The organism is Cupriavidus sp. 01L45, from assembly GCF_056399885.1.
In genome coordinates this window covers 114858-172528 of record NZ_JBFTSG010000019.1, presented here as the reverse complement: position 1 = coordinate 172528, position 57671 = coordinate 114858, and the positions used below count along the sequence as shown (strand labels likewise).

Sequence of the window (57671 nt, the reverse complement as noted above, 5' to 3'; positions counted from 1 at the left end):
CTGGCGGCCTGGACCGAAACGCTCGGTTCGATGGCCGCTGCGCTGCGCCGCGAGTGGGAGCAGGCGGGCACGCACAACGCGAGCCGGCAGCAGGAGATTTGCGACACGCTGGCGCAAACCGCGCGCGACATCTCGGCTCAAACGCACGCACACGCCAACAGCACGCTCACCGAAATCGACCGCCTCGTGCAAGCCGCGTCCGCGGCCCCCAAGCTGCTGGAAGGCGTCTCCGCGCGCCTGGAAGCCGCAACGGGCAGCGTGTCGGAAGCATGGCGCAACGCGCTCTCCCAGCACGAACGCATCAGCGAAAAACTGGCGGGCGACAACCAACACGCGCTGGCGGCGGCCGCGGCTACCCTCGAGCAGCACTCGGCGTCGCTGGTGCGCGCGGTGGGCCAGTCGCACGCGGACCTGCAGGCGGAACTGGCATCGCGGGACCAGCAGCGGCTGGCGGCCTGGACCGAGACGCTCGGTGCGGTGGCTGCCACGCTGCACAAGGAGTGGGAGCTGGCGGGCACGCACAACGCGAGCCGGCAGCAGGAAATCTGCGACACGCTGGCGCAGACCGCGCGCGACATCTCGGCCCAGACGCAGGCGAACGCCAGCGACACCATTGCCGAAATCTCCCGGCTCGTGCAAGCCGCTTCGGAAGCCCCCAAGGCCGCGGCCGACGTCATCGGCGAACTGCGCCAGAAGCTCTCCGACAGCATGGTCCGCGACAACACCATGCTGGAAGAGCGCGGTCGCCTGCTGGAAACGCTGGCAACCCTGCTCGGTGCCGTAAATCATGCCTCCACCGAACAGCGCACGGCTGTCGACGCGCTGGTCGGCACGACGGCGGATCTGCTGGACCGTGTCGGCACCCGGTTCACCGACAAGGTCGAGGCTGAAACCGGGAAGCTGGAAGCCGTCGCGGCACAAGTCACCGGCAGTGCCGTCGAGGTGGCAAGTCTGGGCGAAGCATTCGGTATGGCCGTGCAGTTGTTCGGCGAGTCGAACGACAAGCTGGTGGCCCACCTGCAGCGCATCGAAGCCGCGCTGGACAAGTCCGTCGTGCGTAGTGACGAACAGCTTGCGTATTACGTGGCACAGGCCAGGGAAGTCATCGACCTGAGCATGATGTCGCAGAAGCAGATCGTCGAAAACCTGCAACAGCTCGCCGGCCAGGGGGCGCTCGCCGGCGCCGAAGCGGCATGAGCGAGGACCTCGACGCCGGCGTGGAGCCGACAGCGCCGATATGGGCCGTCTTCGGCGACCTGATGTCGGTGCTGCTGGGCGCCTTCGTCCTGATCCTGGTGGGCGTCATCGGTGTGCAGCTCGAACTCTCGACCAAGCTGGAAGAGGAGGTCAGGCAACGGCAGGAGGAGACGCATCGCCGCGAGGCCCTGGAGAAGGCGCTGGCGGTGCCGCTGGCGGCTGGCCGGGTGACGCTCGTCAACGGACGCATCGGCATCAGCGGCAGCGTATTGTTTGCCCTCAACTCCGATCAGTTGCAGCCTGAAGGCCGGGAAGTGCTGAAGAGCCTGGCCGCGCCCCTGTCTGCTTACCTGCAGGCCCGCGAGGAGATCCTGATGGTGAGCGGCTTTACCGACGACCAGCAGGTGCGGGAAGCCAACCGCCGCTTTGCCGACAACTGGGAGCTGTCAGCGCAGCGCGCATTGACGGTAACCCGTGCGTTGATCGATGCAGGCATCCCATCCTCCTCGGTATTCGCGGCCGCGTTCGGCTCCGAACAGCCCGTGACCTCGAATGCCGACGACCAGGGACGGGCCAAGAACCGGCGCGTGGAAATAGCGCCGATCGCCAGACCATCCACCGCAACGGTGAAGCGCCGTGGGTAGTGGCGGGACACACGACGGCGGGACGCGCGACGCCCAGGCAATGCTCGACGCATGGCGCGAGCGAGGCGCCGACCGCCTGGATCCTGTCCGCTTCCGTTTCATCGAGGCGCTGGCGCGGCGGTCGGCCGGCCATGGCGGCGATGCGCGACGCATCCTGGACGACAGGCTGTCCAAACTGCTCAAGGCCTATGCCGACGATCTTGAAAGCACCGCAAGCAAGGCCGGCGATGCGGGCAACGCGGCATCACCATGCGAGCCGGCTCGCGGGGCGCTTGCCGGACTGATCGAATACATCGCCAGCCATGCGCCGGCGGATCGCGGCATCCCCGCAGCAATTCACGCCACGCCCCGCAGCGTCTCCTATCCCGAACCGGCGGTGCTCGATTACTTCAGGGAGACCTGGTCCAGGGTCAGTACCGACCGGCAATTGCGGCAGTCGCTGGAGCAGGTGCCCGACAATGCCGGCCCGCTCAACTCGAACCGCCTGGTGCATCGATCCCTCTCACTGATGCACGAACTGTCGCCAGGCTATCTCCGCCAGTTTCTGTCGTATGTCGATGCCTTGTCGTGGATGGAGCAGATGAACGTCGGCGGTGCCTTGGCGGGAATTAAAGAGCCGCCTCGCGCCGGGAGTTCGAGGAAGAGCGCTCGCGGCAGGCCGCGCTAGTGCCGTGGGGCGGATCGATACCGCGTGGACAGCGTATGGGAAGCGTCTCGGACGAGACGCGTGAAGGAGCCGTGCACAGGGATGCGGTTGCCCCCGACAAAAGAACAGACGATCCTACCCTGATAGCTGAAGGCTCCCTTGGAGCCGACAGGCATTCGCACATGCCGCGCAACGCTCATGCGAACGGGTTTCTCAACGTCAGACTGTCCTCAAGGATCGAACCATGGTGCATATCCTCGGAATATAGCGTCTGGCACCCCTCGATCGAGGCAGCGGCCACGTTGCGGGCGTCGTAGAACGCCAGACCCTGACGCTCGGCCACGCGCAGCGCCAGCTCGTGCACCTCCACGGTCAGGGGCATCACGTGGCACAAGCTCTTCACCACATCCAGGAACTGCCCCACCTCATCCCAGTCCATGCCTAGCTTGCGTAGGCAGACATTCGTGACTTCATTCAGTACCTGCACGCTGATGACCGGCTTGCTACGCATCAGCGCTTCCGAACGACCCATTTGGCTACTTGCTTTGCCCCTCCTGGATATACATTTTTATTGTATATCTACAAAAATGAGCGCAACCCGGTTGAATCAAGGCCATGTTGGATCCCGGTCTGTTCGACGGTGATCGGAGCCTAGCCGCACTTTGGGCTATGTCAGCCCTAAGTGCGGCACGTCGATTTCTGCGTTGGTCGCTACGGGGCAGCACGCCTATCCGTCGTCGCTCGGCGACTCCGCGGCGGTGAGCCCCAGGCGATCAGCGCGCACGATGGTCGGCCCAATGAAGATCAGTTTGCGCTGAGTGCTATGGACCCCGTGGGGCTGCATCTTGAAGTGGGGCCGCCGCCAATGGGGCGAGATCTCTCTCGGCCCCGTGTCAGCGGGCGCCAATGCATCGGCCTCGATATCTAGCAGGGCCGGCCCTACCACGTACCTGTCGTAGAGCTCCTCGATCTCCTGAAGGCGTTGCGCCCGCTTGCGTTTCCCCAGGCCTGTGAAGTTTCTTGGCGCAAGGGTGTAGGCCTGATTGGGCACCACCTGGGCATCGCGGACCGTCAGATACAGCAACATCTTGATCGCGTAATCCAGCGTATGGCGCCAATGCTGGCGTCTTTCCTCCATCCCTCCGTCTGCGACGAGGAAAGCATCGGTCATCGCATGCCGGACAAATGCTTCGTCCAGCAGCTCGCTAATGGTCCGCTCCGGGCGGTCGAGCGGAAGCTCCAGCATTTCCAGTACGTCCGCACCGTCCGCACGCGACCACGTCAGACAACTCACGCTGCGCGGGTTCCGAAACAGGACAATGGCCTCGCTCTCGCCGATGCGCATCCAACGGCTCGACTCTGGGGTGATGCAAATGGTATCCGCCGGCATCGCCAAAGCGCCGATCGGCACATCGTCTGCCACAAAAGCAGAATCCAGCAGGCGGTGCAATGCCGCACTCGGCTCATAGAACACGCCGCCACGCACATCAAACGCTTGCCAAACCACGCTGGTCAATGCGGTCGAGACCGCCGCGTCGACAGGCCTTCCGCGGTTACCTTTCGGCAGTGTCGCCCGAACAAACTCAGCGACATTGGAACCTATCTGGGTGATGGAGCGCGTCTTCAGTAACTCCGTAAAGTTCATCCCGACCGCCAGCGCATCGACTTCATTGCGTACCGCCTGCCATGCGGCCAGGGCTCCCGTGACGCGATATCTCACGTACGCCGTTAGCCGCGCATAGTCCTTGTGGGTGGCCTGCCCCGTCTTTACCAATGCGTCGAGCAGGAGCTGCCGTATCAATAGCCGCTGGCGCAGCCATCGGCGCCGATGATTGGGCTGCTCGCGCAGAGGTTGCCGCCTGCGATGCCTGGCGTAGTGCTCTGCATCCGCTCCGTCATACTGCACGCGAATCGACATGGCGCCCGGCGGTAGCTGCGCGCGGTCGTCCCAGCCCAACTCAAGCTGGATGCCATAGTCCAGCGTAAACAACTGGCGGCCCCGCGGCGTCGGTGCAGACAGCCCTTTGACCAACTCGGGCTTCAACAGGCGCCACAGGTCTTCGAAGTACTGCAGCCTCTCGCCGTCGTCCCAGGGTTCCAGCGTTCCCGTAGACACCGACACCGTCGCACCCGGCACGATCGCTACGCATCGAACCGGCTTGCCGCCTAGCGCCAGTGAAGCATCCAACGCCAATTCCAGCGCATCCTGCGAGCTGTACTCCCGGCCGGTCACCTCGACATGGCCGCCCTTGTAGAACCGGATCGGGGCTCCGTGCGCATCGATCCAACGTGATGACTGAATAGCTAACAACCAATCCATGGCAACACTCTCCGCTCTAACGACGTTCCGTGCGAGCGCAAATCCTGGGCCACGCGCGCGTGAATCTTTCATGGTATCGGCGGGTTGCGCCCTGCGATATGAGACATGTCCGAATCAGCGTGCAAAAGTACTACTATGGACAGTGGCGGTCGTCATCACAGAGAAGTACGTGAATCATGTCCTCTACGACGGCAAGCCACGCGTCCCACCTTGCATGCGGCAATGCCTACCTTGTTCGTCAGTTCCGGCAGTCATACTGCGGGGCAAGCACCCTGCGTCCAGGGCAATAGAACGCCGAGTGCAATACAACAGCATTGAAAAAATCGTCGCGATCGATCTCAAGGAACACGGCGACCCCATCTACGCGGGAATGACCCAGGTCGAGCTCATGTCGTCGGCGCCCAAGCTTGCAGAGCAAATGCCTGCTGATTGTGCACCGCATCAACAGATGCTCACTGAGCCCCGAGAATCCCTATCCGTACTCTGCGGACGCAAGCTGGCTTTGGCGATGTTTGGCCATTCTCTGCATCACGCACGCGGTATACGCCATCCACCTCTTGATGAGGTGGCTGGCACGGCGAGTGTCTGCTCTGTTTTCGCTGAATGTGGCTGCTCTGCTTTTTTCTACAGACATGCTTGTGATGGTAACCGGCCTGGCGTTCTTGACGGCCGGCTTGATGGTCGAAAGGCATGCCTTGAATCTAGTCAATGCCTATGTCGGAACATCCGTAGAAGTCGACGCGGTGATGAAGGGTGCTGTGCAAGAGTGTGTTCGGCACCTCGCTAAGCGAGGTTAAACAGGTGAATCCCTCGCGCGGTCTCCGTACTCTGCACGGACGATTCAAGGGCGTGGCTGGCGTCTCCACGTCTTGTCGGGGTAGCCGTTCAACAATCTCAGTGACAGGCGGCCCGACCGGAGGGCAGCCAGTCTCCACCACGCCACACGCGCCTTCTGCTCACCATGCGTAGCTATTCCATCCAGCGACACGCGAAAGGTCACCTGGTTGCAGTCGGGGACGGCTGGAGCTGGCCGGCCTTCCTGTATGGCATCTTTTGGGCGCTGTACCAGAGGAACTGGGTTGTGGCTGGCTGTTGTATGGCGCCGCTTCTGGCGTGCGCAGTGCTGGAGCCGCTGAGTCCCTGGTTCGCCAGTTGGTTAAATTTCTGGTTCTCAAGCCTCGGATTCATGATCGCCGTCGCCTGGGGATAACGGGCAATGCACTGCGACGCAGACAACTTCAGCGCATGGGCTACAAGCGAATCCGCAACAACGTGGAAGCCGACACAGTGAAAAGTGCGCTGCATGCGTTCCAAATCGCGCAGGAAGCTCAAAGGGAGAACCGGCGCCGGGCCGCGAACGGCAGGAAGAACGGGGAAAACATAGGAAACGGCGCGGATTCGCCAAGCGCGGACTGAATGGGCACGGGCAACCTTTTAACTCCACAAGGTAGATCAGCATGAACATGCCAACCGGGGAAGTGAAATGGCGGCACTAGAGCGCGGCCTTCACGTAGTCCGGAAGATTGATGTTGGCCCGAGGACGGGATGCCGCGACCGATCCATGCCGATTGAGCACTGCATTGCCGCCAGGGATAGGCATGGAAACAAAGTATGCACTGACCACCGAGGAGGCAGACGCCTCTATACCTGGATTCAGGAACAGATGGCCCACATGTCACCCGCCGCCAGCCAGTAACAAGGCGCGCAAGTACCCGCACGTTTTGATGGATTCAACCCGGACTCAAAAGTACTGGCTGCTGCTGGATTGCAGTGGAACTGCACTGGAACGAAAAAAGGAGCTTTCGCTCCTTTTTTCGGTGACCCGCAGAATTCCGTGGAACCCTGCAGATCTGTATTTGGAGCGGGAGACGAGGCTCGAACTCGCGACCTCAACCTTGGCAAGGTTGCGCTCTACCAACTGAGCTACTCCCGCTTTTTGGCTCCCCGACCTGGGCTCGAACCAGGGACCTACGGATTAACAGTCCGGCGCTCTACCAACTGAGCTATCGGGGAACAAGCTCCGTTTCTTGCGACTTGCTACTACTCTGCGAAACGGAGGCCGCATTCTACAACAAGCTTTTTGATTTTTGAATAGTTTTTTTGCGGCGGGTGCGAATTTATTGGGGTGGCCATGTTTCACGCTTCGAGGCTGACGGGAAGCGGGCATACCAGGAGCACGGGCCGCAACATCACACGTATTGCCGAACCGGCGCGGAATCGGCAATGCCTGCAGGAAAAAACAGCCTGAACACCGTGGTGCCCCCGACCTCCGACTCCACCTCGACGCTGCCGTGGTGCAAGTCCATGATCGACTTCACAATGGCGAGACCAATGCCTGCCGACTCTCCTGAGTTGGCGCGAGCGGGATCGCCACGGAAGAAGCGGTCGAACAGTTTGGCCAGGTGTTCCGGCGCGATGCCGGCGCCAGGGTTGCGCACTTCGATACTGCTGCCTCCCAGGGAGGAACGCGCCGCCAGCACCACGGTCTGCCCGGCGGGTGTGTAGCGGATGGCGTTGGCCACCAGGTTGCTGACCGCGCGCCGCAGCAGCAGCGGATCGGCCTGCACGGCGCCGCCGCCGTCCACCGCGATCGCCACCCCGCGTGCCTCGGCCAGCCCCTCGAAGTAATCCGACAGCGCGCCCAGCTCGCGCGCCAGATCCAGCCGCGCCGGCTTGACGGCCACGCGGGCGTTCTCCGCCCGCGCGAGAAACAGCATGTTCTCGATCATGCGGGCGAGCCTCTCATATTCCTCGATATTGGAGGCCAACAGGGCCTGGTACTCGTCGGCGCTGCGTTCGCTCGCCAGCGCGACCTGGCTCTGTCCCAGCAGGTTGCTGATGGGCGTGCGGAAATCGTGCGCCAGGTCGGCCGAAAACTGCGAAAGCCGCTCGAAGCCGTCGCGCAGCCGGTCCATCATCTGCTGCAAGGCCGCGGCCAGCTCCTCCAGTTCGGGCGGCAATTGCTCCGGATCCACCGGCAGCGCCAGACGCCGCACGGTGACCGACGAGGCGCCGGCGGCGATGCGCCGCAGTGGCTCCATGCCGGCACGCACCACCAGGTAGCCGAGCGCGGCCACCGACACCGTGCCAAGCAGCCCGGCCAGCAACAGCTTGGCGCGGTAGGTGCGCAGCATGATGGTGCGGGAGATGGCGGTCTGGTAGAGGGTGAACGTCTGCGCCGGCGTGGCGGTGGAAGCGGCGGCGGAGGTGGAGGCGGCGCCCGCGCGCAGCAAGGCCTTGATGCCGTGCGCGGAGTAGCCCTGCTGCGTGGTCCAGGTGTGTATCGACGCGGTGTCGAGCGGCGCATCCGCGGCGAGAGGCGTTAAGGCGGGCGGCGCGTCCTTCCCGGTATTGGCGGATACCAGCACGGTACCGTCGGATGCGTGCACCACCAGCGCGAACTCGTCGTTGCCGGACACCACGCCGGCGGCTTCCCTCCACGCTCCGGCGGCGCCAGGGTCCAGTTCCGCCAGTTCATTGCGCACGCGTGCCGCCTTGCGCAGCAGTTCGGCATCGTCGCGCTCGATCACCTGCATGGCGAGCGCACGATAGAGGTAGGCGCCCGCGCCGCCGAACACGATCGCGGCGACCAGGCCAAAGGCGAGCGCCAGGCGGGTAGTGAGAGAGAGCCTGCGCATCAGGGCTGCCGGCGCTCCAGCACATAGCCCATGCCGCGTACGGTATGGATCAGCTTGGGCTGGAAGTCGTCGTCCATCTTGGCCCGCAGGCGGCGCACCGCAACGTCCACCACATTGGTGTCGCTATCGAAGTTCATATCCCACACATGCGAGGCGATCTGGGTACGGCTGAGCACCTCGCTGTGCCGCCGCGCGAGGAAATGCAGCAGCGCGAACTCGCGCGGCGTCAGATCGATGCGCTGTCCGGCACGTGTCACGCGGTGGCGGATCAGGTCGATCTCAAGGTCTTCGATTTCGATCCGGTCGGCTTCCCGCACCGGTCCGCGCCGCAGCAGCGTGCGTACCCGTGCCAGCAACTCGACGAAGGCGAACGGCTTGGCGAGATAGTCGTCGCCGCCCAGCTCCAGGCCACGCACGCGATCCTCCACTTCGTCGCGGGCGGTCAGGAACAGCACCGGCGTGTCCTTGTGCTCGCGCAGCCGCTTGAGYACTTCCCAGCCGTTCATCCCGGGCAGCATGACGTCCAGGATGACCAGGTCGTAGCTGCCTTCCAGCGCCTGGTGCAGGCCGTCGGTGCCGGTCACGGCCAGGTCGGCCACGAAGGAAGACTCCGTGAGTCCCTTGCGCAGGTATTCGCCGGTCTTGGGCTCGTCCTCCACCACCAGAATTCTCATGATCGTCCTCGTCTGACCAGTGCCGGCAAGGCATGCTGCGGCGCCTTGCATGCCGGATGATAGCGCTGGCCGCGCCGGACTTGAATGACAAATCCGTAATGGATTCGACAGCGTTCCCCTCCCCTGCCCTTTCTAGAATCCGCCCATCGAGTGTTTCCGCCGAACCGCCCAGTGGGCGCGCTGCGGCCCGTTCATCCATCACTCCGGAGATCCCACGATGTGGATCGTCAGGCTCGCGCTGAGCCGCCCCTACACCTTCGTGGTGCTGGCATTGTGCCTGCTGCTGGCCGGCCCGCTGGTGCTGCTGCGCACGCCCACCGATATCTTTCCGGCCATCGATATCCCGGTGGTCAGCGTCGTATGGACCTACAACGGCCTGTCCGCCGAGGACATGGCCCGGCGCATCGTCACCGGTTACGAGCGTTCGCTGACCAACAGCGTGGACGATATCGAACATATCGAGTCGCAATCGCTCAGCGGCGTGGCGGTGATCAAGATCTTCTTCCACCCGGGCGCGGACATCAACCGCGCCATTGCCGAGACCTCGTCCGGCGCCCAATCGATGCTGCGCAATATGCCGCCAGGCACCACGCCGCCGCTGATCCTGAGCTACAGCGCCTCCACGGTACCGATCCTGCGGCTGGCACTGGCCAGCGACCAGTTGCCCGAGCAGCAGCTCTACGACCTCGGCAACAACTTCATCCGCACCCAACTGGCCACCGTGCAGGGCGCCTCGGTGCCGCTGCCTTACGGCGGCAAGGTGCGCCAGGTGATGGTGGATCTCGATACGCGCGCGCTGCAGGCACGCGGCCTGGCGCCGCTCGATGTGGTCAACGCCATCAATGCGCAGAACCTGGTGCTGCCGGGCGGCACCGCAAAGATCGGCGCGCTGGAATATCGGGTGGACCTGAACGGCAGCACGCCCACGGTGGCCGGCCTCAACGATCTGCCGGTCAGGAGCGGCCCCGGCGGCACCGTCTATGTGCGCGACGTGGCCCACGTGCGCGACGGCTACGCGCCTCAGACCAACGTGGTACGCCGCGACGGCAAGCGCGCCGCGCTGCTGGAGATCGAGAAAAGCGGCAATACCTCCACGCTATCCATCATTGCGCAGGTCAAGGCGATGTTGCCCCGCGTCATGGCCGGCCTGCCGCCTTCGCTGCGGGTGCAGCCGGTGTCGGACCAGTCGGTCTTTGTCACCTCGGCGATCCATGGCGTGCTGCACGAGGCAATGATCGCCGCCTGCCTCACCGCGCTGATGATCCTGCTGTTCCTGGGCAGCTGGCGCGCCACGCTGATCATCGCGATCTCGATCCCGCTGTCGGTACTGGCCGCGCTGATGGCGCTCTCCGCGCTCGGCGAGACGCTGAATATCATGACGCTGGGCGGACTGGCGCTGGCGGTGGGCGTGCTGGTGGATGACGCCACCGTGGCGATCGAGAACATCACGCACCACCGCGAGATGGGCCAGGCGCTGGAGCAGGCCATTCTTGAGGGGTCGGCACAGATTGCCGTACCCACCCTGGTTTCCACCCTATCGATCTGCATCGTATTCCTGCCGATGTTCCTGCTCACCGGCGTGGCGCGCTATTTGTTCGTGCCGATGGCCGAGGCGGTAGTGTTTGCCATGGCGGCGTCCTACTTCTTCTCGCGCACGCTGATTCCCACGCTCGCGCATTACCTGATGCGCGGCGAGGCGGCGCAAACGCGCAAGCCGGGCCGCCTGCGCCGCGCCTGCGCGCGCTTGCAGTCACGCTTCGAGTGCGCTTTCGAAGCGGTGCGTGCGCGCTACGCTGCCTCGCTGGCGGCGGCGTTGCGGCATCCCCGGCGGCTCGCCGCTGCGTTCCTGGCCTGCTGCGCGGCGTCGATGGCGCTGGTGCCATTTCTCGGGCAGGATTTCTTCCCGAGCGTGGACAGCGGCGAGATCCGCCTGCACATGCGTGCCCGGACCGGTACCCGCATCGAGGAAACCGCGCGCATCGCCGACGAGGTGGAAAGGCGCATCCGCGCCGCCATCGGCCCGGACCACGTGGCCGGCATCATCGACAACATCGGCCTGCCTGTCAGCGGCATCAACCTCACCTACGACTCCGCGCTGCCGATCGGCACGGCCGATGCCGAGATACTGATCTCGCTGAAGCCAGGCCACGGCGCTACCGCGGACTATGTGGACCGGCTTGGCAGCCTGCTGCCCAAGGCGTTTCCCGGCGTGAGCTTCTCCTTCCTGCCGGCGGACATCGTCAGCCAGATCCTGAATTTCGGGTTGCCGGCGCCGATCGATATCCAGGTGGTGGGCAGCCAGCCGGCAGCCAATCGCGAGATGGCGCAGAAGCTGGCTGGCCAGTTGCGCGCGGTGCCTGGCCTGGCGGATGTGCATATCCAGCAACCCGACGACCAGCCCGCGCTGACGGTGCAGGTGGACCGCACCCGCGCGCTGCAGGCGGGGCTATCGCAGCGCGAGGTGGCGCAGAATCTGCTGATCTCGCTATCCGGCAGCAGCCAGACTTCGCCCAACTTCTGGCTGAACCCGCGCAACGGCGTAAGCTATCCGCTGATGGTGTCGGTGCCTCAGTACGCGATGGCTTCGCTGCAATCGCTATCGAACATTCCGCTTGGCCTTGGCGCTGCCCCGGGCACCACCGCCGACGGCGCCGGCGGCGACCTGCTCGGCTCGCTGGGCAGCGTGGCGCGCACGAACCAGCAGGGCGTGGTGTCGCACTACAACGTGCAGCCGGTGATCGACATCTTCGGCTCGGTGCGCGGGCGCGACCTTGGCGCGGTGGCCGGCGACATCGGCCGCCTCGTCGACGCCGCGCGCAAGACATTGCCGCCCGGGTCCGAGCTGGTCGTGCGCGGCCAGGTGCAGACCATGCACGCGTCCTTCGCCGGTCTGCTCGGCGGCCTGGCGATCGCGGTGGTGCTGGTGTACCTGCTGATGGTGGTGAACTTCCAGTCCTGGCTCGACCCGCTGGCCATCATCGGCGGACTGCCGGGCGCGCTGGCCGGCATGGCGTGGATGCTTTTCATCACCCGCACCACCGTCAGCGTGCCGGCGCTGACCGGCGCCATCATGTGCATCGGCATCGCCACCGCCAACAGCATCCTGGTGATCAGCCTGGCGCGCGAGCTGCGCGCGCGGGGCGCGTCGCCCTTCGACGCCGCGCTGCAAGCCGGCATCGGCCGCTTCCGCCCGGTGGTGATGACCGCGCTGGCGATGTTGATCGGCATGATCCCGATGGCGCTCGGCGCCGGCGACGCGGGCGCGCAGAACGCGCCGCTGGGCCGCGCCGTGATCGGCGGCCTGGCCTGCGGCACCGTCGCCACCCTGGTACTGGTGCCGACCCTGTTCGCGCTGCTGCACCGCTGGCTTGCCGCTCGCGCTCCTACCTCCGCCCTTGCACCGCGTCCCGCCCTCAGCTTCGAACAGAAAGGTCAGGCATGACTCTCCCCGCTTCCCAAGCTTCACCCACTGCCAACTTATCGTCCGCCACCGGCACCGCCAGGGTTCGCCGCATACGCGCCGGCCTGCTGGCGCTGGCTTTGCTCGGCGCGGCGCTGGCCGCCGGCGTCGTGCCCAGGCTGCACGCCAAGGCCGCACTGGCCGTTAACAGTGCCGAAGCGATGGCCATGGTCGTTTCCACGGTGAGGCCCGCCAGCGCACCAGCGGTTCAGGAATTGACCTTGCCAGGCGATGTGCGCGCCTTCCAGGACGCACCGGTCTATGCGCGCGTGAACGGCTACCTGCGCCGCTGGTACGCCGACATCGGCACGCCGGTCAGGCAAGGCCAGTTGCTGGCGGAGATCGATGCCCCTGAGGTGAGCGACCAGCTACGCCAGGCGCGCGCCGACGAAGCCATCGCCGCGGCCAACTATGCGCTGGCCAAGAGCACGGCAGAGCGCTGGCAGGACCTGCTCAAATCGCGCTCGGTGGCCCAGCAGGACACCGACCAGAAAGTGGCCGACATGCAAGCCAAGGCCGCCACGCTGGCCTCGGCGCGCTCCAACACGGCGCGCCTGGCGCAACTGGCCTCGTACACGCAGATCCGCGCGCCCTTCGACGGCGTGGTGACAGCGCGCAATGTGGACACCGGCGCGCTGATCGATGCCGGCAGCGCCGGCGGACCCGGCCGCGAACTCTTCCACCTTTCCGCTAGCGAGCGGCTGCGCGTGTACGTGCAGGTGCCACAGGACGCCAGCGGCATCGTCGGCCCGCAGATGCAGGCGTGGCTGACGTTGCCGCAGTTCCCCGGGCAGCGTTTTCCCGCCACCGTGGCGCGCAACGCCGGCGCCATCGATCACGTCACGCGCAGCCTGCGCGTGGAACTGGACGTGGACAACGCCGGCGGCCGGATCCTGCCCGGGGCCTATGCCGAGGCGCACCTGAGCGCGCCGCGGACACGGGCCGGCCTGGACCTGCCGGCCAATACGCTGATGTTCCGGGCGCAGGGCACCTGCGTGGCCGTGGTTGGCGCGGACGGCAAGCTGGCAATCCGGACCGTGACGATCGGGCGCGACTTCGGCTCCCATGTGGAAATCACCGAAGGCCTGCGGGGCGGAGAGCAAGTGGTGGTCAATCCCGGCGACGGCTTGCTGGCGGGCGATGTGGTCAGGCTGACCAGCAAAGCAAGGTAGGCCCGGCATGCATGCACGACACACTCCCGTCCGTTTCCCCAAGACCAGGCGCAACGCAACGAGCCTGGCCATCACCATTGCCATGGCCGCGCTGCTGGCCGGCTGCGCCACCGCCCCACCCTACCAGCCGCCCGCCGTGGACACGCCGGCTGCCTACAAGGAAGCCGGCGCCAGCGCCGCGCAGCCGGGCGGTCCGCCGGGCATCGCGCCGGACTGGTGGCGCGTATATGCCGATGCACGGCTCGACACGCTCGAAGCACACATCGATGTTTCCAGCCAGACGCTGCGCAAGGCGGTGGCCCTGCTGCAAGATGCACGCGCCCAGGCCAGGGCCGCGCATGCCGCGTACTTTCCCACCCTCAGCGCCGGGGCGAGTATCAGCAGCAGCCATACCTCGGCCAATGTGGTTGGCCGCTCGCTGGCCGGCAAGACCGAACCCAACCACCTGCTGGGCCTGACAGCCACCTGGGAGCCGGACCTGTGGGGCCGCATCGGCAATGGCGTGGACGCAGCCGAGGCGCGCGCCCAGGCCAGCGCCGACGACGTAGCGGCCGTGCGCCTGGGCCTGCAGGCCGAGCTGGCCGCCGACTACTTCGGCCTGCGCTCGACCGACCGGGAACTCGACCTGCTCCAGCGCACCCTTGACGCCTACGGTACGGTGCTGGAGCTGGCCGGCAACCGCTACCGTGGCGGCATCGCGACGGAAGGCGACGTGGCACAGGCCCGGGCCCAGCTCGAGAACGCCAGGGCGCAGCTGGCGGACCTGCGCCTGAATCGCGCGCAACTGGAGCATGCCATCGCCACGCTGCTGGGCGAACCCGTCGCGCGCTTCTCGCTGCCGCCGCTGGCCGACACCGCGGCGCTGCCCGCGCTGCCAGCCATCCCGGCCGCGCTGCCCTCGCAACTGCTGGAGCGCCGGCCCGACATTGCGGCCGCCGAACGCCGCGTGGCGGCCGCGAACGCCCAGATCGGCGTGGCCCGCGCCGCCTTTTTCCCGAGCCTGCTGCTTGCCGTGAGCGGAGGCCTGGAGAGCACCAGCCTGGCCGGCTGGCTGACCGCGCCAAGCCGCTTCTGGGCCATCGGCCCAGCGCTGGCCGCCACGCTGTTCGACGGCGGGCGCCGGCAGGCGGTGGCCGACAGCGCGCGCGCCCAGTTAGACGCCAGCGCCGCCGACTATCGCGGCACCGTGCTGCGCGGCTTCCAGGAGGTGGAGGACAACTTCGCCGCGTTGCGTGCGCTGCAGGAGGAAGCCACCAGCCAGCAGGCGGCGGCCGAAGCGTCCGAGCGTGCGCTGGCGCTGGGGCTGGACCGCTACCGCAAGGGCGCCGTGGCCTATCTGGATGTCAGCGTGCTGGAGAGCACCGCGCTTGCCAGCGAGCGGGCCGCCGAGGCGGTGCGCCGGCGGCAACTGATAGCGAGCGTCATGCTGGTCAAGGCACTGGGTGGTGGCTGGCAAAGCGCACCGATGACGAAACTGTAATGAGATGGTCAGGCTCGGGTCAGTGGCCAAAGCCAATACTGGGTACAGCCTGTTCATCCTGTCGATGAAGGCGCCACGGCCCCGGCGGCAGYGGGCCATCCGACCGAAAGAGGTAACGCATCATGAAAGCACTCATCCGCACCGTACTGATTTCCTGCGCCCTGGCCGCGCCAGCCCTGTCCTTCGCGCAAAGCGCGCAGGCGCCTCTCAGCCGCGCCGACGTCCGTGCCGACCTGATCCGGCTGGAACAGGCGGGCTACCAGCCGGGACGCGGCGACAACGCGAACTATCCGCGAGACATCCAGGCAGCCGAAGCCAAGGTGCAAGCGGAGGACGCCGCATCAGCCAACGGAGCCACGGCAAACGCGCAAGCGCAACTGCAGGCGACCGCCAACATGTCAATCGAGCGCGGCCAACCCCGCATCGATGCCGCGCGCACCCCCTTCTACTACGGCGCATGACGCCTCGGCACCGCCACACGCTACGCGTTCCGCGCTGCAATTCGCGCACCCGGAACGCGGCGCTGGCAATGCGAACCACGAGCGGCGGCGGCGCGCTTGCCGCGCCTACCGATGCCGGAACACCGCCTCCCGCCGCTCCAGGAACGCATTCATCCCCTCTTTCAGATCCTGCGTGGCGAACAGCGCATGCAACTGCCTGCGCTCGAACAGCATCCCCTCCGACAGCGATGACTCATAGGCACGGTTGACCGCCTCCTTCACCGCCATCATCGACGGCAGCGAAAAACCCGCAACGGTGTGTGCCACCGCCATCGCCTCATCCATCAGCCGGCCCGCTGCCACCACCCGCGACACCAGCCCGCTGCGCTCAGCCTCCGCCGCATCCATATTGCGCGCCGTCATGCACATGTCCATGGCCTTCGCCTTGGAGATTGCACGCGGCAGGCGTTGGGTGCCGCCGGCACCGGGAATGACCGCGAGTTTCAGCTCCGGCAGGCCGAACACGGCGTTGTCCGCCGCGATGAGGATGTCGCAGGCCATGGCCAGTTCGCAGCCGCCGCCCAAAGCATAGCCGGCCACCGCGGCGATCACCGGCTTGCGCACGCCGCGCAGCGTCTCCCAGTTGCGTGTGATGTAGTTGGACTTGAACACGTCCATATAGTCCCAGCCGCGCATCGCCGCGATGTCGGCGCCGGCGGCGAACGCCTTGTCATTGCCGGTGATCACGATCGCGCCGATGCCGTCGTTCTCATCCAATGCCAGCAGCGCCAGGCCAAGCGCATCCATCAGCGCATCGTTGAGGGCATTCATCTGCCCGGGGCGATTGAGCCGCAGCACGCCGACGCGGCCGGTGATCTCGGCGAGAATCAGGTTCTCTTCCATCTTGCCGTGGCCTTTATCCGCGCGCATTGGACTCGCCCTCCGGGTTCCCCGCCTGGCGGAGTTGCTCCCGCAGCCTGAACTTCTGGATCTTGCCCGCCGGCGTGGCGGGCAGCGCCGGCTGCACCACCAGCCGCTCGGGGATATATTGCGCGGCCATCTTCTGCGCCTTCAGGAAGTCCACCATTGCCGCCATGCCGAACTCCTGGCCGGGCCTGGGTACGACGAAGGCACAGGCGCGCTCGCCGAGCCGCTCATCGGGATAGGACACGATGGCCACTTGCGCAACGGCCGGGTGGCGATACAGCAGGGTCTCGATCTCCACCACGGGAATGTTCTCCCCCCCACGGATGATGACGTCCTTGCTGCGCCCGTCGATACGGATATAACCGCGGGCATCGATGCGTGCAAGGTCGCCGGTGTCGAACCAGCCCTCGGCGTCGGTGTCGTTCAGGTGCGGCCGCCGCAGGTAGCCGCCGAAGTTTGAACAGGACCGCACCAGCAACCTGCCGGTGGCGCCGGGCGGCAACGCCGCGCCTGCCGCGTCGGCCACCCGGACTTCGACGCCCGGCAACGGACAGCCGTCGGTGTGGATGGCCCGCTCATCGTCGTCTTCCAGCCGGGTCGTGGTCACGGCGCCCATTTCCGTCATGCCCCATGCCGAGACCACCTTGGCGCCCAGCGCGGCGCGCGCGTGCTCCACCAGCGCGCCGGGGATGGGCGCGCCGGCGCACAGGAATGCGCGCAGGGTGGGCACCGCATCGCCCGTCTCCGTCACCATCCTGGCCAGGTCGGTGAGAAACGGCGTCGAGGCCATGGTGAAGCTGACGCCCTCCTGCCGGATCAGGTCCAGCGCCTTGCGCGGCTCCCAGATGTCCTGAAGCACCACGCTCGCCCCCAGCATGACGGGCATCATCAGGCCGTACATAAAGCCGGTCTGGTGCGCCATCGGCGACGCCATCAGGATCACGTCATCCGCGCCCAGGTGCAGGCGCCCGGCGTAGGCGACGATATTGGACATCAGGGTATTGGCCGAATGCAGCACGCCCTTGGGCTCGCCGGTGGTACCGGAGGTGTAGATCAGCTGGGTGATGTCATCCGGGCCGGGACAATGGCGTGCCGGCATCTCGCCGGCATCGTCCCCGGCAGGCCCGCTCGACAGCGCCTCGAAGGCATTGGGCCCGCTGCCGCTGATCACCACCACGTGCCGCAGGTCCGGCAGCGCCTGGCGCAGGCCATCGAACATCGCTTCGTAGTCAAACCCGCGGAACCGCTTTGGCACCACCACCACCTTGCTGCACGCGTGCCTGAGCATGAACGACAGTTCGCGCTCGCGCAGGATCGGCATCAGCGGATTGAGCACGGCGCCTAGGCGCGAGCAGGCCAGGTAGAGCGCTGTGAATTCCCACCAGTTCGGCAACTGGCAGGACACCACGTCGTCGCGGCCAACGCCCAGCCTGGCCAGGCCGAGGGCAATGCGTTCGGCGCGGGTGGCCAGCTCCCGATACGTCAGGCGGGTGACCGCGCCGCTCTCCACCTGCACGGCGGTCAGCGCGATCTTGTCCGGGCAGCGGGCCACGCAATCGTCCAGCGCATCGTTGATGGTGCGCTCGGGCCACAGGCCCTGCGCGATGCTGGCGGCGCGGCGCGGTGGCAGCAGTACGGCGTCGAATTCCATGGCGTGTCTCCTCGTTGTTGTCGTGGTCAGGTCGCGGCGGGGGCGGTCGTCAGGCGGGCACCGCATCCCGGCCCGCGTGCGTGCGGGCGATGATGGTCTTCATGATCTGGGCCGTGCCGTCACCGATCTGGAAGCCCAGCACGTCGCGCAGGCGCTGCTCCATCGGGCCGCGGTCATAGCCGCCGTGGCCGAACGAGAGCAGGCACTGGTGCACCACGTCGTAGGCCAGCTTGGGCGCCCACCACTTGCACATCGCGGCTTCAGCGGTGTGCGGCAGGTTGTGGTCTTTCATCCAGAGTGTCTGCAGGCACAGCAGGCGCGCTGCCGTGACCTGTGTCTCGTAGTCCGCCAGCGGATGCGAGACGCCCTGGAAGGCCGACAGCGGCTTGCCGAAGGCCTGGCGCTCCGCCACGTATTCCCAGGTTTCCTCCAGGCTCGCCTTCGCCACCGCCAGCACCTGCAAGCCGATCAGCGCGCGGGAAAAATCGAAACCCTGCATCACCTGCACAAAGCCCTCGCCTTCCTTGCCAAGCAGGTGGCTCACCGGCACGCGCACATTCTCGAAGAAGATCGAGCCGCGCCCGATGGCGCGCTGGCCATGGCAGTCGAAGCGGTTGGTGGTGATGCCCGGCAGGTCCATCGGCACCAGCAGCGCCGAAACGCCGCGCGCGCCGGCTTCGATGGAGCCGCTGCGCGCGAACACCACCGCCGCGTCCGCCTGGTCGGCGGCGGAGATGGAGGTCTTCTCGCCGTTGAGCACGTAATGGTCGCCATCGCGCTCCATGCGCAGGCGCAGGCCGGCCGCATCGGAGCCGCCGCGCGGCTCGGTCAGCGCGATCGCGAACAGGGCTTCGCCTTGCGTCAGGCGCCGCAGCCACGGACGGGCGATTTCCGGCGCGGCGTGATGGGCCAGGATCTGACCGTTCAGCGAGGCCAGCAGGTTGATATAGGAAAGGCTCAGGTCGGCGCGCGCCACCTCTTCGTGGATCACGCCGGCGGCCAGGCAGCCCAAACCCTGGCCGCCGTATTGCTCGGGCAGTTCGGGCGCGATAAAGCCCATCTGGCCCATCTCGCGCATCAGCCCGCGGTCCAGCTCGCGGGTGCGGTCGCGCGCGAGGAAGCCGGGCGCGATGCGTTCGGTGGCGAAGCGGCGGGCATGGTCGCCCAGTGCGACCAGGTCTTCATCGAGATAGGGGTTCATGGCGTCTCCAGGATGTCTTGCCGCGCGGCGCGCCGGTGCGATGCGCCGTGCGGCCGCGTTGCTTGTGCCAGCAACGGCGGATTACTTCGCGTACTTGCGGAAATCGGGCTTGCGCTTTTCCTGGAAGGCGGTCACGCCCTCGCGCGATTCCTCGGTGTCGTAGTAGAGCTTCAGCGCGTACATGCCCATGCCGGCAATGCCGCTCTGGTGGGCGGTGTCCATATTGAAGGAACGCTTGGCGATGGCCAGCGCGGTCGGGCTCTTGTCCATGATCTCGTCGCACCATTTCTGCACTTCGGCATCGAGTTGCTCATGCGGGACGACTGCGTTGACCAGCCCCATGGCAAGGGCTTCGGCGGCCGGATAGCGCCGGCACAGGTACCAGATCTCGCGCGCTTTTTTCTCGCCCACCACACGCGCCAGGAACGCCGTGCCGTAGCCGGGATCGACCGAGCCGACCTTGGGACCGACCTGCCCGAACACGGCCTTGTCGGACGCGATGGTGAAGTCGCAGATCGTGCACAGCACGTTGCCCCCGCCGATGGCGTAGCCCTGCACGCGCGCGATCACGGGCTTGGGCACGTCGCGGATGGCGTTGTGCAGTTCTTCCATCGGCAGGCCGATGGTGCCGCGTCCGTCGTACTGGCCTTCATGGGCGGACTGGTCGCCGCCGGTGCAGAAGGCCTTCTCGCCGGCGCCGGCCAGCACGATGGCGCCGATGGCGCGGTCATAGCCGGCGCGATTGATCGCGTGGATCAGTTCGTCACAGGTGCGCCCGCGGAATGCGTTCATCTTCTCCGGGCGGTTGATGGTGATCCAGGCTGCGCCGTTGCGCACTTCATAGAGGATGTCTTCGTATGGCATGGTGTGTCTCCGTTGTCGTGGTGGGTGCCGGATGCTGGCTGCGCTCATCCGTTCATGGTCAGGCCGCCAGACACGCTCAGTACCTGGCCGGTAATGAAGGCCGCGTCATCGCTGGCAAAGAACACGATCGCGCCGGGCAGGTCGTCCGGCTGGCCGATGCGGCCCAGCGGGATGGAGCGGGTGAAGGCTTCCATCAGCTTTTCCGGGTTGCCAGCGCCTTGCTTGTAGTCGGCGAACAGCGCGGTGTCGGTCGGGCCGGGACACACCACGTTGACGGTGATGCCGTGGCGCGCGTGCTCGCGCGCGATGGTCTTGGAGAACGACACCAGCCCGCCCTTGCAGGCGGCGTACACGGCTTCGCCGGAGGAGCCCACCYGCGCCGCGTCGGAAGCAATGTTGACGATGCGCCCGCACTTGCGCTCCACCATGCCGGGCAGCACGGCGTGATGCATATGCAGCGCGCCGGTCAGGTTGATGGCGATCAGGCGTTCCCATTGCGCCGGTTCCGTCTTGGTGAACGGCTTGAATACGTCCCAGCCGGCGTTATTGACCAGGACATCGACGGGGCCGAGCTGGCTCACGGTGGCGGCAACCGCGGCATCCACGCTGGTGCGGTCCGTAATGTCACACTGGAACGCCTCGGCCCGGCCGCCTTCTTCGCGGATCCGGGCGGCGACCTGCCCTGCGGCGTCGAGGTTCAGGTCCAGCACGGCCACGGCAGCGCCTTCGCGCGCAAAGCGACGGCAGGTCGCCCCACCGATGCCGCCACCACCACCGGTCACGATGACCGTCTTGCCTTCGAGTCTTTGCACAGTGTTCTCCTTCCAGGTCCAGGGTGCTATCGTGCGGCTTAAACGTCGCGCGTCAGCGGTTAAATACGTCAATATATTGACGTATACTAGGCTGGCAACTGGACCAATGCAAGTACGACTACCCAGGAAGTTATGATGGTTAACCCCGATTTTGATGATGATCTTGCTCCGGCGGCGCGCATGGAGATGGCAAACAGGCTGTTCTTCCGCCTGTATCAATGCGCAAATATGTTGCATAAAACGGGATCAAGAGCCGTCGAGGCCGARGGCCTGACCACGCAGCAGTGGGCGGTACTGGGCGCCCTATCGCGGCCGCAGGCGGCCGAGGGCATGAGCGTGGGGGACCTGGCGCGCTACCTGATGGTTAGCCGGCAGAACCTGTCCGGCCTGGTGGGCCGCATGGAGCGCGACGGCCACCTGAGCCTGGCGCCGGACGGGCGCGACCGGCGTTCGCGGCTGGTCACGATGACGGAGACCGGGCGCCATGTCTGGCTGAAGCTGGCGCAACCCAAGATCCGCGACTACTACGAGCGGGCGCTGACCGATTTTTCAACGGGCGACATCACGCACACGCTGCATTACCTGCTCAAGCTGCTGGAGAACATGAAAGCACTGGATGCCGAAGGGCCTGTGGCGGACGAAGCGCCGGAGTAATGGCGGAGGGCGTGGAGGACTACATGAAAGACATGCCGGCGCGGACGATGCGCGTGCGCGCCGGCATGCGTTATTCGGCCTTGATGCCGTGGGCGCGGATCAGTTCGGCCCAGCCCGCGCTTTCCTGGCGAATGCGCGTGGCGAGCGCGTCGGGCGTGCCGGCGACCGGCTCCATGCCTTGCCGCGCGAGTTCTTCGCGGGCCGCCTTGCCGCCGAAGACCGCGCGCACGTCGGCATAGAGCGCATCGGCCACCGGCGCCGGGGTGGCGCGCGGCAGCAGCAGCGCATACCAGGAGCTGACCTCGATGCCACGCACGCCCTGCTCCGCCAGGGACGGGATGGCAGGCGCCGCGGGAGAGCGCGCGGCCTGGGTGACGGCCAGTGCACGCAACGCGCCGGAGCGGATAAACGGCGCCAGCGTGGGCAGCGTGCCGAACAGGATCGGCACGTGCCCGCCCACCACATCGTTAAGCGCCTGCGTGGTGCCCTTATAAGGGACATGCAGCAATGCGATGCCCGTCTGCTGGCGGAACAGCTCGCCCGCCAGGTGCAGGCCACTGCCCACGCCGGGACTGGCATAGCCTAGCGGCGGATTGGCGCGCTGCGCCAGCGCCACCAGCTCCTGCACCGAACCGGCCCGCACCGAGGGATGCACCGCCAGCACATTGGGCGAACTCGCCAGCAGCGAGACCGGGCGGAAGTCCCGCTCCACGTTGTAGGCAAGCGCGGGGAACAGCGTGGGATTGATGGTCAGGTTGCCGGCAGGCGCGACCAGCAGCGTGCAGCCGTCGCCCGCGGCGCGGCGCACGGCGTCGATGCCGATATTGCCGTTGGCGCCAGGCTTGTTGTCGACCACCACGGTGACGCCGCGCCGCTGGTGGAGGCCTTGCGCGAGCGTGCGCGCCAACAGGTCCGCCGGGCCGGCTGCGGGGAACGGCACGACTATGCGCAGTGCGCTGCAACTGCTGGCCGCATCCGTCCCGGCGGCACGCGCGGCCGGAACAACGCCTTGCCACAGGCCGGCAATCGCCAGGCACGCGAGCGCCGTCCCGCGCATCGCGCGCGCGATCTTTTCTTCACTCTTCGGATATTGCACTTCGGAAGGCCTGCTCAAGAGTCTGGGGTATTGGTGATGCCGCAACGAAGATATTTTGTTTCACTAAAGAAACATGGTTCTTCTATTGAAACAAAAGAAAATATAGCCCGTCCCTGCAGAGGAAGGGACTAGGGTTATCCCCAGGTTCACGTGGTGCATCAGGGAACCGGCCGCATTGGTGAAGTCCGGTGCGCCCGCAATGGTGCGCGCGGCGGCTGGCCTAAACTGGAAACAGCACCCTGACACGACAACCGTCCATGCCACGGTCGCGGCACGCGGACGCCGTTGCGGGGCGCGCACGGGAGGTTATCGTGCAAGGCTTCCAGCTCACGCTGTTCACCATCGAGAACCGGCGTCACCACGGCAAGCAGTTGTCGCACTGGTTGCTGCAGGTTCTGAGGGACCTGCATATCCGCGGCGCCACGCACACGGTGGCGGCCGAGGGCATCGGCCATGACCGCCGCTTTCACACCTGGCATTTCCTGGAACTGGCCGACCGGCCGGAAGAAATCACCGTAATTGCCACGGAAGAGGAGGTGCAGCGTTTGTTCGACCGGCTGGCCGAGGAAGACGTCCAGGTGTTCTACGCGAAGACGCCGGTGGAGTTCGGCTTCCTGGGGAAAGGCGCGCCAGGCGCGCAGGCCCGCCCCTGAACTCGCCGGCGGCGCCCGCCTTAATCGATGCTCGCCGCCACGCTGGTGCTCGTGCTGCCGCGCAAGGCGGCTTCCGGCAGGCGCGCCACCAGGAATGGCGCCACCAGCGACACGGCGGCGCTCAGCAGGAACAGGGTGCGGAACGCCGCTTCGGCGGCGGCGCGCACCGCGCCCGCATCGGCCGTATCGCCGCCTGTCATGGCACGGTGGAACATGCTCATGAGGATGTCTTCGCCGCCGCCCAGGTCCGATACGCCCATGCCGCCACGGCGCAACAGCGCGATCAGCACCGTGGTCAGCACCGCCACGCCGACCGCGCCGCCCAGCATGCGCGAGAAGGCGGTCAGCGCCGTGGCCACGCCCACCTGGTGCGCGGGCACGGCGTTCTGGGTGGCCACCAGCCCGCTGGGCAATTGCAGCCCGATGGCCAGCCCGAGCGTCACCATCACCAGCCCGGTCAGCACGACCGCATGCGGATCGACGAACGCCAGCGACACGATCGCCAGCGGCGCGACCAGCGAGCCCACCAGTTGCAGCGGCTTGTAGCGGCCACTCCATGACATCAGCCGGCCCGAGAAAAACGCCCCGAACGGGATGGCCAGCGTCAACGGCACCAGCCGCAGCGCGGCCGTGTCAGCCTGCACGCCGCCCACCACCTGGAAGCGCAGCGGCAGCAGCACGGACATGGCGATCAACTGGAAAAAGCACAGGAACAGCGTGATGCAGCAGATCGCGACCGTCGGCACGCGCAGCATGGCCAGCGGGATCATCGGGTCGCTGACCCGCCGCTCCTGCCACACGAACAGCACCATGGCGACCAGGCCTGCCGCCAGCAGGCCAACGGTCTGCGGCGTCGCGGCCGAATGGCCCTGCCCGAGCCGGGTCAGGAACACCAGCACGCCGGTCAGGCCACCCCCGAACAGCAGCGCGCCAAGGTAATCGATGCGATGGCGGCGCCCGCCCGCCGGCAGGTGCTTGAGCGCGCGGCGGACCACCACCAGCGCGACCAGCGCCAGCGGCAGGTTGATCCAGAAAATCCAGCGCCACGACAGGTAGTGCGCCAGGTAGCCGCCGATCACCGGGCCGGCCATGCTGGCCACGGCCCACACGCCGCTCACGTAACCCTGGTAGCGGCCACGGTCGCGCAGCGGTACCACATCTGCGATGGTGGCTTGCGACACCGAGATCAGGCCGCCGCCGCCCAGCCCTTGCAGGATGCGCGCGACGATCAGCTGCGGCATGGTCTGCGCCAGCGCGCAGAACACCGAGGCCAGCAGGAACAGCACGATGGCAAACGACAGCACCGAGCGCCGCCCCAGCACGTCCGACAGCTTGCCGTAGATCGGCGTCACCACCGTCGAAGCCACCAGGTAGGCCGAAACCACCCACGCCATCTCCTCGAAGCCGTTGAGCTGCAACGCGATCTCAGGCAGCACCACGGCGACGATCGATTGCTCGAGCGCCCCCAGCAGGATGGCCAGCATCAGGCCGAAGATGACCTGCATCACCGGCACCGGCGGCACGGCAGGGAGCCCGGACGCTGCATGGCCGTGGCTGCCAGCCTCCCCCGTGCCGGGGGCCGGGGATGCTGCGGACAGAGAGGGGAAGGATGGCGGGGAGACGGCGGGCATGGGCTGGCGGGAGAGAGAACGCACGGCGAGGGACACGGAGTGCGATGCCGCCGCGAACGGGCGGCATCGCTCCTTTCTGTTTTTTGTATACAAGGGCGATATTGTAGGCCTAAGCCTTTCGCCTTGCAGCCGCCGCCGGCAGGCTTGCCGGGCTCCGCGCCAGGACGGCGCGGCAGAACTCAGAAGGATTCCCAGTCGCCATTGGCCACGGCGAAGCCGCCAGCGGCCGGCGTGCGCGCGGCGCGGCGCGGCGCGGGTGCCGCTGCTACGGCGGGCCGGGCCGCGCGCGCGGCCGGCAGCGGCTTGGACACCAGCACGGGTTCGCGCTTCTGGTGCACCACCGGAGCACGGGCCTTGCTGGGCAGCGCAGGGGCGCGGGTAGTGCCGGCCGCGCCGGTGCGCGGTGCCGCCACCGCGGGCCGGGTGGCTGCCTTGGCGCCAGCGGCCGGGGCCGCGGGTGCTGAAGGTGCTGCCTGCACGGCTGGCTTCACCGGTGCGGCGCTGCCGGTCCGGACCGGGCGCGCCGTGCCCTGGCGTGCCGCCGGATGGCTCCTGGCGCCAGCGGAAGGATGGGGCGCCGGACGCGGGGCGGCCGGCGCCACGCGTGCTACCGGTACCGCTTGCGGCACCGGCATGCGCGCCAGTTCCCGTACCGCCTGGCGCGGCTGCGCATGCGCTTCTTCCGGAGCCACCTGGAAGCGGGACACTTCATCCACCAGCCCGGCGGCCTGCTGCTGCAGGCTCTCGGCGGCGGCGGCGGCCTGCTCCACCAGCGCGGCATTCTGCTGCGTCACGCTTTCCATCTGGCTGATGGCGAGGTTGACCTGCTCGATGCCGGACGACTGCTCTTCGCTTGCGGCGGCGATCTCGCCCATGATGTCGGTCACGCGCTTCACCGCCCCGACGATATCGTCCATGGTGCGGCCCGCGTCCTCTACCTGCTTGGCGCCATGGGCCACCTGACCCACCGAGCCACTGATCAGTTGCCCGATTTCCTTGGCTGCCGACGAAGAGCGCTGGGCCAGGCTGCGCACCTCGGCCGCCACCACGCTGAAGCCTCGTCCCTGCTCGCCGGCACGGGCAGCTTCCACCGCTGCGTTCAGTGCCAGGATATTGGTCTGGAAGGCAATCCCCTCGATCACGCCCACGATCTCGGCCACCTTGGCCGACGATTGCGAAATATGCTGCATGGTCTCGACCACGCCACGCACGGCGCGCCCGCCCTCGATCGCCACGCCCGAGGCACTCACCGCCAGTTCGTTGGCATGGCGCGCGTTCGCGGCATTCTGCTTGACCGTGGAGGTCAGCTGCTCCATCGAGGCCGCAGTCTGCTCAAGCGAGGCAGCCTGTTCTTCGGTGCGCTGGGAAAGATCGGTATTGCCGCTGGCGATTTCCCGGGTAGCGCCACCGATGGAGCGGGTCGCGCCCTGGATGCCGTGCACCAGTGCCGCCAACTGGCCAAAAGCGCGCTCCAGCGCGCCCAGCATGCGGCCCATTTCGTCATCGTTCTGCACCTGGATCGCGTACGTCAGGTTGCCGTGCGCCAGCGCCTGTGCCGCTTCCAGCGCATGGCGAGCCGGTCGCGTGATCGAGCGCGTGATGCCGATGCCCAGGGCCGCCGCCAGGGCCACCGCGACGGCGGCCAGGCCCAGCAGCAGGTTGCGGGCCGTCTCATAACTGGCGTTCGCCTCCTGCACGGCAGCCAGCGCAACCTTGCGGCCGGTCTCGGTCAGTTCGCTCAACTTGTCGAAATAAGGCGCCTGCGCCGCCGGCAGCGTCGCCACCAGCGCGCTGCGGGCACCATCGAACTCGCCGCCCTGCAACTGGCGCAGCACCATGTCGAGCTGGCCGTTATAGGCAGTGCGTGCCTCGGTCAGCCCCCGATACAACTCCCGGGTCTCCGGTCTGCCGGACGTGGACAGCCACTTCCCAAGTTCATCCAGCGTGACGCCCATTTTCTCGCGCAGCCCCGCGATCTCCCCGGCATTGCGCTTTACCGCAACCGGGTCCTCGTTCATGGTGGCATCGCGCACCAGAATCCCGATCCGCAACGCATCCTGCTTGACGCGCTCGATATCCAGCACCTTGAACAAGCGTCCCTCCACGGTGATGCGCATCGATTCGTTCATGGTGCGCAGAGACGTCATGCCCAGCACCGCCACGGCAACCAGCAGCAACGCCACCAGCGAAAACGCCACCGTCAGGCGCGCCCCAATGCCAAAGTTTCGCAACCAACGCATCTTCCCGGCTCCTTTTACTCTCATCGCGCGCGCTTTTCCGCGCCCCGGACAGATTTCCGGGACGACACCGCACCGCGGACTTAACGGCAGAGAGCGGGCCAAGCTTGAGGGCAACATCAAGACATTTCCGAAGAAAACGGAAAATACGGGAACAAAAGCAAATATGAGGGGGAAAAGCCCGGCAATTCGAACGATTGGCGGGATGCGACCTGTCGTCTAATGTTAACCAGGCGCTCCGAAGTGCTGCCAGCGGCGCATGCAGCCAAAGGCGCGCAACAAAACAAGTGGGCACGCAAAAAAAGAAGCCCACGCGCGGGGTGCTCGTAGGCTTTCCAGGACTGCTATGAGCCGAAAGGCTCGTTAGCGAATATAAACCTGCTTACATGAGGTGTAAATCCAATTTCTATCAGGGATAACTCTGATAGAAAAAGTGCTGGCGACGCCATTCAAGTGACGAATGGGCGGCATGGAAAACATCGCAACTGCAGGCCAGGGTCACCTTGCCGCCCGCAAACCTATGCTGAACGGGGGTTGCGGGCGCTGGTGACGTTGGGACTTGCCGCACATGTGCAAACAAGGCAAACCGCAGCATTGTGACGCAAGAGTATTATTAGAGGAAACTCTCGATCTCAGGTGCGCCCCCCCCCAACCGTTCCGATTTGTAAAATTTTGTTACCCTCGCGCCTGAAGTACCCCCCGTCTTTTCCGGCTGCCCCTGCCGCCAGCGTTTGCGGGGCAGCATCGGAGCCGCCGCCCGGACACACGTCGGGGCCGGACGTGATCCATGCAGCCAGATCCAGCGCCAGCACAGAGAGCGGATATTTCATCCCCCGCCGCACCCAGGCCACGCCGCAGCCCACCCCAGGCCGTGCTGTAACCCCCCTATTGCCCGGGCCCATATATTGGACCCTTGCCAGCCGCCAGAACCCGTGCGGGCTCTTCCGGAGACGTTGTGAACAAGAAGGAAACCAGGATCACCCGTCCGAGCAGGCAACTGCAGCAGCTGCAGTTCTCCACGCTCAGCGCCAGCCACAGCCCTGTCGTCGTACACCTGTCGAGCGGCATTCGCCTGCACGGCGTGATCGTGGCCTCGGACAACTATATGGTGCTGCTGGCGGAATCGCCGCGAGACCCGCAGCCGCAAGTCGTCTACAAGCACGCCATTGCCGTGATCACGCCCGCCCATGCGCCGGAGGCCATGGCGGCGGTGCCCGGGGCGGAGACTTCGCCGGAGTTTGTGAGTTTGTATACGCCACGGACCCGCAAGCGGAGATAACCAGGGAGGGCGCGCCAGCCGGTTGTGCGCACAAGCGGCGCAGCTTTCGTGCGATGGCCCCGCCCGCATCAGCCACCCCCAGAGCCGCTCGGAAGCTATCCGCGAAAAAACTTCTGCACATTGCCCCAAAGATCACACTAAATCTTTTCCCGCCCCGGTCGATAACCCTAACAACGGAGGCACTACACGCACTGCAACGCAGTCAGCCAACGTTACGGCACCCGCCGGACTGCATAAATCACTGCATATAGGAGTCGTACCATGGCGTCAGTCATTAATACCAATTCGTTGTCTCTGATGACTCAGAACAACCTGAATGCATCGCAATCGCAGCTGAACACGGCGATTCAACGCCTGTCGTCGGGCCTGCGCATCAACAGCGCCAAGGACGACGCAGCCGGCCTGGCCATTGCCAACCGCTTCACCGCCAACATCAACGGCCTGACCCAAGCCAAGCAAAATGCTAACGACGGCATCTCGCTGGCGCAAACGACTGAAGGCGCGCTGACCGAAGTCACGAACAACCTGCAACGTATCCGTACCCTGTCGGTGCAAGCAGCGACTGGTTCGAATTCGGCAGACGACCTGAAGTCGATCCAGGATGAAATCGGCCAGCGCATGGACGAAATCAACCGCATCTCCACGCAGACCGACTTCAACGGCGTCAAGGTACTGTCTGGCTCGGCAAAGCCCCTGAACATTCAAGTTGGCGCCAGCGACGGCCAGACCATCTCGGTGAATCTGCAGGAAATCAGCACGAAGACGCTGAACATGACCGGCTTCAACGTGTCTGGCACCGGCACGCCGAATACGGCCGCTACCAGCCAGGACCTGCTGGCAGCCGGCTTTACCGCAGGCGCAACGACCAACGGCACCACCGCCTACTCCAAGAATTACACTGGCGCTGACAGCGCCACGCTGGCCAATGTGCTCGGCAAGGTTGCTACTGGTGATACGGTCAACGACGCCGGCATTGCCACCATCGCAAACTACACCTATAACGGCACGGACTTCTCCTTTGCCGACACGGCACGTACTGCCGCGCGCATCTCGAGCGACCTGAAGCCGGCTGCTGGGAACGTTACCAATGTGTCGATCAAAATCGGCAACAATCAAGCGGTTTCCGCCAACATTGACAGCAATGGCATGCTGACCTCGGCCACCAGCGGTAACAAGCTGTTTGTGGACGCTGCAGGCAACCTGACCGAGAACGATCTGGCCGGCACCCTCACGCAGGCGGATATCAACAACGGCGGCGGCGCTGGCGACCTGATCAAGGCAATCGGCACATCGGGTGCAGCCGGTAAGTTGAGCTCAATCACCGTGGGCAACGCGGCCAACGCTCCCAGCTACGCGTTCACTGGCGGCGTTGCGACGGCAAATGCGACTAATCTGCATATCTCGGCCGCAGCCCTGACAACTCAGGTTCAAGCAAGCAACGGCGCCAATGCAATCACTACGGTGCTCGGTGGGGCTACCTACATCACCGCAGCTGGCGGTGCGGTTACGACGGGTGGTAACCCGGTCAATGTTGATATGAACGGCGCGCTTACCACCAACACGGCCGAGAAGCTGTTCGTTCACAGCAACGGCCAGGTGACCGATGGCTCGGCGAACGCGGTATATGAAGACTCGGCGAACGCTGGGAAGTTCACCCTCAACGCTACGAGCGGTAAGACCTCCACCGCCAATCCGCTGGACGTCCTCGACAAGGCCCTGTCGATGGTTGACAAGCTGCGCAGCTCGCTGGGTGCGATCCAGAACCGTCTGGATTCCACCATCGCCAACCTTGGCACGACCATCACCAACCTGTCGTCGTCGCGTTCGCGTATTCAAGACGCTGACTACGCCACGGAAGTGTCGAACATGACCCGCGGCAACATCCTGCAGCAAGCCGGCACTTCGGTGCTGGCTCAAGCGAACCAGACCACGCAAGGCGTGCTGTCGCTGCTGCGTTAATGCAGTAATACGAAGCACCAGGGCCGGGCCACCACAAGCCCGGCCTTGTGCCGGAGGGTTTTCGCAGGGCCCCTTTGCCCTGCGAAAGCGTTTCGAACCCACCCCCGACAACGGTCATGGCAAATCCGACAAGCTTGATCCCGCCGCTGCCGCTCTCTCCGTCCCTGCCTCCCGCAGGCCGCGAGGGCACGCCCTCTGCCTTACCCGCGAGCGACAACAGCGCTGGCACGCAGGCTGGCGCAAACAAACAAGCAGCTCCTGTCATGACCGAAGACACTGCCATCCAGCACCTGAAGGATTTGTTGCGCACCACCGCATTCAATGTGGAGTTCGAAATTGACCAGGATACCCACCGCGTGATCACCAAGGTAGTGGACAAGGACACCGGCGACGTCATCAGGCAACTGCCCTCTGAAGAGGTCATGCGCATCGCCCACGCCCTGCAAAAGGCGCAAGGCTTGTTCGTACATCAAGAAGCCTGAGACCGGTAGCCGGCTCAGCCCCGTTTAAGCAATTTCCCGGATAAGAACGATATGGCAACCATCTCGAACCTTGGCGTGGGCTCCGGCCTGGACCTGAACACCCTGCTGGACCAGCTCACCACGGCGGAACAGGCACCGCTCACGGCCATCCAGAACCGGGCCACCAGCTATCAGGCGAAGCTGTCGGCCTACGGTCAGGTGCAGAGCATGCTGTCGGCATTCCAGGGGGCGGCTAAGCAACTATCCGATCCGAACTTCTTCAACTCGACGACCGCTACATCGTCCGCCGCCAATGTGCTTGGCGCGGTCGGAAGCACCTCCGCGGTATCGGGCACCTATGCTGTCAACGTGTCGTCCCTGGCACAGTCACAATCACTGGTGTCCGCCGGGCAGGCCAAGCTGACCGATGCGATCGGCACCGGTACCATTCATATCGACTTCGGGACGATCACCGGCGGTACGCTGGACCCGGTGACCGGCAAGTACACCGGTGCAACGTTCGCGGCGAATCCGCCGCCGGCATCCGGCACCAGCGGCTTCGACATCAAGATCGATAGCACCAACAACTCGCTGCAGGGCATCCGCGACGCCATCAACAAGGCCAATGGGGGGGTCACCGCCAGCATCGTCAACGACGGCAGCGGCACGCCATACCGTCTGGTGCTGACGTCCAACGCCACCGGCGCCAATAGCAGCATGCGGATCTCCGTAGCGGAGACTGACGGCGGCACAAAACTGTCTGACCTGGTGAGCTATAGTCCCGGCAAAAACCAGGATCTGACCGGCAATGAAGTGCAGAGCATGCAGCAAACGATCGTTGCCCAGAATGCACAGTTGACCGTCAACAATATTGCAGTCCAGAGCACCAGCAACACCGTGACCGACGCCATCCAGGGTGTCACGCTGTCGCTAACGCAAGGGGGAACCACCACGGTCACGGTGCAACGCGACGTCAAGACTATCCAGACGGCTGTGCAGAGCTTCGTCACCGCCTACAACAATCTGCAAAAGACCGCCGCGAGTCTGTCGAATTACGATCCCACCAGCCAAAGCGCTTCCCCGTTGACCGGCGATGCGACGCTGCGGCTGATTCAGGGCCAGATGCGCGGCATCCTGAACACGCCACAGATGGGTGGCTCCGGCGCGGTCACAGGACTGGCAAACATCGGCGTGACGTTTCAGGTCGATGGCACGATGGCCTTCGATGCCACCAAGCTGACCAGCGCATTGACCACGGATCCGAATGGTGTAGCCGGCCTTTTCTCCAACGCTAACGGCAAGGACGGCTATGGCAACCAGATCAATAGCCTGGTGACCTCGCTGACCGGCACCAAGGGCACCCTGACGAACGCGACGGATGGGATCACGCAAACGTTGAAGTCGCTTAGCGATCAATACAGCGAAACGCAGACCCGCATCAACGCCACCGTCGCGCAATACAAGGCGCAGTTCACGAATCTGGACTTGATCATGTCCCAGATGAACAACACCAGCAAATACCTGACCCAACAGTTCAATGCGCTGAACAACTCCAACAGCAGCAAGTAATACAACCCTTACCGAACGTGGGAATCGATCGCCATGTATGCTCGTCACGCCATTAATGCCTATGCCCAAGTCGGTGTCCAGACTGGCGTCATGGACGCCAGCCCCCAGAAGCTGATCGCGATGCTCTACGATGGCGCCCGCACCGCCATTGCCCAGGCGAAGTTCCATATGGCTGCCAGCGATGTGTCGGCCAAGGGCAACGCCATCACCAGGGCCATCAACATCATTGACAACGGCCTGAACGCCGCGCTCGATCACGAGCAAGGCGGTGAGATTTCGGCAGGCCTTGAACAGCTCTATGACTACATGACGCGGCGCCTGTTGCTGGCCAACCTGCGCAACGATCCCGCCCTGCTGACTGAAGTGGACGGCTTGCTCGGGAACCTGGCTTCCGCCTGGTCCGAGATGAGCAACGCCCCCGATGGCGCTACCCCACACCTGTCGCTTGTTACGGAGCGCTGAGATGACCGCATTGAGCCCGATCCTGCATTGCTACCGGGAACTGGAATTGCTTGCCGAGCAGATGCTTGAGCTGGCACGTGCCGGGAACTGGACTGCAATGGCCGAACTGCAGCAGGTCTACACCGTCCAGGTGGATCAACTCCGCCGCATGGACCACAGCGTGCCCATTTCGGATCGCGAACGGATGGACCGGTATCAGCGGCTGGAGCGCATCCTTGGCTACGACGCTGCCATCCGCAACCTGTTGACGCCGGAGATGAACAGGCTGGGCGCGCTGCTGGGCAATGCGCGCCGCCAGCAGGATCTGCATCACGCCTACGGCAGCGTTGCCGCCTGAGGCAACGCTGCGCGACCCGCACGCCAGAAACGCTCAGAACGCTAAAGGCTGATTGCCATGACCGGCATCCCCATCTCGCCGGACCCGGCAGCCCTCCTGCGCGGCGCAGACCCGCAAGGGCTGCGCAATGCGCTCTCGGTCTCCAAGCTGGAGGCCCTGCTGCCCACCGGCAAGATTGCCCCTGGCGAAAGCCAGACCGCCGGCGGCGGCACGATTCAAGGCCGCGGCGTCGATGCGCTGCAGTCGGATACGGCCGCAGCCGGGCGAAGCGCTCAGACCGGCTCGACGCGCGAAACGCTCAGTTTTGCCGCACGCACCATTCTCGACCTGCTTGACCGTACCGACGCGCAGCCCGCACGGGCCGCGGCCCCAATGCTGCCGTCGCCCGCCGGCGCACCGAATCCGGCCACAGTGCGCGCCGCCCTGGCCGGACTGGTCCAGCACAGCGGCCTCTTCTACGAAAGCCACCTGGCCGAGTGGGTCAGCGGAAACCGTCCTCTGGCCGACGTGCTGAAGGCACCCCAGGCTGCTTTCAATCAACCGAGGCCGGGCGAGCCGCCCCTGGCCGGCAATCCCGCCCCGCAGCAGCCCGTCCAGGCACAGCCGGTGTTGCTGCTGCCGGCGCCGGCGGCTTACACCGCGAGCACGGCGCAACTGGCCGGGGCCACGTTGCCCAACCCTGCGGGAGCAGTTCCAGCAGAGGCCGCGGTTACGGAAGACACCGGGGGCAACCCGGTTCCAGTCAGGCATGGCGCGGCGCACAGCAACGGCACACCGGACAACTCGCCGCCAGCCAGCCTTGCCATTCCGCCGCACGCGCGCGAAGCTGCCCGGATTGCCACGCTGGCAAACCACGCCGCCCAGGCCTACCAGGCGGCGGCCCAGGATGCGAGTGACAGCGGCCGCAGCCATCGTGCCGAGACGCATAGTGTTATGCGCGCCTTCGATAGCAGCGAGGCCGCCAACCACGCGAGCAACAACCCGCAGTCCAGTCCCGTGGTGCACCCCGGCACCGAGGGCACCGTACGCCAGCAGCTGGAGCTGCTGGCCAGCCAGCAGTTCCGCTGGGTTGGCGAAGCCTGGCCGGGCACGCCCATGGACTGGGAAATCCGCCGTGGCGATAAAGACGAAAGCAGTGGCGCGCAGGCTGGCCAGGCCGCCTGGTCGACATGCCTGCTGCTCACCCTGCCATCCCTGGGCACGGTGGAAGCGCGCCTGTGGCTAAACGGCACCGGCCTGGAAGCGCGCGTGGTCACACCGGACTCCGGCGTCGCCAGCCGCCTTAACGACGCGCGCAGCGAACTATCCAGCAATATGTCGGCCAATGGACTCGTATTGATGCGGCTGAACGTGGAGACCGGCGTGCCGGCGAAGCCGGGAAGCGGAGCATGAGCAACGATATGCCGGCCGAACCGGGAAGCACCAACACCTACAGCAGCAATAGCGATGGCAACCCGCAACGCGGCGCCGCGATTGCCCTATCCTACGCGGCCGACGATTCGGCGCCGCGCGTGGTGGCCAAGGGCTACGGCGTGGTGGCGGAGTCCATCATTGCGCGCGCACGCGAATCTGGCGTCTACGTGCACGACTCGCCGGCACTCGTCAGCTTGCTGATGCAAGTCGATCTCGATTCCCATATTCCGCCACAGCTTTATGTCGCCGTAGCGGAACTGCTGGCCTGGCTGTACAGGCTGGAACGAGGAGAGGCCGCCTGAGCGGTGGCCGTTGGCAAGCTCTGGTGCTCCTCCTTAGCATCGCCATTTGCTTCTCATCACCAAAGCAAAAAGGCGGACCGCGCCGGATCTGTATCCGGCTGGTCCGCCTTTCAATTTGCCTGGCGCCGCCACGCCGCCCGTGGGCAGCATGGCAACAGGCGCGCAATAGCGCGCGCCCGACGCTTGCTCAGACAGTCATATTCATCATTTCCTGATAAGCCGCCGTCAACCGGTTCCTTACCTGCACCCCAGTCTGGAACGACACATTGGCCTTCTGCATATCGATCATCACGTCGTTGAGCGAAACGCCGGGCTTGCCCAGTTCAAACGCCTCGGCCTGGCCGTAGGCATGCTCCTGCACGCTGCTGATGCGTGCCAGCGAGCGCTGCAGTTCACCGGCGAAGCTGCCCGGCGAGGCGGCGAACGCAGCGTGGCTTTCCTGCCCGGTGGCGCTCTGGGCCAGCCCGCGCAATTGCTGCAACATGCCGTCGATAGAAGAGATGGTAGTCATGGCGATCCGCTTGGAACCCGCCCCGCCCTGGCCAGCCGAAGCCCGCCCCGGGGGAAACCGGTTCGAAAATGAGTCATTAAGGGTTGCGCCGGGCACCCGCCCGGGCCGCTGCCGGCAAACCTGGCGCCATGCGCCGCCTATGCCACAAATACCGCATCCGCACGCGCCGCCTGTGCCAGCCCCCGAAGCGTACTCGCGGCGCCGTCTGGGCCATTGCGGGAATTCGGGTGGAAAACGAGGCCTATTCGCCGGATTGTCGGCAGCCGCCTTGGATGATGATCGATACCGTGCCGAATCTGGGATGCCGCTGTCTTTACGCGCCCTGTCCGGACCCGAATCTCATCAACTATCGCGGGGAGTACGCGTGTTTTGTCAGCAGCGTGATCTTAGCCATGCCGAAGCCAGGGTTAGCCAGGCATGCCGGGGTGGACAGGGCAGCCAGAGCGGCGCCCGCCATCCGGCCCAGCCGGTCCTGGCCCATGCCGGCCCGGCCATGACGGGGACGCGCGCATGAACGCCGTGACAGCCCTGTCGAACAAATCCGAGCTGTTCGCGCGTCTAAAGACCAATCCGCGCCTGCCCCTGATGCTGGGTGGCGCGGCTCTTGCCGCGGCCATCGCGGTCGGGGTGCTGTGGTCGCGTGCGCCGGACTACAAGGTGCTCTACAGCAACCTGTCCGAGCGGGACGGCGGTGCCGTCATCGCCTCCCTGCAGCAAATGAACGTGCCGTACAAGTTCGCCGAAGGCGGCGGTGCGGTGATGGTGCCCTCCGAGAAAGTCCACGAGACCCGGCTGCGCCTGGCTTCGCAAGGCCTGCCCAAGAGCGGCACCACCGGCATGGAGCTGATGGATACGCAGAAGTTCGGCATCAGCCAGTTTGCCGAGCAAGTCAACTATCAGCGCGGCCTGGAGGGCGAGCTGGCCCGCTCGATCGAGTCGATCGCCGCGGTGCAGTCGGCGCGCGTGCACCTGGCCATTCCCAAGCCCACGCTGTTCGTGCGCGATCGCCAGAAGCCGACCGCTTCGGTGGTGCTGCAGCTCTATCCGGGCCGTGCCATCGACGACGGCCAGGTGGCCGCGATCGGCCACCTGGTCTCGTCCAGCGTGCCGGAACTCACGCCGAAGTCGATCTCCATCGTCGACCAGCACGGCAACCTGCTGTCGGGCAGCGGCACCAACGAGCGCATGCTCGATGCCGGCCAGATCAAGTACGTGCAGGCGCTGGAGCGCAACTACGCGCAGCGTGTGGAAGCCATCCTGGCGCCGATCCTCGGCCAGGACAATGTGAAGGCGCAAGTCACCGCCGACGTGGATTTCTCCATCGTCGAGCACACCGACGAGTCCTTCAAGCCTAACCAGGACCCCACCCGCGCCGCCATCCGCAGCCAGCAGTCCAGCGAATCGAGCCAGCAAGGCGCGGCGCCGGTCGGCGGCGTGCCGGGCGCGCTGTCCAACCAGCCGCCCGCGCCGGCCACGGCACCGATCGCCACGGCCCAGCCGCCGCGGCCGGGGCAGCCGAACCAGCCAGGACAGCAGCCGGGACAGCAAGGCCAGCAGGCTCAGCCCGGCCAGGCCCAGGCCGGCGCCACCGCCACGGCCCAGACCGGCCCAAGCAGCAGCCGCCACGACGCCACCACCAACTACGAACTCGACCGCACCGTGCGCCATGTGCAGCAAGCACCGGGCGGCGTGAAGCGCCTGTCGGTGGCGGTGGTGGTGAACTACCGCCAGAAGGCCGGCGCCAACGGCAAGATCGTGTCCGAAGCCCTGCCCGCCGCGCAGCTTGCCCAGATCGAGAACCTGACCAAGGAAGCGATGGGCTTCTCGGCCGACCGGGGCGACTCGCTCAACGTGGTCAACAGCCCGTTCACCGCGGATACCGACATCAAGCCGGAACTGCCGCTGTGGAAGCAGCCCGAGATGATCGCGCTGGCCAAGACCGGTGCGGGTTACCTGCTGCTGGCCCTGCTGGCGCTGTTCGTGTGGTTCAAGGTGGCACGCCCGGTGCTGCGCAAGTACACCGCGCCGCCGCTGCCGCCGCCACAGGAAAAAACCGACAGCAACGAAGCCATCTTGCTGCCGCCTGAAGAGCCGGCCAATCCGGAAGTCCTGCGGCTCGCCGCTAAATATGAAAGCGATCTCGCCCTGGTGCGTGACGCCGCGCAACGCGACCCGCGCCTGGTTGCCAGTGTGATCAAGAACTGGATGTCAAGCGATGACCGATGAAGGATTGCAGAAGAGCGCCATCCTGATGATGTCGCTCGGTGAAGATGCCGCAGCGGAAGTATTCAAGCACCTCGGCCCGCGCGAGGTGCAGAGCCTGGGCGCGGCGATGGCCACGCTCAACTCGGTGACGCGCGAGCAGATGTCCTCGGTGCTGGCCGAGTTCCGCGCGGAAACCGAACAGTACCTCGCGCTCAACGTCGATTCGAGCGCCTTTATCCGCAGCGTGCTGAACAAGGCGCTGGGCGAGGAACGCGCGCTGTCGGTGATCGAGGACATCCTCGAATCGCGCGACCCGGGCGCCGGCATCGATTCGCTGAACTGGATGGATTCCACCTCGGTGGCCGAACTGATCCGCGACGAACACCCGCAGATCATCGCCACCATCCTGATCCACCTGGACCGGCAGAAGTCGTCCGAGATCGTCGGCATGTTCACCGAGCGCCTGCGCCAGGACGTGATCCTGCGGATCGCCACCTTCGGCGGTGTGCAGCCGGGGGCGCTGCAGGAGCTGACCGACGTGCTGACCAAGCTGCTGGCGGGCCAGAGCCTCAAGCGCAGCCGCATGGGCGGCGTACGCACGGCAGCCGAGATCATCAACCTGATGAGCACGGCCCACGAAGAAGCGGTGATGGAAGGCGTGCGCCTGCACGACGCCGACCTCGCGCAGAAGATCATCGACGAAATGTTCCTGTTCGAGAACCTGCTCGAAGTGGACGACCGCGGCATCCAGCGGGTGCTCAAGGAAGTGGCCACGGAATCGCTCATCGTCGCGCTCAAGGGCGCGCCGGTGGAACTGCGCGACAAGTTCATCCGCAATATGTCGACCCGCGCCGGCGAAATGCTGCGCGAAGACCTCGAAGCGCTGGGCCCGGTACGGGTCTCGCAGGTCGAGGCCGAACAGAAGAACATCCTCCAGGTGGTAAGACGCCTGGCCGAAGCCGGCGAAGTTGTAATCGGTGGTGGCGACGATGCCTACGTCTGAACGTGCCCTGCGCCAGTTCCGCGACCTTGCCGCGGACAGCGACTACGTCGAAACACGCGGCGACCAGCGCGGCAACGCCGGCGGGCGCCGCGGCGCGGGCAACCGCGCCACGCCACGGGAGACCGGCTTCGAGTGCTTTGCCGCGCCGGCGGACCGCAGCGAGCAAAAGAACGGCTGGCAGCGCTGGCAGATGGTGTCGCTGGATCCACGCAAGGCCGAGCCGGAGCCGACCGAGTTCCTGCCCTTCGAGCCGGCGCCGCCGCCGATCGACTTTGCCGCGCTCGACGCCATGCGCGAAGGCGCGCGCAAGGAAGGCTACGCCCAGGGCTATACCCAGGGCCAGACCCAGGGCTACGGCGACGGCCACCGCGAAGGTTATGCGCGCGGCCTCGAAGGCGCCCGCAGCGAAGCCTCCCACCTGCAACAACTCGCCGCGACCTTCAGCCACGCGCTTGGACGCGTGGACGAAGAAGTGGCCCAGACCCTGATCGCCCTGGCGCTGGATGTGGCGCGCCATCTCGTGCAGCAGGCCGTGCTGGCGGATCCCGCCATCTTGTTGCCCGCGGTGCGCGAACTGCTGGCGGCCGAGCCGGCGCTGTCGGGCTCGCCCTGCCTGCTGCTCAATCCGGACGACGTCGCGCTGGTGGAAACCCACCTGGCCGGCGAGCTGCAAGCCGCCGGCTGGAGCGTGCGCGCCGACCCGGCGGTGGCGCGCGGCGGCTGCGTGGCGAGCGCCGCCAGCGGCGAGCTCGATGCCACGCTGTCCACGCGCTGGAGCCGCGTGGTCAAGGCGCTTGGGCGCGACGACCCGTGGGAGCCGCCCCATGCCTGATAGCGCGGCCCGTAAGGACTTCACTACGGACTTCACTGCGGACTTCACCGCGGACTTCACCGCTGCCGGCGTGCCGGGCCTGCATGGCCAGCGCTGGCGCGACGCGCTCACCGCGGCCTCGGCCGGCATTGCCGAGATCGACAGCAAGCGCAGTTGCGGCCGCCTCACCCGCGCCGCCGGCCTGGTGCTGGAAGCCGTGGGCCTGCGCCTGCCGGTGGGCAGCGACTGCCTGATCGAACTGCCCGGCGGCCAGATGTCCGGCAAGCCCTCCGGCCCGCGCCTGGCCGAGGCGGAAGTGGTCGGCTTCGGCGCCGACCGGCTTTACCTGATGCCGCAGTCCGACGTGGTGGGCCTGGTGCCCGGCGCGCGCGTCTATCCGCTCGAACCCACGCCATTGCCCAGCGGCGACACCACCCCGCGCGAACCGGGCTCGAAACGCCTGCCCGTGGGTGAAGGCCTGCTCGGGCGCGTGCTCGATGCGGCCGGGCGTCCGCTGGACGGGCTAGGCCCCATCACCGCGGCCACCGAGGTCACGCTTGGCGGCACGCAGATCAACCCGCTGTCGCGCGCGCCCATCGAAACCGTGCTGGACGTGGGCGTACGCGCCATCAACGGCATGCTTACCGTGGGCCGCGGGCAGCGCATGGGCTTGTTCGCCGGCTCCGGTGTGGGCAAGAGCGTGTTGCTGGGCATGATGGCGCGCTACACCAGCGCCGAAGTGATCGTGGTCGGCCTGATCGGCGAGCGCGGCCGCGAAGTGAAAGACTTCATCGAGAACATCCTGGGACCGGAGGGGCGCGCGCGCTCCGTGGTGGTGGCCGCGCCGGCCGACACCTCGCCGCTGCTGCGCATGCAGGGCGCCTCCTATGCCACGCGCCTGGCCGAGTATTTCCGCGACCAGGGCCGCCATGTGCTGCTGATCATGGACTCGCTCACGCGCTATGCCATGGCCCAGCGCGAGATCGCGCTGGCCATCGGAGAGCCGCCCGCCACCAAGGGCTATCCGCCCTCGGTGTTCGCCAAGCTGCCCACCCTGGTGGAGCGCACCGGCAACGGCCCCGAAGGCGGCGGCTCGATCACCGCCTTCTACACGGTGCTGACCGAGGGCGATGACCAGCAGGACCCGATCGCGGATTCCGCGCGCGCCATTCTCGACGGCCATATCGTGCTGTCGCGCAGCCTGGCGGAATCCGGCCACTACCCTGCCATCGACGTGGAGGCCTCGATCAGCCGTGCCATGACGGCGCTGATCGAGCCGCCGCAGTTTGCCTCGGTGCGGCGCTTCAAGCAACTGATGTCGCGCTACCAGCGCAACCGCGACCTGATCAGCGTGGGCGCCTATGTGCCGGGCAACGATCCGGAACTGGATCTCGCCATCCACCTGCATCCGCAGATGGAAGCATTCCTTCAGCAGGACATCCACGAGCGCGCCGGCTACGGCGACTCGATCGGCCAGTTGCATAGTCTCTTCCAACGGAGTGAACATGGCTAAGCCATCTGCATTGAATACCTTGGCCGACCTGGCCCAGAACGATACGGATGCCGCCGCGCGCGAGCTGGGCCGGCTGCAAGGCCTGCGCAACCAGGCGGAGCAGCAACTGGCCGCGCTCACCCAGTACCGGCAGGAATACCGCGAGCGCATGCAGGCCATCGCGCAAGACGGCATGACCTCCACGCGCTGGCAGGACTTTGCGCAGTTCCTGGCCTCGCTCGATACCGCCATTCGCCAGCAGACGGAATCGCTGGCCAGGGCCGAGGCGCAGTTGCTCGCCGGGCGCGCCAACTGGCAGCAGCACAAACGCCGCCAGAACTCATTCGACACCCTGATTACCCGCGCGGAGACGCGCGAACACCTAGCCGGCACGCGTCGCGAACAACGCGACACCGACGAATACGCCGCCCGCGCGGCCCGCCTGCAAGTCGCGGGCCGCCACCGCTAAGCCGCCCAGCAAGACCGAATCCCAACATGATCGATATCAGCCAGATTGTCAGCAATGCCGCCAGCACGGCGGCCTCCTCGCGCAACGCCAACAACGCCGGCGGCGCCGATGCGAAGCCGCAGGGGTTCGGCGATGCGCTGGCGCGCGCCCGCAGCGAGGACCGCACCAGCAGCAACCAGAGCGCCGGCAGCAATCAATGCGCCGACAGTGCCCCTGCCCGCGCCGGGCGGCGGACCCCGCCGCCACTTCCGCCGCCGCTGCGCTTGCCGCCCTGCTGGCGCCACAAGCGGCCCAGCCTGCCACGCCGGCAGCCAACGGCGCGCAAACTGCCGCGGCCGGACTGCCTGGCACGGCTGCCCTGGCCACCCAGGCCGGCCTGAAGGACCTGAAGGCCCCCGCCCTGGCCACTACCGCAACCACCACGCCCGACGCCGCCGCACCGGCAAGCTCGGCGGCAGCCGATACGCTGGCCACCATCGCCTCCCAGCGCGCCGCGCTGCAGCCCGCGCCGCAAACCCCGGCCAGCACCCAGGCCGCGGCCACGGACAAGCCGGCTGCCACGCCGGCCGGCGACGCTGCCAAGGCCAGCCCGGACCTGGCCGCCAGCCTCGCGGCTGCAATGGCGGGCCAGCAAGCCGGCAAGGGACAGTCCGGCGCCGGGCAGCAGGACACCGCCGGCCAGCCGTACAAGGCCCAGCTCCAGCTTGGTGAAGCCAGCAAGGACAGCAAGCCTCAGGTTGCCGCCACCGCCGCGCCAGCCAACCCGATGCAACTGGCCGCAGCCACGCGCGCCGCCGAGCCGGCCAGCACGGAAGCCGCGCCCGCCGGCGTGACCGCCACGCCGATGATGGCCGCCAGCACCATGGCCGCGAGCCAGGCGCCCACCACCGGCGGCCTGCCGCCAGCCACCTCGCTGCCGATCGCCCCGCCGGTAGGCGACGGCCAGTGGCCGCAAGCGCTCGGCCAGCAGATGGTGCGCCTGTCGACCCAGGGCAACCACACCGCCGAGTTGCAGCTCAACCCGCCCGATCTCGGCCCGCTCAAGGTCGTGCTCAACGTCGTCAACGACCAGGCCCAGGCCCAGTTCGTCTCGCCCCACGCGGCCGTGCGTGCCGCCGTCGAAGCAGCGCTGCCGCAGTTGCGCACCGCGCTGGCGGACAACGGCATCCAGCTTGGCCAGACCTCGGTCGGCGCCGACAGCTTTGCCGGCCAGGCCGGCAACGGTCAGCAGCAACAGCAACGCCAGCCCGGCAGCCCGCAAAGCGGCTTCGGCACGCTGGCAGGCGCCACCACGGCGCCTGTCAATGCCGGCCCCGCCGCGCCGGTGGCACGCACCCTCGCGCGCGGCGAGGTCGACACCTTCGCCTGACCGGACGCGAGCGACGGGGGCTGCGGCGCCTATGCCGCAACCCCCGCAGCAGCCACGCGCGTTCGCGCTTACCATGTCGTTTTAGCGCAGGGCTGCAGCGCCCGCCCGCCAGAACGCCATGACCTTTGACCTGTTCGATTCCCTGCCGCAAGACGCACCCCATGCCGAGCCGATCGTGCCCGGCGCGGTGGTATTGCGCGGCTTCGCGCGCGAGCATGACCAGAACCTGCTGGACGCCGTGCGCGGCATTGCCGCGCAAGCGCCATGGCGCCACCTCATCACGCCGGGCGGCCTGCGCATGTCGGTGGCCATGACCAACTGCGGCCCGTTTGGCTGGGTCTCGGATCTCACAGGCTACCGCTACGAAGCGGCCGATCCACTTAGCGGCCAGCCATGGCCGGCCATGCCGGCGGCGTTCCTGTCCCTGGCGCGCGAAGCCGCCGCCACTGCCGGCTTTGCGGATTTCGTGCCGGACGCCTGCCTGCTCAACCGTTACGCGCCCGGCACCCGCCTCTCCCTGCACCAGGACCGCGACGAGCTCGACCTGCGCGCGCCGATCGTCTCGGTTTCGCTCGGCCTGCCCGCCATATTCCTGTTCGGCGGCCTGCGGCGCGCCGAGCGCCCGCTACGCGTGCGGCTGGCGCATGGCGACGTGGTGGTTTGGGGCGGCCCAGCGCGCCTGGCGTTCCATGGCATCGCGCCGCTGGCGGACGGCGACCACGCGCTGCTGGGGCGCGAGCGGATCAACCTGACCTTCCGCAAGACACGCTAGCGGGCGACGCGGCGCCAGTCCCCGTCAGCCCACTTCATCGAGCAGCGCCAGGCGGCTTTCGTCGGGGAAGGCCCGTACGCGGTACCTGACGGGATAAAGCGCTTCTTCCTCGACCAGATCGCCAAGCAGCGCCAGCGCCTGCTGCCATGCCACCACCCGCGTCTTCCCCGGGGCATCGTCGGCATCGGGCCACACCAGGGCGATGCGGTCCGTGCGCGGCAGCGAGGTGTCCACGCCGCAGGTCCAGGTGGCGACCGAAAACGAGGCCACGGGATCGTCCTGCTGGCCGTAGAGCAGGTAACTCGCCAGGAACACACCGGCGCCGGCGTGCTCGTTCAGGCGATCGATGGCAGCCTTCTGCGTGTCGTATTCTTCCTTTTGGTACAGCCGCTTGAGGTGGGCAAGATGCCGTGCCGCCTGCGCGCCGGCCGGCACGAAATGCGACACGTCCGGGCCAGACGGCACGGCGTGCGCCGCGTGCCAGGCGTCTCCGGGCCCGTAGCGGAACATGGCAGGCGAGATCGTGCGGCCCTGCCGCGAAGCCTGCAGGCTCAGCTCCACCATGTGCAACTGCCCCGCTTCGTCCTGGTCGCCGGTCACCAGCAGTACCTCGCGGGTGGGCAACATGAACACCGGGCGGCCGCGCACCGGCACCCGCTGCAGCACATCCGGCAGCAGCGCGCGGCTGGCCTCGTAGCCATCGCTCCAGGCGCCCTGGTACACGCCCTGGGCCACCTGCACGAAGGCCTCGGCGGTGTGGTCGCGCAGGTTGTCGGCCGCGATCCGCAGCGCCTGGTCCAGGCTCAGTTGCCAGGAGGCGGAGGGGCCGTTCAACAGGGTCGAGGTGGTTTCCGGGTAGTCCACCGCCAAGAGGATCACGCAATCGTCGCCGAAGGGCAGGCAGGCGGACTGGAAGCTCGAGGCATCGCCCTCGGTGCGCATGTGATGCAGCCGGATTTCATCGATCAGCGAGCGGCTGCGGATCAGCGGGCGGAGCATGGGGCCGGCCTCCGACAGCAAGGCTGGCGTAGCCTGGCCGCTGGAGCACAAGGTCGCCACGAAGCTGTGCAGCGCCTTGTCGCGCTGTGCGCCGCGCGTCTCGCAATACGCCCGGTAGGCATTGTGGAGGTTGAAAAAGGCATTGCGCCCGTGCTCCAGCCGGAACTCGTCCGCGTTGAATTCCAGGCGGCCCTCGAAACCCTGGCGCCTGGCCGCGGCAATGAAATACGCCGCGAAACGGTCCGGCGGCGGCTTGCGCAGGAAGAGCGAATCGAAGAAACCCATGACGATGGCGTGGCGCGGATAGCATTGCACACACCTTACCCCATGTCGCGCGTGTGCCGCGCGGCCGGCACGCCCGGCTATGCGGCCTGCCGCGCTAACCCGGCCTCAGTCGACCCAGTTGACCTTGGCAAATTTCCGCGAGAACGCTTCCGGCATCGGCACCACCTTCTTGATCTGGTAGTTGAAAAAGACAAAACCGGACTTGGCCATCGCCACCAGCGCCTGGTCATGCGGGCGCGTGATGCGGAAAGCGATGTCGCCACCGTATCGATTGAAATCCATCACCCCGACTTCGAACAGCAACTGGTCGCGGGCGTGCGCCTCGTTGCGGTAGGTAGTGGCGAGGTCGCTGACGATGATGCCGACGCCGTCGCCCTGGGTTTCCTGGATGCCGAACTCGAAGAGGAAACGGGCGCGTGCCTCGGAGATCATCGAGATCATCGAGTCGTTGCCGAGGTGGTTGGCTGAGTTTATATCGGTGACGCGCACCGTGAGGTGGGTGGAGTAGCAGTATTGGTCTTCGGGGAATTCGAGTTTTAGGCGGGCCATGATGCTAAGGGGGGATTTAGGTGAGGTTTTATCCGCATTATGTGCGATTGTTCAGGTTGGTGCAGTGTTAATGGTTTGGCGCTGGCTGTTGGGAATTATGTGTTTTGGATTCTTGGAATAGGTGGTGAATCGGTGGAGTTTTAATGTTATTTGGTTTTTTTGGGGCGGTGTTGGTCGTTGAACCCAAAGGAATACGACATCCCCCTGCGGGGGACGCCGGTCACTCTTCTTTGCTTCGGCAAAGAAGACTAACGAGAAGAAAGCCGACCCTGCCGGGGGCAGAGCAATCAGGCTATTTCGCGTTGTTGGTTTCGTCGTGCGGCCAGCAGTTCTGCTAGCTTCTGCCGCTACCAGCTTGCAGGGTCACGAATCTGCCAATTTCCGGGATTCGTGGTGCGGCCCCCGGTAGCGGAATCCTTGCCCATTCGGCCATCTGCCGTTACCAGCGCGAAGCACCACGACACATCGCCTGCCAATGGTTTCGTGGTGGGGCGGGCGCGGTGGTGAAGACCTCGGGCATATCACCCGGTGCCACCGCGCCCACGACGGAACCGGTGCGCCTGCAACTTCGTGGGCGGCCACTACGCGAGCGACAGACGGCTTGAAGCAAGTGATGTCTGCTACCGGGGGTCGCACCACGAATCCCGGAAGCTGGCAGATTCGTGGTCAGTCAAGCCGGTACCGGCAGAAGCCCGCCGGCACTCCGGGCCGCACGACGAAACCATCGATATCCGAAAGCCTTATTGCTCTGCCCCCGGCAGGGTCGGCTTTCTTCTCGTTAGTCTTCTTTGCCGAAGCAAAGAAGAGTGACCGGCGTCCCCCGCAGGGGGATGTCGTATTCCTTTGGGTGCAACGGCCAACACCGCCCCCAAAAAAACCAAATGCCCTCAAAAAAGGAGCACCCCGCCATGAACACCGCCAATAAACCATAAAAGAAAGGCCCCGCAAGGGGCCTTCCAAAACGTACCTATCGAAAACCAGTACCGCTTACAGCGTCACCGTATCCGCCACATCCTTAAAGTCTTCGATCTGATCGAAGTTCATGTACTTGTAGATCTTGTCGCCATTGGCATTCAGCACACCCATATCCGACATGTACTCTTCCTTCGTCGGAATACGCCCCAGACGCGAGCAGATCGCCGCCAGCTCAGCCGAACCCAGATACACATTGGTATTCTTGCCAAGACGATTCGGGAAGTTACGCGTGCTGGTCGACATCACCGTAGCGCCTTCGCGCACCTGTGCCTGGTTACCCATGCACAGCGAGCAACCCGGCATTTCCGTACGGGCGCCTGCCGTACCGAACACGCCGTAGTGGCCTTCTTCGGTCAGTTGCTTGGCATCCATCTTGGTCGGCGGTGCAACCCACAGCTTGACCGGGATATCGCGCTTGCCTTCGAGCAGCTTGGAAGCCGCCCGGAAGTGGCCGATGTTGGTCATGCACGAACCGATGAAGACTTCGTCGATCTTGGCGCCTGCCACTTCCGACAGGGTCTTGACATCATCCGGGTCGTTCGGGCAAGCCAAGATGGGCTCATGCACGTCGGCCAGGTCGATCTCGATCACCGCGGCGTATTCGGCGTCGGCATCCGGCTCCAGCAGTTTCGGATCGGCCAGCCAGGCTTCCATGGCCTGGATACGGCGCGACAGGCTGCGCGGGTCCTGGTAGCCCTCGGCGATCATCCACTTCAGCAGCGTGATGTTGCTGTTGATGTATTCGATGATCGGTTCCTTGTTCAGGCGCACCGAGCAACCGGCAGCCGAACGTTCGGCGGACGCGTCGGAGAGTTCGAATGCTTGCTCGACCTTCAGGTCGGGCAGGCCTTCGATTTCCAGGACACGGCCCGAGAAGATGTTCTTCTTGCCTTGCTTGGCCACGGTCAGCAGGCCCGACTTGATCGCGTACAGCGGAATCGCGTTGACCAGGTCGCGCAGCGTGACGCCCGGCTGCATCTTGCCCTTGAAGCGCACCAGCACGGATTCCGGCATGTCCAGCGGCATCACGCCAGTGGCAGCCGCGAAAGCCACCAGGCCCGAACCTGCGGGGAAGCTGATGCCGATCGGGAAACGGGTGTGCGAGTCGCCGCCGGTGCCGACGGTGTCCGGCAGCAGCATGCGGTTCAGCCACGAGTGGATCACGCCGTCGCCCGGGCGCAGCGAAATGCCGCCACGGGTGCTGATGAACTGCGGCAGCGTGTGGTGGGTCTTGACGTCGACCGGCTTCGGATAGGCGGCGGTGTGGCAGAACGACTGCATCACCAGGTCGGCCGAGAAGCCCAGGCAAGCCAGGTCCTTCAGCTCGTCGCGCGTCATCGGGCCGGTGGTGTCCTGCGAGCCCACCGAAGTCATCTTCGGTTCGCAGTACGTGCCCGGGCGGATACCCTTGCCTTCTTCCAGGCCGCAGGCGCGGCCAACCATCTTCTGGGCCAGGGTGAATCCCTTGCCGGTGTCGGCCGGGTTGTGCGGCAGGCGGAACAGCGTGGACGGAGCCAGGCCGAGCGCTTCGCGGGCCTTGGCGGTCAGGCCACGGCCGACGATCAGGGGAATACGGCCGCCGGCGCGCACTTCGTCGAACAGCACGTCGGATTTCACGGTGAATTCAGCGACGACCGCGCCGTTCTTCAGGGCCTTGCCGTCATAGGGACGCAGCTCGATCACGTCGCCCATTTCCATGCTGGACACGTCCAGCTCGATCGGCAGCGCGCCGGCGTCTTCCATGGTGTTGTAGAAGATCGGGGCAATCTTGCTGCCCAGGCACACGCCGCCGAAGCGCTTGTTCGGCACGAAGGGGATGTCTTCGCCGGTGAACCACAGCACCGAGTTGGTGGCGGACTTGCGCGAGGAGCCGGTACCGACCACGTCACCCACGTAGGCGACCAGATTGCCCTTTTCCTTCAGCGATTCGATGAACTTGACCGGGCCGCGCTTGCCGTCTTCTTCCGGGGTGATGCCGGGGCGCGCGTTCTTCAGCATGGCCAGCGCGTGCAGCGGGATGTCCGGGCGGGTGGTGGCGTCCGGGGCCGGCGACAGATCGTCGGTGTTGGTTTCGCCGGTGACCTTGAACACGGTCACGGTCAGGCTTTGCGGCACTTCCGGACGGCTGGTGAACCACTCGGCGTCGGCCCAGCTTTGCAGCACGGCCTTGGCGTTGGCGTTGCCCTTGTCGGCCTTTTCCTTGACGTCATGGAAGGCGTCGAACATCAGCAGCGTCTTCTTGAGCGCTTCGGCGGCAACGGTGCCGATCTCGGCATCGTCCAGCAGTTCGATCAGCGGGGAGATGTTGTAGCCGCCCAGCATGGTGCCCAGCAGCTCGGCTGCCTTGGCACGCGAAATCAGCGGGCAGGCTTCCTTGCCCAGTGCGACGGCGGCCAGGTACGAGGCCTTGACCTTGGCGGCGTCGTCCACGCCGGCCGGCACGCGGTGCGTGATCAGGTCGACCAGGACCTGCTCTTCACCCGCAGGGGGCGCTTTCAGCAATTCGATCAGTTCCGCAGTCTGCTTGGCGGTCAGCGGCAGAGGGGGAATGCCGAGCGCGGCGCGTTCGGCAACATGGGCGCGATAGTTTTCAAGCATGGGAACCTGCGGAGTAATAGGGTTGCAAAAACCGGTTGTGCCGCGATTTTAAATGGAAGTGCGTTTTAGGTCAAACGTCTTATATCTTATATAAGAGTTGACAAGGTAAAACCCAATAAAATCAAGCCCCTCCCCATCCAGGCAGCAACCTCTGCGCATTGGATCTGTTCCTAGCCCGGCGGCAGGAAATCCAGCCTCTCCTCTTCGTACAGCCGGTAGATCATGTCGAGCATGGCGCTGATCTCCTCGGTCTCATCGAGGCTGCGCGTGCTCATGATGATAGGCGACACCAGGTTGGGATCGTCCAGCTCCTTGTAGCTGATGTCGTCCCGCTTGAGGCCGTGCACGCTGCTCGGGACGATCGAAATACCCTCCCCCGCCGCCACCAGCCCCAATGCGATCTGCAGTTCGCGCGCCTCATGGATGCGCCCCGGCTGCAGGGCGCGGTCATGGAATGCCGCCAGCACCTGGTCGGCATAGCTGGGACGGGGCGCCTTGGGAAAGATGATCAGGGTCTCGCCCAGCAGGTCGTGCAGCGAGAGTACCGGCCTGACCAGCGAGAGCGGATGCCCGACCGGCAGCGCCACGATCATGCGCTCCTCGCGCAGCACAACCCGGCGCACATTCGGGTCCTCGTGCCGTATGCGGCCAAACCCCACGTCGATGGTGCCCTGCTTGAGCGCCGCGATCTGGTCCATGGTGGTCATCTCATGCAGGCTGAGTTCAATCTCCGGGTGCTCAGTCCTGAAGCGCCGGATGATCTTGGGCAGCATGCCGTACAGCGTCGAGCCGACAAAGCCGACCGACATCTTCCGCTCGATCTGCCCCACCCGCCGGGTCATCGACTCCAGTTCCGCGGCCTGCGCCAGCAACTGCAGGGCATGCGCGTAGAAAAAGCGCCCGGCCTCGGTCAGCCTGAGCGGCCGCGCGTTGCGCTCGAACAGTTGCACCCCCAACCCCTCTTCCAGCTGCTGGATCTGCCGGCTCAGCGGCGGCTGCGCGATATGCAGCCGCTCGGCAGCGCGAGTGAAGTTGAGTTCCTCCGCGACGGCGACAAAGTAACGTAAGTGACGCAAGTCCAAAGCCATACCTTTTAAGTATTCAGCCAATACTAAAACAGTGTTGGACCACCAAATTCAGCGCTCCTATTCTTCGCACCAGGCCGTGACAATGATTTTTTATACCTTTTTGGCATTTTAGTTCGAATCACGCCGCCATGCCGGAAGCCAATGCAAGGCCACATGAATGGCGCCTTGCAAGACGGGCCCCACCCAGAAAACCAGAGACAAGGAGCAGACAAATGACTCACCCGGAAATCGAAGCGCTGGTGAAAGCGTTCATCGTCGACACCGCCAAGGGCAATGTCGACGCCCGCGTGCAAAGCGTGGTGGCCCGCCTGACCGCCGACCTGTTCAAGGCCATCGAGGACCTTGACCTGAGCGCCAGCGAAGTCTGGAAGGGCATCGAATATTTCGCCGAAGCCGGCCCGGAGCTTGGCCTGCTGGCCGCCGGCCTTGGCCTGGAGCGTTTCCTGGACATCCGCGCCGACGAAGCCGAGGCGAAGGCCGGCCTGAGCGGCGGCACACCGCGCACCATCGAGGGTCCCCTGTACGTGGCGGGCGCACCGGCCAGCGAAGGCTTCGCCCGGCTGGACGACGGCAGCGAGGACGGCAAGGGCGAGGTCCTGTTCATGCAGGGCACGGTGCATGACGCCAACGGCAAGCCGCTGCCCGGCGCCTCGGTGGAGGTCTGGCATGCCAACCTGCTTGGCAATTACTCGTTCTTCGACAAGACCCAGTCGGACTTCAACCTGCGCCGCACCATCGTGACCGACGGCGAGGGCCGCTACCAGTTCCGCAGCAACGTGCCGATGGGCTACGGCTGCCCGCCGCAAGGCACCACCCAGCGGCTGCTGGACCTGCTGGGCCGTCACGGACGCCGGCCTGCCCACATCCACTTCTTTGTCTCGGCCCCCGGCCATCGCAAGCTGACCACCCAGATCAATATCGACGGCGACGAATACCTGTGGGACGACTTCGCCTTCGCCAGCCGCGAGGGGCTGGTGCCGGCCGTCAGGCATATCGACGCCCCGGAGGAACTTGCCAAACGCGGCCTGGGCAAGCCGTTTGCCTCCATCGATTTCGACTTCCGCCTGTACGGCGAATGCGCCGCGGCGCCGGCGCCGGAAGTGGAGCGCAAGCGCGCCGCCGCGTAAGCCCCCCCCAAGACAGGAAAGACGTAGCCGGCGCACCTGCCGGCCGCCGCAGCCACATCAGGGCCGCCCTGAGGACACCTCACGGCCCGGCGCATCCGCACGGATGCAGGAGACAACTCATGATCCCCATTTACCCGGACAACAGCCCGACCCTGAAGCGGCTGGACGACTACCTGGTGGAAAACCGCGAAACCGGCGACTACCGCCTGCATCGCAGCGCCTTTACCGATGAAGCGCTGTTCGAACTCGAGATGAAGCACATCTTCGAGGGCAACTGGATCTACCTGGCGCACGAAAGCCAGATCCCCAACAACAACGACTACTACACGACCTACATCGGCCGCCAGCCGGTCGTGATCGCGCGCAACCGCCAGGGCGAACTCAACGCGCTGATCAACGCCTGCACCCATCGCGGCGCCATGCTGTGCCGCCACAAGCGCGGCAACAAGGCGACCTACACCTGCCCCTTCCACGGCTGGACCTTCAACAACAGCGGCAAGCTGCTCAAGGTCAAGGATCCGGAGGGCGCCGGCTACCCCGACTGCTTCAACAAGGAAGCCTCGCACGACCTGAAAAAGGTGGCCCGCTTTGAAAACTACCGTGGTTTCCTGTTCGGCAGYCTGAACCCGGATGTGGCGCCGCTCAAGGATTTCCTGGGCGAAGCCGCCAAGATCATCGACATGATCGTGGACCAGTCCGCCGACGGGCTCGAAGTGCTGCGCGGCGCCTCCACCTATACCTTCGAAGGCAACTGGAAGCTGCAGACCGAGAACGGCGCCGACGGCTACCACGTCTCCGCGGTGCACTGGAACTACGCCGCCACCACCAACCACCGCAAGCAGGAGAACGCCCGCGAGGACAAGATCCGCGCGATGGACGCAGGCAACTGGGGCCGGCAAGGCGGCGGCTTCTACGCCTTCGATCACGGCCATATGCTGCTGTGGTCGCGCTGGGCCAATCCCGAAGACCGGCCGAATTTCAGCCGGCGCGAGGAATTCGCCGAGCGCTGCGGCGCCGAGACGGCGGACTGGATGATCCAGAACTCGCGCAACCTGTGCCTGTACCCCAACGTCTACCTGATGGACCAGTTCGGCTCGCAGATCCGCGTGCTGCGTCCGCTTTCCGTCAACAAGACCGAAGTCACCATCTACTGCATCGCGCCCAAGGGCGAGGCCGACGAGGCGCGCGCGCGCCGCATCCGCCAGTACGAGGATTTCTTCAACGTCAGCGGCATGGCCACGCCCGACGACCTGGAAGAATTCCGCGCCTGCCAGCAAGGCTATGCCGGCAGCGCGCTGGAATGGAACGACATGTGCCGCGGCGCCACGCACTGGGTGGAAGGCGCCGATGAGGCCGCGCAGAAGATTGGCCTCAAGCCGTTGATGAGCGGCGTCAAGACCGAGGACGAAGGCCTGTACACGGTGCAGCACCGCTACTGGCTGGACGTCATGAAGAAGGCCACCGGGGCCGAAGCAAGCAAAAGCGGCAATGCCGGCAACGCAGGGAGCGAAGCATGACCACGACCGCCACGATCAGCCTCGCGGATATCCAGGCCTTCCTCTATCGGGAAAGCCGCTTGCTGGACGACGAACAATGGGATGAATGGCTGGCCTGCTATCACCCGGATGCTGCGTTCTGGATGCCATCCTGGGACGACGACGACACGCTGGTGACCGACCCCCAGCGCGAGATCTCGCTGATCTACTATCCGAACCGCCAGGGCCTGGAAGACCGCGTGTTCCGCATCAAGACCGAGCGCTCCAGCGCCACCATGCCGGACACGCGCACTAGCCACAACCTCAGCAACGTCGAGCTGGAGCGCCAGGAAGGCAGCGTCTGCACGGTGCGTTTCAACTGGCACACGCTGAGCCACCGCTACAAGACCAACTACAGCTACTTCGGCATGTCGCGCTACGTCATCGACTTTGCCGGCGAGCGGCCGCAGATCCTGGACAAGTACGTCGTGCTGAAAAACGACTACATCAACCAGGTCATCGACATCTATCACATCTGAGCGGACGCGCCGGAGGAATCACGCCATGGAATACAACATCGCTTTGCAGTTCGAAGACGGCGTCACCCGCTTCATCACCTGCGCCGCCAATGAAACCCTGTCCGACGCCGCCTACCGCCAGCAGATCAATATCCCGCTGGACTGTCGCGACGGCGCCTGCGGCACCTGCCGCGGCTTGTGCGAATCCGGCGAGTACGACCTGCCGGAGTCGAGCTATATCGAAGACGCGCTGACGCCCGAAGAAGCGGCCAAGGGCTACGTGCTGGCGTGCCAGACGCGCCCGCGCTCGGATTGCGTGATCAAGGTGCCGGCATCGTCGGCCGCCTGCAAGACGGGCGTAACCAGCTACCAGGGCAAGCTGGCGGCAGTGGACAAGTTGTCCGATTCCACCATCGGGTTCTCGATCGACCTCGGCGAGACCGCCGTGCCGGCCTTCCTGGCAGGGCAGTATGTGAACGTGGAAATCCCGGGCACCGGCCTGACCCGTTCGTACTCGTTCAGCTCCGCCCCCGGCGCCAGGCACGCTTCATTCGTGGTGCGCAACGTGCCCAACGGCCGCATGAGCGAGTTCCTGAGCAAGCAGGCGCAGCCCGGCCAGCCCATTTCCTTCGCCGGCCCCTATGGCAGCTTCTACCTGCGCGAAGTGACCCGCCCTGTGCTGTTCCTGGCAGGCGGCACCGGCATCGCGCCCTTCCTGTCCATGCTGGACGTGCTGGCCGAGAACGGCAGCCCGCATCCGGTCCGCCTGGTGTACGGCGTGACGCATGAGATCGACCTCGTGGCGCTGGAACAACTCGACGACGCAAAGCGCAGGCTCCCCGGCTTCGAGTACCGCACCTGCGTGCTCGACCCGGTCAGCAGCGATACCCGCCAGGGCTATGTGACGCAGCACGTGGAGCCGGACTGGCTCAACGGCGGGCGTGTCGACATCTATCTGTGCGGCCCGGTCGCCATGGTGGACGCGGTGCGCGGCTGGCTGCAGAACGGCGGCGTGACGCCGGCCAGCTTCCACTACGAGAAATTCTCGGCCAGCAACGCTGCCTGACCCACCTTCTCACGGAATACAAAATACGGATCACGGATACGCCATGAACACAAACGCGCGCTTCAGCGGAAAAACCGCCATCGTCACCGGTGCGGCACAAGGGATCGGACGCGGCGTGGCGCTCGCCGCGGCGGCCGAGGGCGGCAGCCTGGTACTGGTCGACCGCTCGCCACTGGTGCATGAGGTCGCCGCGGAAATCGCCGCGAATGGCGGCCGGGCGCTGGCGGTGGAGGCCGACCTGGAAACCTACGCCGGCGCCTGCCAGATGGCCAGCGCCGCGCTGCAGGCCTACGGCCGCATCGATATCCTCGTCAACAACGTGGGCGGCACCATCTGGGCCAGGCCCTTCCAGGAATATGAGGAAGGGCAGATCGAAGCCGAGATCCGCCGCTCGCTGTTCCCCACCCTTTGGTGCTGCCGCGCCGTGCTGCCCGCCATGATCGGGCGCCGGCAGGGGACGATCGTCAATATCTCGTCCATCGCCACGCGCAGCATCCACCGCGTGCCTTATGCGGCCGCGAAGGGGGGCGTCAACTCCCTGACCGCCAGCCTGGCCTTCGAGCATGCGCAGGACGGCATCCGCGTCAACGCGGTCGCCACCGGCGGCACCGAGGCGCCGCCGCGCAAAGTGCCGCGCAACACGGCGGAGCAGACCCCGCAGGAAGCCATCTGGTATCAGGGGATCGTTGACCAGACCATCGGCTCCAGCCTGATGCGCCGCTACGGCACCATCGACGAACAAGTACGCGCCATCCTGTTCCTTGCGTCCGACGAGGCCTCCTACATCACGGGCACGGTCCTGCCGGTAGGCGGCGGCGACCTGGGCTGAACGCGGCCAATATTGCACAGGAAACGGGCCCGGCACGGCGGATCGGCTACCGCCTGTGTCAGCATCCGCTGACACAGGCCAGCCCGCCACGGACACGGTTGTTGCCCTCCGTCGGACATCGTTTTCAGTCTTGGCCGATTTCGCCGCCAGGGCGCAAGAACCATACTGCAGGTATGAAAAACGTACCGGCCAGCCCCGGCCAAAAGGTCGCAGGTGGGTCGCAAGAACCGAAGGAGTGTGAAATGCAATCGGCCGCCACGTCGCTACGCGCCTTGGTCCACAAGTGGCTGGGGTCCACGGGCGACGCCATGATCACCCGCGTGCACCCGCCCGGCATATCGGGCGGGTGTGTGCGCGCGCAAGTCAACCGCCCCGCCGGCTCGCTCGCCATCTTCTTCTTCCGGCACCGGGACGGCGGCTGGTGCGTATTCCCGCCAGCCTGCCGAGGCTCCTGAGCGCCCCTCAGTCACACACACCGCTGCGGATCGGGGCGCCATGGGCTGCCCCGGCACGGTCAGCCACCCGCTGCGGCCGCTCAGCGCCGCAGCCGGCGCCCTGATTGCCATCGCGGCCGAGGAAATCCACCGGGCGCCTGGTCCCACCGATACCTGGCCACAGGAAAATCCCTTTCCAATCAATAGCCTGGCAGCATCCCCCACCCCGACGCACGGCGGAGCGGGCGGCGGATGACCGGCCGCGCCGGCTCGCCCAAGCGGCGGCGAACCGGCCGCCCGACCCCGGCGCCACCCGCTGTCCGGCCCCCAGTACGGGTTTTCCTTGAACATCCCGCTCAAGTTCCGTGTCCGCCATTCGTTAACCCCTGTAAGACCATCCGCATCGCTCGGATGACAAGACCTGCTCGGCTCAAAGGGCCAAGCTGAGCGGGTTTCACCCTTTTTTTCGGCCCTTTGCTTGCCCCTGATTCCCTCAAGAATGGCAGGGCATTCCGATACAGGCATCTCATGGCGAATACGCTCACTTCTTCCCAGGCTGACGGCAACACGAGCAAGCGCGGGCGACTGCTGCTGCTTCTCGGCGTCGTGCTCGTCGCTGCGCTGGGTGCCGGGGGCTTTTTTCTGGGCAACATCCTGAGCAACCGCCAACCGGCCGTGCCCGCCGCACCGGTTGTACCGCCGCCAATTTTTGTGCCGTTGGAAGCATTTACCGTCAATCTGAAGAGCGATGACGGCGACCGCTTCCTGCATACCGGTTTGTCGCTCAAGGTGGCGGACGCGCAGAACCAGGCGCGCATCACCGAATACCTGCCGGAAGTCCGCAGCCGCATCTTGCTGCTGCTGTCGGCCAAGCAGCCGCCAGACCTGGCGACGGTGGAAGGCAAGCGCAAGCTGGCCCAGGAAATCCAGAATGCCATCAGCCAGCCGTTCGCGCCCAACCTGCCCAAACAGCAGATCCTGGACGTCCTATTCACTTCCTTCGTGGTGCAGTAAGCGCTTTGCCCTGCCCCACCAGCAAATCCGATATGAATCCGTCCTTGTCCGCCTTGCACGTTTCACAGCGTGCGCGCCAACGCCAGCGCGCGGGCTCATAGGCAATCCGGGCAAATGGTCGCTTTCATTCATCACGGCACTCACGGGGCAGGACACTAGATGGCCTACGACAAGTTCCTCTCGCAGGACGAGGTAGACGAATTACTGAAAGGCGTGTCGGGCGAGACCGACACGCCCGAGGTCGCCGCGCCGGTCTCCGAGGATGGCGTGCGCCCGTACAACCTGGCCACGCAAGAACGTATCGTGCGCGGCCGGCTGCACACGCTCGAGATCATCAACGAGCGCTTTGCCCGCCAGCTTCGCACCCAGCTGTTCAACTTCATCCGCCGCGGCGCCGACATCTCCGTAGGCTCGATCCGCATCGAGAAGTACGGCGACTTTGTGCGCAACCTGCCGGTACCGACGAACCTGAACCTGGTGCACATGAAGCCGTTCCGCGGCACGTCGCTGTTCGTGTTCGACCCCAACCTGGTGTTCCTGGTGGTCGACAACCTGTTCGGCGGCGACGGGCGCTTCCACACCCGCGTGGAAGGGCGCGACTTTACCCAGACCGAGCAGCGCATCATCCGGCGCCTGCTGGACCTGGCGCTCTCCAGCTATGGCAGCGCCTGGCAGGCGGTGCACCCGATCGAGCTGGAATACATCCGCTCGGAAATGCACACCAAGTTTGCCAACATCGCCATGCTCAGCGAGGTGGTGGTAACAACGGCCTTCCATATCGAACTCGGCGCCGTCGGCGGCCAGCTTCACGTCTGCTTCCCGTACTCGATGATCGAGCCGGTGCGCGACCTGCTGATGAACCCGCTGCAGGACGAGGTCGAAGTCGACAAGCGCTGGATCTCT

The 57671-nt window shown here is 65.8% G+C and carries 48 protein-coding genes and 2 tRNA genes (2 of these 50 cut by a window edge); 31 read left to right on the top strand and 19 right to left on the bottom strand.

The features are described from left to right. The 3 genes in view from AC1DT6_RS15550 to AC1DT6_RS15540 are tightly spaced (at most 40 nt apart) and all read left to right on the top strand, a layout consistent with a single transcriptional unit that may run on beyond the window. Window positions 1–1197, top strand: partial view of a DUF802 domain-containing protein gene (locus tag AC1DT6_RS15550; RefSeq protein WP_441633844.1) — the final stretch only. Its footprint begins 1794 nt before the window's first position; 1197 of the gene's 2991 nt are visible here — the last part of the coding sequence; the start codon falls outside the window, past its left edge; the stop codon is at window positions 1195–1197. Next, window positions 1194–1841, top strand: a complete 648-nt coding sequence (locus tag AC1DT6_RS15545) for an OmpA family protein (protein ID WP_441633842.1) — start codon at window positions 1194–1196, stop codon at window positions 1839–1841. The genes AC1DT6_RS15550 and AC1DT6_RS15545 overlap by 4 nt, the downstream gene beginning before the upstream one ends. Before the next feature lie 40 nt (window positions 1842–1881). Next, complete coding sequence (locus tag AC1DT6_RS15540) at window positions 1882–2508, top strand: DUF2894 domain-containing protein (protein ID WP_441633841.1); 627 nt, start codon at window positions 1882–1884, stop codon at window positions 2506–2508. 175 nt (window positions 2509–2683) lie between these two features. Here AC1DT6_RS15540 and AC1DT6_RS15535 read toward each other — a convergent pair whose 3' ends face one another. From AC1DT6_RS15535 to AC1DT6_RS15510, 6 genes are all read right to left on the bottom strand, one after another. Next, window positions 2684–3019 (bottom strand): PIN domain-containing protein, encoded by a 336-nt coding sequence (locus tag AC1DT6_RS15535; RefSeq protein WP_477114763.1) that lies wholly within the window; start codon window positions 3017–3019, stop codon window positions 2684–2686. 195 nt (window positions 3020–3214) lie between these two features. Continuing rightward, a complete protein-coding gene (locus AC1DT6_RS15530) occupies window positions 3215–4807 on the bottom strand; it encodes an AcrVA2 family anti-CRISPR protein (RefSeq protein ID WP_441633837.1) in 1593 nt (530 codons plus the stop codon). 1857 nt (window positions 4808–6664) lie between these two features. Beyond that, window positions 6665–6740: transfer RNA gene (locus tag AC1DT6_RS15525), tRNA-Gly, on the bottom strand. A 4-nt stretch (window positions 6741–6744) separates the two neighbouring features. Next, window positions 6745–6820, bottom strand: a tRNA-Asn gene (locus AC1DT6_RS15520). A 176-nt stretch (window positions 6821–6996) separates the two neighbouring features. Then, a complete protein-coding gene (locus AC1DT6_RS15515) occupies window positions 6997–8445 on the bottom strand; it encodes a heavy metal sensor histidine kinase (protein WP_441633835.1) in 1449 nt (482 codons plus the stop codon). Beyond that, on the bottom strand, window positions 8445–9119 hold the full coding sequence (locus AC1DT6_RS15510; protein WP_441633833.1) for a heavy metal response regulator transcription factor: 675 nt from the start codon (window positions 9117–9119) through the stop codon (window positions 8445–8447). Before AC1DT6_RS15510 ends, AC1DT6_RS15515 begins: the two co-directional genes overlap by 1 nt. A 217-nt stretch (window positions 9120–9336) precedes the next feature. Here AC1DT6_RS15510 and AC1DT6_RS15505 point away from each other — a divergent pair, with 217 nt between their 5' ends. The 4 genes from AC1DT6_RS15505 (at window position 9337) to AC1DT6_RS15490 (ending at window position 15692) form a co-directional block, all read left to right on the top strand. Continuing rightward, complete coding sequence (locus AC1DT6_RS15505) at window positions 9337–12561, top strand: efflux RND transporter permease subunit (RefSeq protein ID WP_441633831.1); 3225 nt, start codon at window positions 9337–9339, stop codon at window positions 12559–12561. Further along, complete coding sequence (locus tag AC1DT6_RS15500; protein ID WP_441633829.1) at window positions 12558–13751, top strand: efflux RND transporter periplasmic adaptor subunit; 1194 nt, start codon at window positions 12558–12560, stop codon at window positions 13749–13751. The genes AC1DT6_RS15505 and AC1DT6_RS15500 overlap by 4 nt, the downstream gene beginning before the upstream one ends. Before the next feature lie 7 nt (window positions 13752–13758). Then, on the top strand, window positions 13759–15231 hold the full coding sequence (locus tag AC1DT6_RS15495) for an efflux transporter outer membrane subunit (RefSeq protein WP_441633827.1): 1473 nt from the start codon (window positions 13759–13761) through the stop codon (window positions 15229–15231). A 122-nt stretch (window positions 15232–15353) separates the two neighbouring features. Continuing rightward, complete coding sequence (locus tag AC1DT6_RS15490) at window positions 15354–15692, top strand: DUF4148 domain-containing protein (RefSeq protein WP_441633825.1); 339 nt, start codon at window positions 15354–15356, stop codon at window positions 15690–15692. A 105-nt stretch (window positions 15693–15797) separates the two neighbouring features. Here AC1DT6_RS15490 and AC1DT6_RS15485 read toward each other — a convergent pair whose 3' ends face one another. The 5 genes from AC1DT6_RS15485 to badH form a co-directional block, all read right to left on the bottom strand. Continuing rightward, window positions 15798–16574: an enoyl-CoA hydratase gene (locus AC1DT6_RS15485; protein WP_441633870.1), complete on the bottom strand. Its 777-nt coding sequence runs from the start codon at window positions 16572–16574 to the stop codon at window positions 15798–15800. Between the two features lie 13 nt (window positions 16575–16587). Continuing rightward, window positions 16588–18249 (bottom strand): cyclohexanecarboxylate-CoA ligase, encoded by a 1662-nt coding sequence (gene aliA, locus AC1DT6_RS15480; protein ID WP_441633823.1) that lies wholly within the window; start codon window positions 18247–18249, stop codon window positions 16588–16590. Between the two features lie 49 nt (window positions 18250–18298). Next, on the bottom strand, window positions 18299–19450 hold the full coding sequence (gene aliB, locus AC1DT6_RS15475; RefSeq protein WP_441633821.1) for a cyclohexanecarboxyl-CoA dehydrogenase: 1152 nt from the start codon (window positions 19448–19450) through the stop codon (window positions 18299–18301). Between the two features lie 81 nt (window positions 19451–19531). After that, window positions 19532–20314 (bottom strand): 2-ketocyclohexanecarboxyl-CoA hydrolase, encoded by a 783-nt coding sequence (gene badI, locus AC1DT6_RS15470; protein ID WP_441633819.1) that lies wholly within the window; start codon window positions 20312–20314, stop codon window positions 19532–19534. Between the two features lie 44 nt (window positions 20315–20358). Beyond that, the gene (gene badH / locus AC1DT6_RS15465; RefSeq protein ID WP_477114762.1) at window positions 20359–21126 is read right to left on the bottom strand and encodes a 2-hydroxycyclohexanecarboxyl-CoA dehydrogenase; all 768 of its coding nucleotides are present in this window, start codon (window positions 21124–21126) and stop codon (window positions 20359–20361) included. A gap of 135 nt (window positions 21127–21261) precedes the next feature. Here badH and AC1DT6_RS15460 point away from each other — a divergent pair, with 135 nt between their 5' ends. Further along, window positions 21262–21780, top strand: coding sequence for a MarR family winged helix-turn-helix transcriptional regulator (locus AC1DT6_RS15460; RefSeq protein WP_441633868.1), 519 nt, complete (start codon window positions 21262–21264; stop codon window positions 21778–21780). Between the two features lie 70 nt (window positions 21781–21850). Here the strand turns inward: AC1DT6_RS15460 and AC1DT6_RS15455 are convergent, their stop codons facing one another. Further along, window positions 21851–22837, bottom strand: coding sequence for a tripartite tricarboxylate transporter substrate binding protein (locus tag AC1DT6_RS15455; RefSeq protein WP_441633866.1), 987 nt, complete (start codon window positions 22835–22837; stop codon window positions 21851–21853). A gap of 350 nt (window positions 22838–23187) precedes the next feature. Here AC1DT6_RS15455 and AC1DT6_RS15450 point away from each other — a divergent pair, with 350 nt between their 5' ends. Next, window positions 23188–23529, top strand: coding sequence for a DUF190 domain-containing protein (locus AC1DT6_RS15450; RefSeq protein ID WP_441633815.1), 342 nt, complete (start codon window positions 23188–23190; stop codon window positions 23527–23529). Between the two features lie 20 nt (window positions 23530–23549). Here the strand turns inward: AC1DT6_RS15450 and AC1DT6_RS15445 are convergent, their stop codons facing one another. After that, window positions 23550–25034 (bottom strand): MDR family MFS transporter, encoded by a 1485-nt coding sequence (locus tag AC1DT6_RS15445; RefSeq protein ID WP_441633864.1) that lies wholly within the window; start codon window positions 25032–25034, stop codon window positions 23550–23552. A gap of 305 nt (window positions 25035–25339) precedes the next feature. Continuing rightward, on the bottom strand, window positions 25340–27400 hold the full coding sequence (locus AC1DT6_RS15440; RefSeq protein ID WP_477111314.1) for a methyl-accepting chemotaxis protein: 2061 nt from the start codon (window positions 27398–27400) through the stop codon (window positions 25340–25342). A gap of 952 nt (window positions 27401–28352) precedes the next feature. Between AC1DT6_RS15440 and AC1DT6_RS15435 the strand changes: the two genes are divergently transcribed. The 8 genes from AC1DT6_RS15435 to AC1DT6_RS15400 all read left to right on the top strand — a co-directional run bounded on the left by AC1DT6_RS15435 (window position 28353) and on the right by AC1DT6_RS15400 (window position 35179). After that, window positions 28353–28676, top strand: a complete 324-nt coding sequence (locus AC1DT6_RS15435) for an RNA chaperone Hfq (RefSeq protein ID WP_441636470.1) — start codon at window positions 28353–28355, stop codon at window positions 28674–28676. A gap of 261 nt (window positions 28677–28937) precedes the next feature. Continuing rightward, on the top strand, window positions 28938–30635 hold the full coding sequence (locus AC1DT6_RS15430; protein WP_441636472.1) for a flagellin N-terminal helical domain-containing protein: 1698 nt from the start codon (window positions 28938–28940) through the stop codon (window positions 30633–30635). Between the two features lie 116 nt (window positions 30636–30751). Continuing rightward, window positions 30752–31117: a flagellar protein FlaG gene (locus tag AC1DT6_RS15425; protein WP_441636474.1), complete on the top strand. Its 366-nt coding sequence runs from the start codon at window positions 30752–30754 to the stop codon at window positions 31115–31117. A 51-nt stretch (window positions 31118–31168) separates the two neighbouring features. Then, entirely contained in the window at window positions 31169–32665 is a 1497-nt protein-coding gene (gene fliD, locus AC1DT6_RS15420; RefSeq protein WP_441636476.1) for a flagellar filament capping protein FliD, read from the top strand. A gap of 33 nt (window positions 32666–32698) precedes the next feature. Beyond that, a complete protein-coding gene (gene fliS / locus AC1DT6_RS15415) occupies window positions 32699–33127 on the top strand; it encodes a flagellar export chaperone FliS (RefSeq protein WP_441636478.1) in 429 nt (142 codons plus the stop codon). A gap of 1 nt (window position 33128) precedes the next feature. Next, window positions 33129–33464, top strand: coding sequence for a flagellar protein FliT (locus AC1DT6_RS15410; protein ID WP_441636480.1), 336 nt, complete (start codon window positions 33129–33131; stop codon window positions 33462–33464). A gap of 57 nt (window positions 33465–33521) precedes the next feature. Further along, window positions 33522–34856, top strand: a complete 1335-nt coding sequence (gene fliK, locus AC1DT6_RS15405; RefSeq protein ID WP_441636482.1) for a flagellar hook-length control protein FliK — start codon at window positions 33522–33524, stop codon at window positions 34854–34856. Window positions 34857–34864: 8 nt separating this feature from the next. Beyond that, complete coding sequence (locus AC1DT6_RS15400) at window positions 34865–35179, top strand: EscU/YscU/HrcU family type III secretion system export apparatus switch protein (RefSeq protein ID WP_441636491.1); 315 nt, start codon at window positions 34865–34867, stop codon at window positions 35177–35179. Window positions 35180–35366: 187 nt separating this feature from the next. On the opposite strand, the gene fliE is transcribed toward AC1DT6_RS15400, so the two are convergent. Continuing rightward, on the bottom strand, window positions 35367–35690 hold the full coding sequence (gene fliE, locus AC1DT6_RS15395; protein ID WP_441636484.1) for a flagellar hook-basal body complex protein FliE: 324 nt from the start codon (window positions 35688–35690) through the stop codon (window positions 35367–35369). A gap of 510 nt (window positions 35691–36200) precedes the next feature. Here fliE and fliF point away from each other — a divergent pair. From fliF to alkB, 7 genes are all read left to right on the top strand, one after another. Further along, window positions 36201–37916, top strand: a complete 1716-nt coding sequence (gene fliF / locus AC1DT6_RS15390; protein WP_441636485.1) for a flagellar basal-body MS-ring/collar protein FliF — start codon at window positions 36201–36203, stop codon at window positions 37914–37916. Next, window positions 37906–38898: a flagellar motor switch protein FliG gene (fliG, locus tag AC1DT6_RS15385; RefSeq protein ID WP_441636487.1), complete on the top strand. Its 993-nt coding sequence runs from the start codon at window positions 37906–37908 to the stop codon at window positions 38896–38898. Before fliF ends, fliG begins: the two co-directional genes overlap by 11 nt. Further along, the gene (gene fliH / locus AC1DT6_RS15380; protein WP_477111312.1) at window positions 38885–39730 is read left to right on the top strand and encodes a flagellar assembly protein FliH; all 846 of its coding nucleotides are present in this window, start codon (window positions 38885–38887) and stop codon (window positions 39728–39730) included. Before fliG ends, fliH begins: the two co-directional genes overlap by 14 nt. Then, a complete protein-coding gene (fliI, locus tag AC1DT6_RS15375; RefSeq protein ID WP_477111311.1) occupies window positions 39723–41222 on the top strand; it encodes a flagellar protein export ATPase FliI in 1500 nt (499 codons plus the stop codon). Before fliH ends, fliI begins: the two co-directional genes overlap by 8 nt. After that, window positions 41215–41670, top strand: a complete 456-nt coding sequence (gene fliJ, locus AC1DT6_RS15370; RefSeq protein WP_441637677.1) for a flagellar export protein FliJ — start codon at window positions 41215–41217, stop codon at window positions 41668–41670. Before fliI ends, fliJ begins: the two co-directional genes overlap by 8 nt. Window positions 41671–41866: 196 nt before the next feature. Continuing rightward, window positions 41867–43039: a flagellar hook-length control protein FliK gene (locus tag AC1DT6_RS15365; RefSeq protein ID WP_477114761.1), complete on the top strand. Its 1173-nt coding sequence runs from the start codon at window positions 41867–41869 to the stop codon at window positions 43037–43039. 118 nt (window positions 43040–43157) lie between these two features. Further along, window positions 43158–43811: a DNA oxidative demethylase AlkB gene (alkB, locus tag AC1DT6_RS15360; protein WP_441636212.1), complete on the top strand. Its 654-nt coding sequence runs from the start codon at window positions 43158–43160 to the stop codon at window positions 43809–43811. A 24-nt stretch (window positions 43812–43835) separates the two neighbouring features. Here alkB and AC1DT6_RS15355 read toward each other — a convergent pair whose 3' ends face one another. From AC1DT6_RS15355 to AC1DT6_RS15340, 4 genes are all read right to left on the bottom strand, one after another. Further along, window positions 43836–45125, bottom strand: coding sequence for a DUF1444 domain-containing protein (locus tag AC1DT6_RS15355; protein ID WP_441636214.1), 1290 nt, complete (start codon window positions 45123–45125; stop codon window positions 43836–43838). A gap of 75 nt (window positions 45126–45200) precedes the next feature. Further along, window positions 45201–45644 (bottom strand): thioesterase family protein, encoded by a 444-nt coding sequence (locus AC1DT6_RS15350; RefSeq protein WP_441636216.1) that lies wholly within the window; start codon window positions 45642–45644, stop codon window positions 45201–45203. 987 nt (window positions 45645–46631) lie between these two features. After that, window positions 46632–49217: a bifunctional aconitate hydratase 2/2-methylisocitrate dehydratase gene (gene acnB / locus AC1DT6_RS15345; RefSeq protein ID WP_477102818.1), complete on the bottom strand. Its 2586-nt coding sequence runs from the start codon at window positions 49215–49217 to the stop codon at window positions 46632–46634. Window positions 49218–49387: 170 nt separating this feature from the next. After that, window positions 49388–50299: a LysR family transcriptional regulator gene (locus AC1DT6_RS15340; RefSeq protein ID WP_441636220.1), complete on the bottom strand. Its 912-nt coding sequence runs from the start codon at window positions 50297–50299 to the stop codon at window positions 49388–49390. A gap of 218 nt (window positions 50300–50517) precedes the next feature. Here AC1DT6_RS15340 and catA point away from each other — a divergent pair, with 218 nt between their 5' ends. The 7 genes from catA to fliM all read left to right on the top strand — a co-directional run. Further along, window positions 50518–51432, top strand: a complete 915-nt coding sequence (gene catA, locus AC1DT6_RS15335; protein WP_441636221.1) for a catechol 1,2-dioxygenase — start codon at window positions 50518–50520, stop codon at window positions 51430–51432. 119 nt (window positions 51433–51551) lie between these two features. Continuing rightward, a complete protein-coding gene (gene benA / locus AC1DT6_RS15330; protein ID WP_441636223.1) occupies window positions 51552–52949 on the top strand; it encodes a benzoate 1,2-dioxygenase large subunit in 1398 nt (465 codons plus the stop codon). Further along, window positions 52946–53446 carry a benzoate 1,2-dioxygenase small subunit gene (benB, locus tag AC1DT6_RS15325; RefSeq protein ID WP_441636225.1) on the top strand — a complete coding sequence of 167 codons (501 nt, stop codon included), beginning with the start codon at window positions 52946–52948 and terminating at the stop codon, window positions 53444–53446. Before benA ends, benB begins: the two co-directional genes overlap by 4 nt. A 25-nt stretch (window positions 53447–53471) precedes the next feature. Further along, window positions 53472–54491 carry a benzoate 1,2-dioxygenase electron transfer component BenC gene (benC, locus tag AC1DT6_RS15320; RefSeq protein ID WP_441636227.1) on the top strand — a complete coding sequence of 340 codons (1020 nt, stop codon included), beginning with the start codon at window positions 53472–53474 and terminating at the stop codon, window positions 54489–54491. 43 nt (window positions 54492–54534) lie between these two features. After that, window positions 54535–55320, top strand: a complete 786-nt coding sequence (locus AC1DT6_RS15315) for a 1,6-dihydroxycyclohexa-2,4-diene-1-carboxylate dehydrogenase (RefSeq protein ID WP_441636229.1) — start codon at window positions 54535–54537, stop codon at window positions 55318–55320. Between the two features lie 962 nt (window positions 55321–56282). Continuing rightward, entirely contained in the window at window positions 56283–56768 is a 486-nt protein-coding gene (gene fliL, locus AC1DT6_RS15310) for a flagellar basal body-associated protein FliL (RefSeq protein ID WP_441636233.1), read from the top strand. 159 nt (window positions 56769–56927) lie between these two features. Then, a protein-coding gene (fliM, locus tag AC1DT6_RS15305; protein WP_045241242.1) for a flagellar motor switch protein FliM crosses the window boundary here: on the top strand, window positions 56928–57671 show its 5' portion. The gene runs 264 nt beyond the window's last position; 744 of the gene's 1008 nt are visible here — the first part of the coding sequence; the start codon lies at window positions 56928–56930; the stop codon falls past the right edge of the window.

Bases quoted from the DNA above. Each gene is read 5' to 3' on its own strand.
- AC1DT6_RS15545 (WP_441633842.1), top strand. From the start codon at position 1,194: ATGAGCGAGGACCTCGACGCCGGCGTGGAGCCGACAGCGCCGATATGG.
- AC1DT6_RS15540 (WP_441633841.1), top strand. From the start codon at position 1,882: ATGCTCGACGCATGGCGCGAGCGAGGCGCCGACCGCCTGGATCCTGTC.
- AC1DT6_RS15535 (WP_477114763.1), bottom strand. From the start codon at position 3,019: ATGGGTCGTTCGGAAGCGCTGATGCGTAGCAAGCCGGTCATCAGCGTG.
- AC1DT6_RS15530 (WP_441633837.1), bottom strand. From the start codon at position 4,807: ATGGATTGGTTGTTAGCTATTCAGTCATCACGTTGGATCGATGCGCAC.
- AC1DT6_RS15515 (WP_441633835.1), bottom strand. From the start codon at position 8,445: ATGCGCAGGCTCTCTCTCACTACCCGCCTGGCGCTCGCCTTTGGCCTG.
- AC1DT6_RS15505 (WP_441633831.1), top strand. From the start codon at position 9,337: ATGTGGATCGTCAGGCTCGCGCTGAGCCGCCCCTACACCTTCGTGGTG.
- AC1DT6_RS15500 (WP_441633829.1), top strand. From the start codon at position 12,558: ATGACTCTCCCCGCTTCCCAAGCTTCACCCACTGCCAACTTATCGTCC.
- AC1DT6_RS15495 (WP_441633827.1), top strand. From the start codon at position 13,759: ATGCATGCACGACACACTCCCGTCCGTTTCCCCAAGACCAGGCGCAAC.
- AC1DT6_RS15490 (WP_441633825.1), top strand. From the start codon at position 15,354: ATGAAAGCACTCATCCGCACCGTACTGATTTCCTGCGCCCTGGCCGCG.
- AC1DT6_RS15485 (WP_441633870.1), bottom strand. From the start codon at position 16,574: ATGGAAGAGAACCTGATTCTCGCCGAGATCACCGGCCGCGTCGGCGTG.
- aliA (WP_441633823.1), bottom strand. From the start codon at position 18,249: ATGGAATTCGACGCCGTACTGCTGCCACCGCGCCGCGCCGCCAGCATC.
- aliB (WP_441633821.1), bottom strand. From the start codon at position 19,450: ATGAACCCCTATCTCGATGAAGACCTGGTCGCACTGGGCGACCATGCC.
- badI (WP_441633819.1), bottom strand. From the start codon at position 20,314: ATGCCATACGAAGACATCCTCTATGAAGTGCGCAACGGCGCAGCCTGG.
- AC1DT6_RS15455 (WP_441633866.1), bottom strand. From the start codon at position 22,837: ATGCGCGGGACGGCGCTCGCGTGCCTGGCGATTGCCGGCCTGTGGCAA.
- AC1DT6_RS15445 (WP_441633864.1), bottom strand. From the start codon at position 25,034: ATGCAGGTCATCTTCGGCCTGATGCTGGCCATCCTGCTGGGGGCGCTC.
- AC1DT6_RS15440 (WP_477111314.1), bottom strand. From the start codon at position 27,400: ATGCGTTGGTTGCGAAACTTTGGCATTGGGGCGCGCCTGACGGTGGCG.
- AC1DT6_RS15430 (WP_441636472.1), top strand. From the start codon at position 28,938: ATGGCGTCAGTCATTAATACCAATTCGTTGTCTCTGATGACTCAGAAC.
- AC1DT6_RS15425 (WP_441636474.1), top strand. From the start codon at position 30,752: ATGGCAAATCCGACAAGCTTGATCCCGCCGCTGCCGCTCTCTCCGTCC.
- fliD (WP_441636476.1), top strand. From the start codon at position 31,169: ATGGCAACCATCTCGAACCTTGGCGTGGGCTCCGGCCTGGACCTGAAC.
- fliS (WP_441636478.1), top strand. From the start codon at position 32,699: ATGTATGCTCGTCACGCCATTAATGCCTATGCCCAAGTCGGTGTCCAG.
- AC1DT6_RS15410 (WP_441636480.1), top strand. From the start codon at position 33,129: ATGACCGCATTGAGCCCGATCCTGCATTGCTACCGGGAACTGGAATTG.
- fliK (WP_441636482.1), top strand. From the start codon at position 33,522: ATGACCGGCATCCCCATCTCGCCGGACCCGGCAGCCCTCCTGCGCGGC.
- AC1DT6_RS15400 (WP_441636491.1), top strand. From the start codon at position 34,865: ATGCCGGCCGAACCGGGAAGCACCAACACCTACAGCAGCAATAGCGAT.
- fliE (WP_441636484.1), bottom strand. From the start codon at position 35,690: ATGACTACCATCTCTTCTATCGACGGCATGTTGCAGCAATTGCGCGGG.
- fliF (WP_441636485.1), top strand. From the start codon at position 36,201: ATGAACGCCGTGACAGCCCTGTCGAACAAATCCGAGCTGTTCGCGCGT.
- fliG (WP_441636487.1), top strand. From the start codon at position 37,906: ATGACCGATGAAGGATTGCAGAAGAGCGCCATCCTGATGATGTCGCTC.
- fliH (WP_477111312.1), top strand. From the start codon at position 38,885: ATGCCTACGTCTGAACGTGCCCTGCGCCAGTTCCGCGACCTTGCCGCG.
- fliI (WP_477111311.1), top strand. From the start codon at position 39,723: ATGCCTGATAGCGCGGCCCGTAAGGACTTCACTACGGACTTCACTGCG.
- fliJ (WP_441637677.1), top strand. From the start codon at position 41,215: ATGGCTAAGCCATCTGCATTGAATACCTTGGCCGACCTGGCCCAGAAC.
- AC1DT6_RS15365 (WP_477114761.1), top strand. From the start codon at position 41,867: ATGCGCCGACAGTGCCCCTGCCCGCGCCGGGCGGCGGACCCCGCCGCC.
- alkB (WP_441636212.1), top strand. From the start codon at position 43,158: ATGACCTTTGACCTGTTCGATTCCCTGCCGCAAGACGCACCCCATGCC.
- AC1DT6_RS15350 (WP_441636216.1), bottom strand. From the start codon at position 45,644: ATGGCCCGCCTAAAACTCGAATTCCCCGAAGACCAATACTGCTACTCC.
- acnB (WP_477102818.1), bottom strand. From the start codon at position 49,217: ATGCTTGAAAACTATCGCGCCCATGTTGCCGAACGCGCCGCGCTCGGC.
- catA (WP_441636221.1), top strand. From the start codon at position 50,518: ATGACTCACCCGGAAATCGAAGCGCTGGTGAAAGCGTTCATCGTCGAC.
- benB (WP_441636225.1), top strand. From the start codon at position 52,946: ATGACCACGACCGCCACGATCAGCCTCGCGGATATCCAGGCCTTCCTC.
- benC (WP_441636227.1), top strand. From the start codon at position 53,472: ATGGAATACAACATCGCTTTGCAGTTCGAAGACGGCGTCACCCGCTTC.
- AC1DT6_RS15315 (WP_441636229.1), top strand. From the start codon at position 54,535: ATGAACACAAACGCGCGCTTCAGCGGAAAAACCGCCATCGTCACCGGT.
- fliL (WP_441636233.1), top strand. From the start codon at position 56,283: ATGGCGAATACGCTCACTTCTTCCCAGGCTGACGGCAACACGAGCAAG.